The organism is Salmonella sp. SG203, from assembly GCF_013350575.1.
Classification (GTDB): domain Bacteria; phylum Pseudomonadota; class Gammaproteobacteria; order Enterobacterales; family Enterobacteriaceae; genus Salmonella; species Salmonella enterica.
Genome location: NZ_SNMT01000012.1, coordinates 54,875 through 111,602, shown reverse-complemented (window position 1 = coordinate 111,602; position 56,728 = coordinate 54,875). Strand labels below are relative to the sequence as shown.

Sequence of the window (56,728 nt, the reverse complement as noted above, 5' to 3'; positions counted from 1 at the left end):
GTAAACGTAATTTGCTGGCTAAAAACCAAACCGGAATAAAGTAAAGGTAAATAAGAGACCAGCATAACGGCGCTGCTGATCGCCAGTGGAATAGCGCAAAATAAGCGGGTTAACGGCGTTATAATGGCAACCAGCAGACACAGCGCGCTACCGCAGATAAAGGATTTGCGAGAACTGTCGCCGGTTTGCGTTAATAAACCAATGGAAGATACAAAAGGCGAAAAAGGCACGACAGCGAAAGGCACCGTCACTAACGTCATCAGTCCGGAAATCATAAAGCTTCGGCGATAACGAGAACTGCCCGACCCTTGATGCAGATAAAAGATATCGGTACCGCGGATGGCGCCGTAAGTGTTGCTGATGTTGACTAACCCCGTCATCACCGCCGTCACAATAATACCCGGCATCAGCGTGCCGTGGCTGCCCAGAGGAAACCATCGCCAGCTTAATTCACCCGGCGGTAAGTGTGATGAAGGAAAGCATAACCGCCATAGCCCCCACCCGACCACGGTCCCTACCAGTAACGCGTAACGGGAGATACGCTGTTGCAGGAAAATAATCATCGCGAGGATAAAACACATCACCGCGACCGCCAGCCCAAAGGGGGCCAATTTGATTCTGGCGCTGGTATCGGCAATGCCAAAAGGCAGCCCCAGCATGCCTTTAAAAAATATTGAGGTCAGCTGCGCGCCCAAAAGCAGCATGAAAAAAACCATTACCGCCGGCGTAAACAGGCGAGCCAGACGGTGTCCTAAGCCGCTAATGCCGATAAATATCGTCACCATTGCGGAGATCGCGATCCCGACCGACAGGCTGGAGGCGATATCGTTCAGCGGCGTGCCGCGAGACGCCTCGCCAAGCGTAATCGTAAGAATAGCGCCCCACCACAGCCCTGTCGGCCCTTCCATAATGGCCCGGCGATGGCCGCAAAATGCCTGAACCAGGCAGGCCAACGCGGTGGTCAAAAAAGCGTATTGTGTGAGCATTAACAGGTTATCAGCGGGAAGATGAAAAGCGGACAGCAAGGTAGGGGGAACCACAACCGTGTTACAGAAAATAAAGAAAAACCACTGAAAGCCGGACAACACACTTTCGCGGTTAATAACAGGGAACATATCCACACCTTAAAATAGAGAATGCCCGTCGTGACGACGGGCATTAAATCACACCGGATTACTGCTGATGTTTAAGGATAAACTGACCTTTTGGCGGCACAGGGAAGCCATGCTCGATGTCATAAATAACATCGCCGCGCAAAATCGTTTTGGTAATACGCGCGCCAATAGTACGGCCAACATACGGACTGACTTTATGGCGATATTCCAGATCTTCATTTTTCAGAACATAGCTGCTGTCAGGCTGAATAAAGACCAGGTCAGCATCTTTGCCGGGGGCAATACGTCCTTTATGTTTCAGACCAAAAATATCGGCGGCGTTGGTCGCCATTAATTTGCCAAACATCGGCAACGACATACCGCGTTTTTGCACCGCTTCATCAAACATGACGTCCATGCAGTTTTGCAGTCCGGCAATTCCACCCCATGCTTGCATGATATTGCCTGCTTTCATTTCCGGAGGACATGGAGAGTGGTCGGATACCAGGCAGTCGATTTCGCCGTTAAACAGTTTTTCCCACATCCCTTTCTGGTTTTCCTGGTCGCGAATTGGCGGAGAACATTTTGCCAGGGTGCCAATCTCTTCGAACTGATCGGTATCGAGGACAAAATAGTGCGGGCACGATTCACAGGTGACATCCTGGCCTTCCTGACGCGCGCGCGTTACTTCCTCTACCCCCTCCGGGCTGCTGATATGGCAAACGTGCAGACGGCAACCTGCCGCTTTCGCCAGATACAGCACGCGACGAATGGCTTCCACTTCAGTAAATACCGGACGTGAGGCGACATAATCATGCGCCGTTACGCGACCTTCGCGTTTAGCTTCCTCGCCCAGCTCATCGCAAATCAGAGCATTTTCGCAATGTACCAGTACCGTCTGGTCCATTTCCCCCAATTTTTGCGCGCCTTTGTAAAACTGCCAGTCATTAACGTCGCGAAAATCATTATCGATGCCACGATCGCCGCAGGTGGCGACAAAGCACTTGAAGCCGACAACGCCCACTTCGTCCAGCTCATGCAGCCGATCCAGGTTATAAGAGACCAAACCGCCCAACTGCGCGGCGTCGATGGTCAATTTACCTTTTGCCGCGTCAAACTTGAGTTCAATCGTCTCACGATCGACCGTCGCCGGCAGCTGATTGAGCGGCATCTCAATCATCGTGGTAATACCGCCTTTCGCCGCCGCGCGGGTACCGGTTTCATAGCCTTCCCAGTGGGTACGGCCCGGTTCAGAAATGTGGGTATGCGCGTCAACCATGCCCGGCGAAACGATCAATCCCGTCGCATCCAGCACATTTTTCGCTTCCCCCAGGTTTTCGCCAATCGCGGCGATTTTTCCGCCCTGGACGGCGATATCGATAACTCTCGCTTCGTTTTCTAAGATGACAGTACCGTTCTTAATAATTAAATCAAAAGACATAACAAACTCCTTGTATGGATACAGATAGTTTTTAAATAGCGCACACTTTATTAAATACGCTTAATGCTTTTTCAATATTTAACCTGCGAGTTTTTTCTCTCCTGTATTTTCAAAACCCGTGCGTTTCTTCAATAGCGCATAAGCAACGAACGCAACTATTACGCCTACAAACCAGGACACGCGGGATAAAGGCTCCATAAATGGTATAAACTTGCCGCCTAATGACAGAATGACTGCGACCAGGGTGACTGAAAATGCAGTCAGGTTAAATCCATTATCATAATATTTGTAATCACCGCTGGCGGTGTACAGCTCATCAAGATTAATTTTTCCACGCATTACCACAAAATAATGAGCTAACATTACGCCGATTACCGGGCCAAGCATACCGCCGATAATATCGAGGAACAGATAAATACTGTCCTGATTCTCCATTAATTTCCATGGGCAAATCAGTAGACTGATAATACTGGCAATCATTACGCCATTTTTATAGTTAAGCTTTGTCGGGGCAAGTGCCGCAATTTGATACCCCGCAGGTATAATATTACCGGTGGCGTTGGTTGAAATTGTCGTCATCAGAATCACCAGCACCGCAAAAAATGAAGCAAACAGGCTGTCCCAGCGCTGCACAATATCCAGCACGTTCCAGGTATCCATACCATAATGAATACTGGCTCCGGCAATAATGCACACGCTGGCTACGGCGAATAATATATACGCTACGATAAGCCCCAGTGTTTGTCCCAATGCCTGAGCGCGAAATGAATGCGCGTTTTGCGTGAAATCGGACGCACTCACTGCTGGCGCAGCCCAGACGGCGACTACGGCGTTAATCACCACCAGGAACAGAAAGCCGCTGTGCTCTGCTTTTTGCACGCCTGAAGGCAGATAGTCCAGAATCGGGCCAATGCCAACCAGCGATATTGCCCAAATAGCCATGCCGCCAAAGACAATGTAAATACATGGATTGAGAATAGCGGTAAATTTATTTAATACTTTACCACCGCCAAAACCGATGCCAACGTTAATAATCCAAAAAATTAGAAAAGTAATTAGTCCTGGCAGTGAAAGACCCAGCAGCTTGAAATCTCCGCCTAATGTCAGAAATCCTGGCCAGATCTTCCCAATCAAAATAAGAAATGCCAGCGATCCCGCGTAACACTGTAAGCCGAACCACATAATTGCCGCGATTCCCCCTCGCAATAATCCAGGGAATAGCGCGCCGCGGACACCGTAAGAACCTCGCAATATCATAGCAAAAGGAACGCCATATTTGCTGCCTGCCGCGCCATTCATTACCATCGCCGCCGCAATAAATAATGCGCTGATAATAATGGCCAACATGATATTAAATGTTGATAGCCCCAGTATAAAAAAACCGCCGACCATAACGTAATTTGGCACGTTATGTACAGATCCCATCCATAAGGTGAAATAGTTAAATGCCTTCCAGTTTCGTTGGGTTTCTGTTTTAGGTAATAAGTCTTCGCTATAACCGCGCTGCTGGTATAGCTCTCTTTGATGTTCCATAAATCCCTCTTTTCACGCATCGGATAACGTTGTTATGGGTTTAGCTATGAGGAACAAATAAATATAAAATAAAGAATTAGTAAATATAATTATTTTTAAGCTGAAGCAATACGTTGCGTTGCTTTCTTTTTATATAAAGTGACGACAGCAAAGATCAGCGTTCCGGTGACCACTAAACATGCTGAAATCACAAAACTGATCTCCTTCGACCCCGTTACATCCGAAATAAATCCGGTCAACGTTGGGGCGACAACCGCCGAGCTCATGCCAAAGAAATTAAAAAGGCTGAAAGCTCTTCCCAGACTTTTTGCCGAAGCCTGTTCAGATACAAAGGAGATCAGGATCGGGTCTACCGCCATTTTCCCCAGCAAGCCGTATAGCGTCAGGCTGACCATTAGCATCGTGGTATTCGGGGACAAAACCGTAAACGCCAACATTGCTGCCGCCACAATTTCCAGACCGAGAATAACCTTAACTTTACTGTTACGGAATTTATCTGACAGATGGCTAAAAAATAACGCCCCCGGTACGCCAACCACCGCCACCAGCGCTGATGCCAGCCCGATAGCTCCGCCATCAAATCCTCTTTCAGTCTGTAGATAAGAGGGCAGCCAGGTCACTATCAAATAATAACCGTAGCAGGTACAGAAATAGAGGAAGTAAACGCTACACAATAAACCAGAGAATAAAGGCGCACGTTTCTCATCTTCCGTAACGGTTTGGGTTTGCTTTTCCGCTTGCGCAGAGTCGCTTTTGGCTTTACCGCGAATGATCAGCGTAAAGACGCACAGCATGATTACTAATATCGCGGCCACGATATACAGTACATTTTGCCAGGCCATGCTCATGTTTTTTACTAATACGCTGGAACCGATTAAGCCAATCCCCATCCCTATAGCCGACCCGCTGTTGATAATCGCGTTGGCTAATGCCCGACGGGCCTGCGGCACGTTTGCCGAAGAGAGTGAATAAGCCGAGCTAAAGAAAGAAGCGCATCCGCCACCTGCCATTAGCGACCCTATATAGATCATGGCCAGGCCATTGGCTTTCGCGATACAGAGTGTACCAATAATAAAAAGCGTAAATCCGGCCATCAGCATGATTTTTTGACCGAATTTATCGACCAATATTCCGCAAGGGATTTGCATACTGCAGTAAGCAAAAAAGTAAAAACTTGCAATGGCGCCTATTTCTGCATTACTTACATTGTCTAAAGATGCCTGAATTTCTGGATAAATTGGCGTAAGCACGGTGCGATAGATCCAAATCGCTACCCAGCCCAGACTCATTACGACAACAATTTGTTTCCAGTAATCAATCCCGGATTTTTTAGTTTCACTCATGTTCTTCACCTTTACAGAGTGTTCCTTGTGAACAGGTATCGCTGCAGCCGCAGCGATACACATAATTAGGACAATTTATGATTGGCCATTAATTCCAGCGCCTGTACCATTGCCGAATGATCAAGCTGGCTCCCGCCATTTGCCGCACAGGTATTGAATAATTCCTGGCAGGTCGCCGTATTCGGTAAATTCAGCGCCAGCGCTTTTGCGCTTTGCAATGCAAGATTAAGGTCTTTCTGATGAAGCGCGATTTTGAAACCAGGCTCAAACGTCCGGTTGATCATGCGCTCGCCGTGAACTTCCAGAATGCGTGAAGAGGCGAACCCGCCCATTAACGCCTGGCGCACGCGTACCGGATCGGCGCCTGCTTTTGAAGCAAACACTAAGGCTTCAGAAACCGCTTCAATATTCAGCGCAACAATAATTTGGTTAGCCACCTTACAGGTTTGCCCATCCCCATTGCCGCCCACCAGGGTGATATTTTTTCCCAGGATGTCAAAGAGCGGTTTAACGCGGTCAAAGACTTTCTGCTCGCCGCCGACCATAATCGACAGAGTGCCTTCACGCGCCCCGATTTCTCCCCCGGAAACCGGGGCATCCAGGTAATCAGCGCCCATTTCATTAACGCGCTGGGCAAAACGTTTGGTTTCGATAGGAGAAATAGAACTCATATCGACGATGGTTTTTCCCTGAAGCGATGTTTTGGCGCAACCGTGTTCGCCAAATAACACCTCTTCAACCTGCGGCGTATCCGGCACCATTATGAAAATAATGTCTGCAAATTCAGTTACCTGACGTGCAGTCTCAACATTTACCGCCCCCAGCGAGAGCAGTTCGTCCGCGACCGGACCAATAGTCGTAACGTGTAATTGATGACCGGCGCGTGCCAAATTGATAGCCATTGGCGAGCCCATAATTCCCAGGCCAATAAATCCCAGTTTCATATACAACCTCTTTTATTGCTTTCGGTGTTTCCAGATTCAGGCAACACAATCCCCTTCCAACACAGTGGAAAAAAAAGCGCTGCCCGAATTATTCTGCGTTTTAACGGTACTGATTAATCCACGATAATCCCGCTTCCGTGGTAGTCAGTGGTTTATATTCACAGCCAACCCAGCCATCATAACCAGACTGTTTAATGGCATTAAAAATAAAGTCATAATTAATTTCCCCGGTCCCCGGCTCGCCGCGACGCGGGTTATCAGCAATCTGTAAATGGCCTATTTTATCGGCCCATGCCGTCATGGTTTGCGTTAATTCCCCTTCCATGCGTTGCATGTGATAAATATCATACTGAATTTTGATATTATCGCTGCCGATATCCTTAATTAATGCTAACGCCTGTTGAGTGCCGGTGAGATGGAACCCCGGCATATCAAAGTGATTAATAGGTTCGATAAGTAATAAAATGTCTTCTTTCGCCAGCATATTTGCCGCATAGCGCAGGTTTTCGACCAACGTGTCGTGGATCTCCGTTGCGGAGAATCCTGACGGCGTTTTACCCACCAGACAATTTATTTTCTTATTGCCTAACGCACGTGCATAACGGATTGCGGCCGCTACGCCATCGCGAAACTCTTCTTCGCGCCCAGGAATACAGGCAATTCCACGTTCGCCAGCCGCCCAGTCGCCAGCCGGTAAATTATGTAACGTATGTTCAAGATTATTATCCCTGAGTTTACGTTTTAACACTTCGATGTCGTTATCGTAGGGAAACATGAATTCCACGCCGCGAAATCCCGACAACGCCGCTTTATCAAAGCGTTCCAGGAAATCATATTCCGTAAACAGCATAGAAAGATTGGCAGAGAAACGTAACATCGATTACCTCCCTTACTCATATTTCATAAAACAGGTTTCTGTTGGCGCATCTTTCGCACTATCCGCAACCTCTTCAAACTCGGTTACGTTATCCAGTTCGCTGCCCATGGAAATATTGGTTACGCGTTCCAGAATGACTTCCACCACCACCGGAACGCGATATTGCGCCATCAGCGCTTTAGCTTGTTCAAATGCAGGCGCAATATCTTCCGGTTTAAAGACACGAATTGCTTTACAGCCTAACCCTTCCGCCACTTTTACATGGTCAACGCCATAGCCATTCACTTCGCTGGAGTTGATATTTTCAAAGGCGAGCTGCACGCAATAGTCCATGTCAAATGCGCGTTGCGACTGGCGAATCAGACCAAGATAAGCGTTGTTAACCAGCACATGGATATACGGAATGTTAAACTGCGCGCCGACGGCTAACTCTTCAATCAGGAACTGGAAGTCGAAATCGCCGGAAATCGCCACCACACTGCGTTGCGGATCGGCAGCACAAACCCCTAATGCCGCCGGGATTGTCCAGCCAAGAGGCCCCGCCTGGCCGCAGTTGATCCAGTGTCTGTCTTTAAACACATGCAGCATCTGCGCTGCCGCGATTTGCGACAATCCAATGGTGGTGACATAGCACACATCGCGACCAAAGGCTTTGTTCATCTCTTCATAGACGCGCTGCGGCTTCACTGGCACGTTGTCAAAGTGGGTTTTACGCAGCAAAGTCCGTTTACGCTGCTGGCATTCGTCCACCCAGGTCTTCCGGCATGGCAAACGCCCCGCTTTTTGCATCTCCTGCGCGACATCGATCAGCAACGTTAGCGCCGCTTTGGCGTCAGAAACGATGCCCAGATCCGGGCACAACACGCGGCCAATTTGCGTCGGTTCAATATCGATATGGATGATTTTTCGACCCTGAGTATATTTCTCAACGGACCCCGTATGACGGTTGGCGAAACGGTTACCGATGCCAAAAACCATATCGGATGCCAGCAGAGTGGCGTTGCCGTAGCGGTGCGCCGTTTGCAGGCCGACCATCCCCGCCATTAAGGGGTGATCGTCCGGGATACAGCCCCAGCCCATCAGGGTAGGGATCACCGGTACGTTGGTCAGTTCGGCAAACTGCTGCAGCAGTGGCGCGGCGTCGGCGTTAATAACCCCGCCGCCCGCGACAATTACCGGACGCTCGGACTGAATCAGCATCTCCAGCGCCTTTTCAATCTGTACGCGGCTGGCGGCTGGCTTATATACCGGCAGCGGCTCATACATATCCGGATCGAATTCGATTTCCGCAACCTGGACATCAAACGGTAAATCAACCAGCACAGGACCTGGGCGGCCTGAGCGCATCAGATGAAAAGCCTGCTGTAATACGCGCGGCACCAGCGCCGCCTCACGAACCGTTACTGCCATCTTGCTGACTGGTTTTGCAATCGCTTCAATATCGACTGCCTGGAAATCTTCCTTGTGCAGACGCGCTCGTGGCGCCTGACCGGTAATGCATAAAATCGGGATAGAGTCGGCAGAAGCGGAATAGAGCGCGGTGATCATGTCGGTTCCCGCCGGGCCGGAAGTGCCCAGGCAAACCCCAATATTACCTGCCGCCGCACGTGTGTAGCCCTCAGCCATATGCGAAGCGCCTTCCACATGACGCGCCAGTATATGGCGAATGCCTCCATGCTTACGCATTGCAGAATAGAAGGGGTTGATTGCAGCCCCAGGAACGCCGAATGCTGTGGTGATACCTTCTTTTTCCAGCACATACATTGCCGCATCCACGGCTCTCATTTTTGCCATTTTATTGCTACCTCTTTTTATTGGAAAAAGTTTCCAACCTTTAAAAATTTTAAAAAAGTCCCGCTCCAGCGAGCGGGATGCGGCTCAGGCTACAGGGGGTTTTAGCCCAAGCGCCGTACTGATGTCTTTCGCGGTATCCCGTACCAGTTCACCCTGGCTGATAAAGCGATCTTCTGTCAGCCGGGAAGCCGGTCCCGATATTGAGATAGCGGCGACCACGCTGCCCGCATCGTCATAGATAGCGGAGGCGATACAATTCAGCCCGACAACATGTTCTTCCTGGTCAACGGTATAGCCCTGTTCACGCGCCCGCTCCAGATTTTTAAGCAGGATAGGTAAATCCACCAAAGTGGTCGGCGTAAACCGCCGCAAACCGGTATTGACGACGATCCCCACCAGCTCTTCTTCGGTGAGCGGGTAAAGCAGCGCTTTTCCGGCGCCGGAAGCATGTAACGGCAGACGACTCCCTAAGGGCGCGCACATTCTGACCATCGATTTGCACTCCTTTTGACCGATTAACACCGCTTCATTACCGTTGCGAATCGCTACGTTGACCGTCTCGCCAGAAAGCAGCATAAGTCGGCGCATAAAGGGTCCGGCCACCGAGAGGACATCGCGATTATGAATATACGCAGAGCCCACATTAAATACGCCTAAACCAATATGCCACCAGCCAAGCTGGCTATCCTGGTACACAAAATCAGCCGCTTGCAGTACCTTTAACAGGCGAAACGTCGTAGAAAGCGGTAAATCCAGGCTGCCGGAAATATCGCTAACTGATGAACTGCCGCCGCTTCTTTCGAGATATTGCAATATCGCTATGCCCCTCTCCAGCGCCTGAGCGCCTTTCTGCGCAGTCGGCTCTGCCTGTCCTGGCCTGCCGCGTCGTCTTACTTCCGTCATATTTACGTTAACTCCGGCCCAAAATATGAGCATAAACAATGAACAATATGTTCATCTTATGCAAGAAGGCCAATAGCGTCACGCAAAACAGAGTTCATGTGTCGGGATACTTTCAACATCACAGTTATCGCTGCCGCCGCGATCCACCGTCAGAAAATCGGTAACCGTCTGCCACGCAAACAGCGGGTGATGCCATACATTACGGTGATAATTGACGCCCTGCCGTCCGTTGCTAATAAACGCCCGCAGCGTGGAGAGATCGGGTTTATCATCGCCGAGCGCGACAATAACGACAAAAGCCTCGCCGTTCATCGGCACAAACGCCTGCGTACCTAAAGGATGACGTTCCAGTTCATGTACCACAATAGGCATCGCGGCCGGTTGCGCCCTGTTAATACTGATCAGCGTGCGATCCTGCTCCAGAACTTCAACCTTCGCCAGGTCGTGATATCGCTCAACTAACCCGTTGTTTATATGAAAAAAGTCACGTTCCTGCGTCTCAATAACATCGCCATAAGCGCTGAACGTCTTCTGATCTAACGGTAATACCTCAAGTTTCATTATTTTTCCCTTGTAGCTCGATTCCGTTTAACCGCGGTTTGGACTCTGTCCGGTTTCAATACCATGCAATCTAAAACCTTCGGGATTTAACATCAACATAAAAGTTGGAATATTTTTCCAAAAGTAGATTTAGACCACAAATCAAACATGGCTATTATGTAAAACTACTTAAAAATCATAGGAAAACAATTCTGGTTTTATCAGGATCGTAAGGAGGCGTCTGACGATGTTTGACCCGGAAACACTGCGTACCTTTATCAGCGTTGCCGAAACGGGGAGTTTCTCCAAAGCGGCGGAGCGCCTGTGTAAAACCACGGCAACTATTAGCTACCGCATCAAACTGCTGGAGGAAAATACCGGCGTAGGGCTGTTCTTTCGCACAACGCGAAGCGTCTCGTTGACGGCGGCGGGCTCTCACCTTCTCTCTCAGGCAAAAGACTGGCTTGCGTGGCTGGATAGCATGCCTGACGAGCTACGCCAGGTTAACGACGGCGTAGAGCGTCAGGTCAATATTGTGGTGAATAACCTGCTCTATAGCCCGCAAGCGGTCGCCAGTCTCTTATCGTGGCTTAATGCGCGTTACCCTTTCACTCAGTTTCACTTTTCCCGGCAAATTTATATGGGCGTCTGGGATTCGCTCCTGTATGAAGGTTTTTCGCTGGCGATTGGCGTAACTGGCACCGAGCCGTTGGCTAATACCTTTATGCTCGACCCTTTAGGTTCCGTACAATGGCGTTTTGTGATGTCCGCGGATCATCCTTTAGCTCACGTCAGCGGGCCTCTAACAGAAGCGCAGTTGCGCCGTTTCCCGGCAATTAATATCGAAGACAGCGCGCGTACGCTGACCAAGCGGGTAGCCTGGCGCCTTCCGGGGCAGAAGGAAATTATCGTGCCTGATATGGAAACCAAAATCGCCGCTCATCTGGCAGGCGTCGGTATCGGTTTTGTCCCGCAGCCGCTTTGTCAAACGCTGATCGACAAAAACGAACTGGTAAGCTGTACCATCCCTACGATGCGTCCGCCCTCACCGTTAAGCCTCGCCTGGCATAAATTTGGCGGAGGCAAAGCGGTAGAAGACATTGTGAAATTATTTACCCAACGGCAACCCGAAATAGCCGGTTTTTTATCCATTTTCAACACGGTACGCTGTTAAAAATCAAGCCACTTTGCGAATTGGCGCGTAAAATAGCGCAAAGGATGATTTAAGGTTACGTTTTACGTTATGCAAGACAGACAAAAAGCACAGGACTATCGCGCGCTCCTCCTTGCCGATACGCCTTTAATTGATGTACGCGCGCCGATTGAGTTTGAACAGGGCGCCATGCCGGGCGCTATCAACCTGCCATTGATGATGGATGACGAGCGAGCCGCCGTCGGCACCTGCTACAAACGTCAGGGCGCGGATGCGGCGTTAGCGTTGGGGCATCGGCTGGTTTGCGGCGACATTCGCCAGCAGCGGCTTGAGGCCTGGAAAGCCGCGTATCAACGTTTCCCCAACGGGTATCTGTGCTGCGCGCGCGGCGGTCAGCGGTCACATATCGTACAACGTTGGCTGCAAGAAACAGGGATTGACTGCCCGCTTATTGAAGGCGGCTATAAAGCGCTGCGCCAGACAGCAATTCAGGCGACCTGGCAACTGGCACAAAAACCGATACTTTTAATTGGCGGCTGTACGGGCAGCGGCAAAACGCAACTGGTGCGACAACAGCCCAACGGCGTGGATCTGGAAGGTCTCGCGCGTCATCGCGGCTCCTCTTTTGGCCGCACGCTGAACCCCCAGCTCAGCCAGGCCAGTTTTGAAAACAAACTTGCCGTTGAATTGCTGAAAATTAACGCGCGTCAGACGCTAAAAAGGTGGGTACTGGAAGATGAAGGGCGAACGATCGGCGCCAACCATCTGCCTGAGTGTTTACGCGAAAGAATGGCGCAGGCCCCCATTGCGGTAGTGGAAGATCCGTTTGCGCTTCGTCTGGAACGACTGCGTGAAGAGTATTTCATCCGTATGCATCACGACTTCACCCACGCCTACGGCGATGAAGCCGGTTGGCAGGCGTATAGTGAATATCTTCATCATGGACTATTCGCTATTCGCCGCCGTCTGGGGTTGCAACGCTTTGCCGAACTGACGGACACGCTGGATAGAGCGCTGGCAGAGCAATTATCCAGCGGCAGCACCGACGGCCATATGGCATGGCTGGTTCCGCTACTTAACGAATATTACGACCCAATGTATCGCTATCAACTGGAGAAAAAAGCCGCGAATATCGTTTTTCGCGGCCCATGGCAAGACGTTGCCAACTGGCTAAAAGCGCAATAGCTTACTTTTATTGCCGGCTGACGCCGGCTTAGTGTCTGTCGCGCTTGTCGGCACGTTTTGCCAGCCAGTCGCCCAGCATCTGAACGACCTGAACCAGCACAATCAGCGCCACCACGGTAACAACCATCACTTCGGTTTCGTAACGGTAGTAGCCATAGCGAATCGCCAGGTCGCCTACCCCGCCGCCGCCGACAATCCCGGCCATCGCCGAGTAGCCGATTAAGCTTACCAATGTAATCGTCAGGCCGCGCAGCAGCCCTGCGCTGGCTTCCGGCAACAGTACGGTACAGATAATACGCATCGGACTAGCGCCGAATGCCAGCGCCGCCTCAATAATCCCTTTATCGACTTCACGGAGCGCGCTATCTACCAGGCGTGCATAAAACGCGATTGCGGCCACCGACAGCGGGACGGAGGCTGCAATCGGGCCAATGGTATTGCCCAGCAAAAGCTGCGTTAGCGGCAGTAACAGCACCAGTAAAATAACAAATGGCACCGAGCGGATAATATTCACCAGAACCGAGGCGACGAGATAAATAAAACGGTTCTGCCAGAACAGATGACGATCGGTGACAAAAATCAGAAAACCGAGCGGTAGACCGCCAAGAATCGCCAGCACCGTTGAAATACTCAACATCTGGAAAGTTTCATTGAACGCCAGCGTTAAATCCGGCAATAAATCATCCACGGATCACCTCCACCTGTGCAGTACGTTGACGGATATGCTCCACGGCGGCGGCCACCGCCGTTGGATTATGCGGCGCGGTTAATTGCACCACCAGAATGCCCAACGCGCGTTCGCCGATATACTCAATCTTGCCATGCAGGATATTGACCGCGACGCCAAACTTGATCGCCACCTCCGACAGTACCGGCTGCTCCGCCGAATCGCCGATAAACAAAATTTTCAGCAGCTGCCCGGGCAGGTGTTCCCGTAAACGTTCCGGCAGGGTCAAATTAAGGGTATGAGATACCAGTTGCTGTGTGAAAGCGTGTTGCGGGTGGGCAAACACATCAAACACCTCGCCCGATTCCACAACCTTACCGCCCGACATCACCGCCACGCGATCGCAAATAGATTTGATCACGTTCATTTCATGGGTGATCAGCACAATAGTAATCCCGAGCTGTGCGTTGATCTGTCTGAGCAGGGCCAGAATCGTGGCGGAAGTTTCCAGATCCAGAGCGGAAGTTGGTTCGTCACACAACAAAACATCCGGATGGTTAGCGATAGCGCGCGCTATCCCCACCCGCTGTTTTTGCCCGCCGCTGAGCTGTACCGGAAAACGGTTCGCTTTATCGGCAAGGCCCACCAGCGTTAAAATTTCCGCCACCCGTGGCGCGATTTTGCTGCGTTCCCAGCCAGCCGCTTTCAGGCTAAACGCCACGTTTTGCGCCACTGTCCGGGTATGCATTAAGTTAAAATGCTGGAAAATCATACCAATACGCTGCCGCGCCTGGCGTAACGCTTTTCCGTCCAGCGCAGAAATTTCCACGCCGTTGACGTTGACGCGCCCCTGACTGGGACGCGTTAAGGCGTTCAGGGTACGCAGCAGAGTGCTTTTTCCTGCGCCGCTGGTACCGACAATGCCAAAAATCTCGCCCGCGGCGATATGCAGGCTCACATCATCCACCGCGCGCGTGGGGGTACCGCGACCGGCGGTAAAATCGACGCAGACTTTTTCTATTTCAATCATATTCACCTCAGAAATTGGGGATGGCCACCGCTGCGATCAGGGTGTCGCGGTCATCCATTCCGGTTTCTGGAAGGCGCTATAAATATTCTTTGGATCGTCGATGACCGCGCGATAAGCCGGCGATTTCACTGCCTCGACAATATCTTTGGCAAACGGCTTATCGGCATCTTCACTGCGTACCGCAATGATATTTTTCAGATTCTCATCCAGGTGTTCCTGCTTAATCGCGCTGGAGAGATCCAGTCCTGCCGCCACCGCAAAGTTCCCGTTAACCAGCGCGCCGGTCACGCCATCCAGCGTGCGCGGTAACTGTGCGGCTTCCAGCGGTTTGAAAACCAGTCCTTTTGGATTGCTGGCGATATCTCGTTCAGAGGCTTTGGTCGGATCAATATTGTCCTTAATCGTGATAAGCCCCAACGATTGCAGGAAGCGAAGGCCGCGCGCCAGGTTGGTCGGATCGTTGGAGAGGGTAATAATGTCCCCTTTTTTAAGCGCATCCAGACTGTTGATTTTACGTGAATAGAAGCCCATCCCGGCGGTCGGTACCACAATAAGTTTGCTGAGCTTCAGCCCTTTGTCAGCGGTGAATTTGTCAAAATAGAGGGTATGTTGAAAGAGGTTGGCGTCGATGCTGCCGTTAGCTAACGCCATATTGGGCTGGACATAGTCGCTAAACTCGCGCACCACAACCTTATACCCTTTTTCTTTTAATGTCGGCGCAATCGCCTGCTTCACCATGTCGCCATACGGCCCTGGCGCGACGCCAAATACGATCGTTTGCGGGGAACCATCGGCATGGGCAAACTGTAATCCGCAGGCCAGTAATAGCGTGCTGGCCGCAATGCGTAAACTCTGACGCAATCCCATAATTTCTCCATTTTAAATAGTGTGATGCTGTGCCGGATGCCGTTCATGCGGCATCGTCTGTTTTGGCCCAAACGAAAGGCTATTTCTTAACATGACACAGATCACAGCCTGCTGTCCTTGAAATTATTTCATGATGTTTCCTGGTGTGTCGTTAAATGTACGAGGCAGGCGCTCAGGCGTGTGTCAGGCGGGAATGGCGTAAAGGGAAATGCCGGATAAGAGGCCTTAACGCCAACATCCGGCAGAGGAAAACGCTTTAGAAATCGTAACGCAGACGCACCAGGTTCATATCGCCCAGATTGTCAGTGCTGGAGGTGAAAACATGTTCATAATCAACGCGGAAACCATAATCCAGTTGGAAGGTGATCCCCACGCCGTTATCGGTGCGCAGATAGTCGCGGCCATTCACATATTCAATGCGGTCGCCCATAAAGTACGGTTGAATAGCTTTCACGGCATACTGACCAATCGGGAAAGCGTAACCGACAAAATATTCCAGACCCCACGCATCGCCGGCAAAGTAATCATTCACAGACACTTTTTTGGTCGTCATAAAGTTCTGATACCAACCGCCGCCTGCGGCGATAGTCCAGTTTTCCGGCGTCCAGCTTAACGCGGTACCGACAATATTTTGATCGTAAGTTTTATTGCCGTTGCCGCGCATCTCCGCACGGGTATAGTTCCATGCCGTCCCCCAGGTCAGATCGTCAGTGAGATGGTAATCCACGCCTAAAGAACCGCCGCCTTTACGTTTGTAATTCAGGCCGTTATTGGCATTATAATCGTCGCTGAACAGATAAGACGCGTAGAGATCGACATTGCCAATTCTTTTCTTATACTTCAATGACTTACGCGTGCGGTAAGAACCATCGTAGTCGCCGTTAATCCCGTTGCCCGGCGCCTGACCTATCATGTCGTAATCCCAGATATCGGTTTTTACGCCCACCACATCGTAATAAATGCTGTTCTGTTGACCGAAGGTCAGCGTTCCCCACGTCGCGCTCTTGAAGCCGGTATACAGCATACGGCGAGTGGTATCAGTCGCGCCCTTCGCATAATGGTTATCCCAGTCAAATACCGCAGGGGTATTGACGCCCAGCTCGTAATAGCTAATCCAACTGATATCATCAAACAGATAATAATCCGCGGCGAAGCGGAAACGCGTCCCGCCATCAAAACCATTACGTTTATAACCGTTCGCGCCGTCATTGCCGGTCATATTCTGGAACTGCGGACGAATACTCCCGCCAACGGTGAAATTGAGTCGGCTGAGTGGATTACCCGCCTGGGGATCTTGTTTTAAAACGGTGATTTCCGCCTGAGTGGCGAAAGGCATGAAAGCCATTGCCGCGCCGATCGATGCCGCCAACGCTGTTATTTTAATTGTCATTATATTTTCCTTGATAGATAGCCAATCCAAATCATTTAGCAGGCAAATAATAACTTTTATAAAACCTTACGTATTGTGTATTTTTTAATGATTTGTGCTACTAAAAATCAAGGAGTTATCAATTTGTGCGACTAAAAAAGTACGCGCCGTTTTAAAAACCGGCGCGAAATTATTCACATAATGAATCATCCGCTAAACTGGCGGAATAGCGCTTTGCCTTTAAGCAAACGAACGCCAAGCCAGCCGCCGCATACGGAAAGCAGCAGCGCGCCGCAAAACGGCAGTGCGACCCATAAACGCCAGTCCGGCTCCCAGGGGAAATCAAAAACGTTGATTTGTAAGATCGCCAGCGCCGTCTCCGCGCCAATCGCGGCGACCAGCCCGGCAACTAACCCCAGCATGGCGAATTCGCACCAGAGTGTGGTACGCAACAGTTTCTTTCCGGCTCCTAATGTGCGCCACACCACCAGCTCCTGATGGCGCTGACGCATCCCGACCTGTACCTGGGCCAGTAATAGCAACATGCCGCAGAGGGTGACTAGCACAACCATCACCTCCAGCGCCCGGCTGACCTGCTCCAGCACCTGCCCCACCTGTTTCAGGATCGCCCCGATATCCAACAGGCTGACGGTAGGAAACTCGCGGTTAAGCTGCGTTAACATGCCGTTGCCATTCTCCCAGCGAAAACTGGTCAACCAGCTTTGTGGTTGCCCGTCCAGCGCCCCGGAAGGAAAAATGAAGAAAAAGTTGGGCCGCAGGCTTTCCCAGTCCACTTGACGCAGGCTGGTGACTTTAGCGCTAAACGCCTGGGTATCGCCCATAAAGGTTACGCTATCGCCGAGTTTGACGTTCAGCCGCTTCGCCAGCCCCTCTTCCATGGAGACTTCGCCCGGTTTTGGCGGCCAGTGACCGGCGACCAGCGGATTATGCGCCGGGCGCGTATCCTGCCAGGTCAAATTCAGTTCACGGTTGAGCGACTCATCCTGCTGACCTTCCGTCGGATTACCGTTTATCTTCGTTAACCGCGCCCGCACAATCGGATAAAACGTCTGCGGAATCACCTGATGTTCCGCCAAAAAGGCTTTCAGCGGCGCGACCTGATCTGAAGCAATATTGATAAGGAAATAGTTCGGACTTTCCGGCGGGAGCTGCTGTTGCCAGCGATCAAGGAGGTCGCCGCGCAGCACCAGCAAGAGCGCCAGCAGCATAAACGAAAGCGAAAACGCCGAAAGCTGACTCAACGTTGACCACGGCTGACGCAGAAGTCGGCTGACGGCCAGACGCAGCGGTAGCGACGTCAACGTCATGCCGCGCAGCACGTTAAGCAGCATCCAGCCCACCAGACCGCACAGCAGCGCCAGTATCACGGCGCCCGCCAGAACCGCCCACAACAGCATACTTCCGCCCATCAATCCGGCGAGCAGCGCCACCACGACGGCGCAGGCGACAGGCAAATAAATTTTTAACGGCCAGACGCGAGCGACAACGTCGCGGCGCAGCACCCGTAGCGGCTGGGTCGCCAGCAACAATCGATAAGGCCGTAAACCGACCAGCAGAGAGATGACCGTCATCGCGCCCAGCGCCCACAGCCAGGGCCACAGGCTGGCGGGCGGCAAATCGGCGGGCAATACCGGTTTTAGCAGCACCAGCAATATGTTTTCAAACAGTAACCCAATCGCGCCTCCCGTGACGGCGGAAAGCCCCAGCACCATCAACCACTGTCCGATGATAAGTTTACGCAACTGGGCCCGGCCCGCGCCCAACGTTTTTAAAATCGCCACCAGATCGTAGCGGCTACGGCAGTAATGGCTCATCGCCACCGCGACGGCAGCTACCGCCAGCAGTAGCGTTAATAACGCCGAAAGCAGCAAAAACTGCTGCGAACGTTCGAGCGATTTCCCCAATGCCCCGTCATCCTGCTCCAGCCCGTACCAGCGATGTTCCGGTTTAAGCTGCGGTAACAGCCAGCTTTCATAGCCAGCAAGCTGTTGCGGCGTTCCGCCGAATTTATACCGCCACATCACGCGGCTCCCCGGCTGTATCGCACCGGTTTTTGCCACATCGGCCATATTCATCATCAGACGCGGCGCCATCTGAAAAGGGTTAAATCCGGAATCCGGCTCCTGCACCACTTCACCGGCAATACGCAAGGTCACGTCGCCGACATCAATGGTATCGCCCGTTTTCAAATTAAGCAGCGCCATCAGACGCGGCGCCAGCAGTACGCTACCCGGCTGCGGTTTCACTCCGCCAGGACGGGTTTGCAATTCGCCGTACATCGGATAAACGCTATCTACCGCCTTCACGCTGGCCAGTTGCGGCGTATCGCCGGCAAACGTCATGGTCGCAAAGGTTAACTGCTCGCCCACGTTAAGACCGCGTTTACGCGCCTCTTCAAGCCAGGCTTTCGGTACCTCCCGCGAACTTTGCAGCGTCCGATCGCCTGCCATAAACTCGCGGCTTTGCTGACTTAACCCTTTTTCCATCCGGTCGCTGATACTGCCGAGCGCCAGTACGCAGGCCACCGCCAGACTCAACGCCAGCCAGACAATAATCAGCGACGGCGAGCGCCATTCGCGCCAGAACCAGCGGGCTATCATGCCTCCTCCTGTAACTGACCGTTGACCAACCGCAGCCGCCGGTCGCAGCGCGCCGCCAGCGCCGGGTCGTGCGTCACCAGAATCAGCGTGGTGCCGTGCTCGCGGTTAAGCGAAAATAGCAGGTCGGCGATTTTATCTCCGGTCTGACGGTCAAGGTTGCCCGTCGGCTCATCGGCAAACAGCACATCAGGACGTCCGTTAAACGCGCGCGCCAGCGCTACGCGCTGCTGTTCGCCGCCGGAAAGCTGTGCCGGAAGGTGGTCAAGCCGTTTTCCCAGTCCCAGTTGTTCGAGCAGCGCTTTCGCCCCCGCCTTACTCTGACCGCTGTTTTCACCGCGTAGCAGGGCCGGTAGCTCAACGTTTTCCAGCGCGTTAAGCGTAGGAATAAGCATGAAGGATTGAAAAACAAAACCGACATGCTGAGCGCGAAGCTGCGCCCGCGCCTCTTCGTCCATCTGGTGAAGCGGTTTCCCGACCAGACTGACCTCTCCGCTACTGCCGTCATCCAGTCCGGCGAGAATCGCCAGCAGCGTAGATTTTCCCGATCCTGATTCGCCAATCAGCGCAATGGTTTCGCCGCGTTTGACAACCAGTTCAACTCCGGTAAGGATGGAAAGCTCATGCTCACCCTGACCGACGGACTTCCTGAGACGATGAACTTCAACACTGTTTTCCGCTGGCATTTGCCCTTCCTGTTTTTGATCCTGTTAACTTTCCGTGCCGCCGCCGCAGACACCTTATTAATTCTGGGCGATAGCCTCAGCGCCGGTTACCGTATGGCCGCCAGCGCGGCATGGCCGTCGCTCCTTAATGATAAATGGCAAAACAAAACGTCGGTCGTTAATGCCAGTATAAGCGGTGATACCTCGCAGCAGGGACTGGCGCGTTTGCCGGCGCTGTTGCAACAGCATCACCCGCGCTGGGTAGTGGTGGAACTTGGCGGCAACGATGGCCTACGCGGTTTTGCGCCTGCGCAAACCGAACAGACGCTACGTAAAATCATTCAGACGGTGAAAGCCGCCGATGCCCAACCGTTACTGATGCAAATTCATCTGCCCGCTAACTACGGTCGCCGTTATAATGAATCCTTTAGCGCCATTTATCCTAAGCTCGCCAAAGAGTTCGATATTCCTCTGTTACCGTTTTTTATGGAAGAGGTATATCTGAAACCGCAGTGGATGCAGGATGACGGCATTCATCCCAACCGCGACGCCCAGCCGTTTATTGCTGACTGGATGGCGAAGCAGTTGACCCCTTTTCTCTCCTGAATCATTCGAGTTGCATGAAGGCGGCACGTAAGAGAATTTCCAGGAGCACAGATACCTATGTGACTGGAGTAAACGAACGCACAGGCAACTTGAAGTATGACGGATATAGTTAACCACGACTCTTAAATCAACGGAGATCCTGACAGGTAAAGTTATGCAAAAATCGGTCTTAATAACAGGATGTTCCAGCGGAATCGGTCTGGACAGCGCGCTTGAACTTAAACGCCAGGGCTTTCAAATCCTGGCGGGCTGCCGCAAACCTGATGATGTCGCCCGGATGAACAGTATGGGATTTACCGGCGTGTTGATCGATCTCGACTCCCCTGAAAGCGTGGATCGTGCCGCCGATGAAGTGATCGCCCTGACCGATAATCGTCTGTATGGGATCTTTAACAATGCCGGCTACGGCGTGTATGGCCCCCTTTCCACCATCAGCCGTGAGCAGATGGAGCAACAGTTTTCCAGTAATTTCTTCGGCGCGCATCAGCTTACTATGCGCTTACTTCCCGCCATGTTGCCGCATGGCGAAGGACGCATTGTGATGACCTCATCGGTGATGGGGCTGATTTCCACCCCAGGGCGCGGCGCTTACGCCGCCAGCAAATATGCGCTCGAAGCCTGGTCTGACGCGCTACGTATGGAGCTACGGCACACAGGCATTAAAGTGAGCCTGATAGAACCGGGGCCGATTCGTACCCGTTTTACGGATAACGTTAACCAGACGCAGCGTGATAAACCGGTAGAAAATCCCGGCATCGCCGCACGTTTCACCCGCGATCCTGACGCGGTAGTAGCGAAAGTACGTCATGCTTTTGCAAGCGATAAACCCAGGCTGCGCTATCCCGTTACGCTGGTCACCTGGGCGGTGATGGCGCTGAAACGCATATTGCCGGGCCGGATGCTGGATAAAATTTTACAAAGCTGAGTTGAAGCGCGCCCGTCAGCCCCCATGTAAACGTGACACAGACAAAAGAGAGCGACGCCATGTCCGTACAGAACATTGTCAATATTAATGAATCCAACCTGCAGCAGACCTTAGAGCAGTCCATGACCACGCCGGTACTGTTCTATTTCTGGTCTGAACGCAGCCAACACTGTCTGCAATTAACGCCAGTGCTGGAAAGCCTGGCTGCCCAGTACCACGGTCAGTTTATTCTGGCAAAGCTGGACTGCGACGCCGAACAGATGATCGCCGCTCAGTTTGGGCTGCGCGCCATCCCGACAGTCTATCTGTTCCAGAATGGCCAACCGGTCGATGGTTTCCAGGGACCGCAGCCGGAAGAGGCGATCCGCGCTCTGCTGGATAAAGTACTGCCGCGCGAAGAAGAGCTAAAGGCGCAACAAGCGATGCAGTTAATGCAGGAGGGCAACTACATTGACGCGCTGCCGTTGCTCAAAGACGCCTGGCAGCTCTCTTCGCAGAACAGTGAGATTGGCCTGTTACTGGCGGAAGCGCAAATTGCGCTGAACCGCTCTGAAGAGGCCGAAGCGGTGTTAAAAACTATCCCGCTACAGGATCAGGATACCCGTTATCAGGGGCTGGTTGCGCAGATCGAACTGCTTAAACAGGCGGCGGATACGCCGGAAATTCAGCAACTTCAGCAGCAAGTCGCGGACAATCCGCAGGATGCGGCTTTGGCAACGCAACTGGCATTGCAGTTGCACCAGGTCGGACGTAATGAAGAAGCGCTGGAATTGCTGTTCAGCCATCTGAGAAAAGATCTTACCGCCGCCGAGGGACAGACGCGCAAAACCTTCCAGGAGATCCTTGCCGCGCTCGGCACCGGCGACGCGCTGGCGTCGAAATACCGCCGCCAGTTGTACGCGCTACTGTATTAATCCTCTCTTGCCTGATGGCGCGCTTATCTGGCCTACCTGTCGTCCTCAGGCCGGATAAGGCGCTTGCGCCATCATCCGGCAACTATCATGATTTCTTGAGCGGCATCACTACCAACTGATGACGCGAATTATAGAACTTCCGGTAGGTTAAATAGCAGGCAATGATGGTAGACAGGCTGGCTGTCGACAACAGCATAAACGTTACCATAATTTGATATTTAATCGCTTTTACCGGATCGATCCCGGCAAAAATCAGCCCGGACATCATCCCCGGCAGGCTCACCAGCCCAACGGTCTTTGCCGAGTCGATCGTCGGGATAAGCGATGCGCGGATGCTATCGCGGATAAGCCCGGCGGAGGCCATTTTCGGCGTTGCGCCCAAACTTAACTTTTCCTGGATTTGCTGCTGCTCGCTATGAAAACGCAGCCCCAGTTGGTTGTAGCACAGCCCTACCGCTACCATCGCATTACCGGCGACCATGCCAGCGATGGGAATCACCTGCATCGGCGCAAATTCAATCGAACCGGTAAGCACCAGTACCGTCAGCGTTAGCCCGGCGCCGACGGTGATGGCGATAAACGAGGAGAGAAATGCCTTATCGATATATTTACTGCGCTTTTGCGCGTTCCATGCGGCGTTAAAACAGATGAACAGCACCATCAGTAGCGTCAGGGCGGCATGATTAACGCCAAAGATGTATTTCAGTACATAGCCGACAATAATGAGCTGTATCACCGCCCGGCATACGCTCCACAGAATATCTTTTTCCAGCGCCAGCTTTTCCTTGTGACTGATGAGCATCGCGACCACCACCAGCAGCATCGATAACGCCAGCGAGGTATTGGTAATATTATGCTCGTTCATAACGCGCCTCCTGCATCTCTCCGGCAGATGGCGTTAACGTTATCACCTTATCCGCGTGTTGAATTTCATCTTTATCATGCGTTACCCACAAGACAGCGACCTGCTTATCGCGAACATAGCGATGAATAATATCATTCACATTCCGTTTGTTATGTTCATCCAGCGCGCTGGTTATTTCGTCGAGTAACAGTATTTTCGGCAGAAACTGTAGATTACGAATTAGAGCAATACGCTGTTTTTCTCCGCCGGAAAGCGCGGTAATCGGTTTTTGCAGAATCGTCTCCGGCAGTTCAAAACGCGCCAGATCGTCTGCGAAGGCTGTCGGCTGCGGGCGCTGATGGCGAATTTGCCAGGGAAAAATCAGGTTATCGTAAACCGTATCGCCAAACAGCGCTGGCGTCTGAGCGCAATAAGAAACCTGCTGGCGATAGGCTTCCGGACTCAGAGTAGTAATATCCTGCCCCTCAAAAAGAATCACGCCGATATCAGGGCTTATTAACGAGGCCACCATTTTCAACAACGTACTTTTTCCGCAGCCAGAAGGACCGGTAATTAACTTAAATTCGCCGCGTTGCAGCGTAAAACTGATGTTATTCACTATTTTTGTCGTCGCAGTCCGGTAACCGACCTGCTTTAACTCAAGCAACATGCTACGTTCTGTCATTTATTGCGCATCCGTTGTTCATATTTTTATAGCGATAGTGTATCCCTGTAATTAATAAGGGGGGAACATGCTTTACTGAATCAGGTATAATTCGCTTAATTCGTCAGCAAAATCGGTTTATGGACAACGTAACAGGAGGTTTAGCTATGCTCATTCTTATCCCTATTCTCATTTTCGTCGCGCTGGTGATCGTCGGCGCGGGCGTCAAAATCGTTCCGCAGGGATACCAGTGGACGGTGGAGCGCTTTGGACGTTACACCAAAACCCTGCAGCCGGGATTAAGCCTTGTTGTACCGTTTATGGACAGAATTGGCCGCAAGATCAATATGATGGAGCAGGTGCTGGATATTCCGTCGCAGGAGGTGATCTCAAAAGATAACGCCAACGTCACTATCGATGCGGTCTGTTTTATTCAGGTTATCGATGCGCCGCGCGCCGCCTATGAAGTCAGTAACCTGGAACTGGCGATCATTAACCTGACCATGACCAATATCCGTACGGTGCTCGGTTCGATGGAGCTGGATGAAATGCTCTCCCAGCGCGACAGCATCAACACGCGGCTGCTGCATATTGTCGATGAAGCCACCAACCCGTGGGGAATTAAAGTTACCCGTATCGAAATTCGCGATGTCCGCCCGCCCGCGGAATTGATCTCCTCTATGAACGCCCAGATGAAAGCGGAACGTACCAAACGCGCCTATATCCTTGAGGCCGAAGGGGTACGTCAGGCGGAAATCCTGAAAGCCGAGGGGGAAAAACAGTCGCAGATTCTGAAAGCCGAAGGCGAACGTCAGTCCGCTTTCCTGCAGGCGGAAGCGCGCGAACGTTCCGCCGAAGCGGAAGCCCGCGCTACGCAGATGGTATCTGAAGCCATCGCCGCCGGGGATATTCAGGCGATAAACTACTTCGTGGCGCAGAAATACACCGAAGCGTTACAGCAAATCGGCTCGGCGAATAACAGCAAAGTGGTCATGATGCCGCTGGATGCCAGCAGTCTGATGGGCGCTATCGCCGGGATCAGCGAGCTGGTTAAGGACAGCGCCAGCGAACGGAAAAAAGCATGATAGCGATGATTCTGGTACATCCGCATATCTTCTGGCTTAGCCTCGGCGGCCTGTTGTTGGCTGCGGAAATGCTCGGCGGTAACGGCTATTTGCTGTGGAGCGGCGTGGCGGCAGTGATTACCGGCTTAACCATCTGGCTCTTACCGCTCGGCTGGGAATGGCAGGGCGTGCTGTTTGCGGCCTTAACGTTACTGGCGGCCTGGCTTTGGTGGCGCTGGCTGGCGCGTCGCGTGCGGGAACAAAAGCCGACCGACAGCCGCCTTAACCAACGCGGACAACAACTGGTAGGCCGCCGGTTTATGCTTGATGCCGCGTTAGTGAACGGACGGGGTCATATGCGAGTCGGCGACAGCTCGTGGCCGGTATGCGCTGACGAAGACCTGCGCGCAGGTACGCATGTCGAAGTGATCGCCGTGGAAGGCATCACCTTACGCATTCGTGCCGTTTAATCAACGTGGCTTTTGCGCCTTGTGATGACAGCAGCCGGAAAGATTATCAATAATCGGGCAGTCGGCGCTGTCATCGCCGGGACAACTCTCCGCCAGCGCCAGCAGTTGATCGCGCATTGATTGCAGCTCGCTGATATGGCGCTCGATCTCCGCGACCTTTTCCAGCGTCCGCTTTTTCACATCTGCGCTATGGCGTCGCGGATCGTTAAACAGATTGACCAGTTCGCCACACTCTTCCAGATTAAACCCCACCTGCCTCGCCTGTCGCAGCAACGTCAGCTCGTTTAAATGCTTCTGCGTGTAGGTGCGATAACCATTTTCGCTACGTAATGGCGGCGTCACCAGCCCTTTCTCTTCATAAAACCGAATGGCTTTGCTGGTTAAACCGGTTTTTTTCGCCACATCGCTAATATTCATATTTCCCCCTTGACCTTAACCTTGCTGGAAGGTTTAACCTTTATCACAGTGAGTCACTACGATTACTAAGGTCAATGAATTGATGACCAATCATAAAGGAGTTTTTACTATGTCTCAAACTATCGACCTGACCCTGGACGGTTTGTCCTGCGGTCATTGCGTTAAACGCGTGAAAGAAAGTCTTGAACAACGTCCGGATGTTGAGCTGGCGGACGTCACCGTAACCGAAGCGCACGTTACCGGTACCGCCAGTGCGGACGCGTTAATTGAAACCATCAAACAAGCCGGGTATGGCGCGACGTTAAGCCACCCAAAGGCTAAACCGCTGACGGAGTCATCAATCCCGTCGGAAGCACTGGCAGCGGTTCCTCATGAGCTTCCGGTAGCGACGGCCGATGAAGAAAGCCAACAGTTGCTGTTAAGCGGCATGAGCTGCGCCAGTTGTGTCACCCGCGTACAACATGCGCTACAAAGCGTACCGGGCGTCACGCAGGCACGGGTAAACCTGGCGGAACGCACTGCGCTGGTGATGGGCAGCGCGTCCGCCGCTGATTTAGTGCAGGCGGTGGAAAAAGCCGGCTACGGCGCAGAAGCGATTGAAGATGACATCAAACGCCGCGAGCGCCAGCAGGAAACCGCCATCGCCACCATGAAACGTTTTCGCTGGCAGGCCATCGTTGCCCTGGCGGTCGGTATACCGGTCATGGTCTGGGGGATGATCGGCGATAACATGATGGTGACCGGCGACAACCGCAGCCTGTGGCTGGCTATTGGCCTGATCACGCTTGCGGTGATGGTCTTTGCGGGCGGTCACTTTTACCGTAACGCGTGGAAAAGCCTGCTGAACGGCACGGCGACGATGGATACGCTGGTGGCGCTCGGCACCGGGGTCGCCTGGCTCTACTCCATGAGTGTCAACCTGTGGCCGCAGTGGTTCCCGATGGAAGCACGGCACCTCTATTACGAAGCCAGCGCGATGATTATCGGTCTGATTAATCTCGGACACATGCTGGAAGCGCGCGCCCGTCAGCGTTCCTCAAAAGCGCTGGAAAAATTACTCGATCTCACCCCGCCCACCGCACGCGTAGTGACAGAAGACGGCGAAAAAAGCGTCCCGCTGGCGGACGTTCAGCCAGGGATGCTGCTGCGGCTCACTACCGGCGATCGCGTGCCGGTGGATGGCGAAATTACCCAGGGCGAAGCGTGGCTTGATGAAGCCATGCTGACCGGCGAACCCATTCCGCAGCAAAAAGGCGAAGGCGACAGCGTTCATGCCGGCACCGTCGTCCAGGACGGCAGCGTCCTGTTCCGCGCCAGCGCGGTGGGCAGTCATACCACGCTGTCACGCATTATTCGCATGGTACGCCAGGCGCAGAGCAGTAAACCGGAAATTGGCCAACTGGCCGATAAAATCTCCGCGGTATTCGTTCCCGTCGTCGTGGCCATTGCGCTGTTCAGCGCCGCTATCTGGTATTTCTTCGGGCCGGCGCCGCAAATTGTTTATACGCTGGTCATCGCCACCACCGTACTGATTATCGCCTGCCCTTGCGCATTAGGCCTGGCGACGCCAATGTCGATTATTTCCGGCGTAGGCCGCGCTGCCGAATTCGGCGTGCTGGTACGCGACGCCGATGCCCTGCAACGCGCCAGTACGTTGGATACCCTCGTTTTTGATAAAACCGGGACGCTGACGGAAGGCAAGCCGCAAGTGGTGGCGATAAAAACCTTTAACGGCGTTGAGGAAGCTCAGGCATTACGTCTGGCTGCCGCGCTCGAACAAGGCTCCAGCCACCCGCTGGCCCATGCGATTCTGGAAAAAGCCGGCGATGATAAACTGCCGCAGGTGAACGGTTTCAGAACGCTGCGCGGACTGGGCGTCAGCGGTGAAGCGGAAGGTCATCAACTGCTTCTGGGGAACCAGGCGTTGCTGAACGAACAGCACGTCGCCACGGATGACATGACGGCGGAAATCACCGCGCAGGCCTCGCAAGGCTCGACTCCGGTCCTTCTGGCGATTGACGGTAAAGCGGCGGCGTTACTGGCGGTACGCGATCCATTGCGCAGCGATAGTATTGCCGCGCTTGAACGCCTGCACAACGCCGGATACCGTCTGGTAATGCTCACCGGGGATAACCCAACGACGGCTAACGCGATTGCCAAAGAAGCGGGTATTGATGAAGTGATTGCGGGCGTTCTGCCGGATGGCAAAGCCGATGCGATTAAACGTCTGCAAAGCCAGGGTCGTCAGGTTGCGATGGTCGGCGATGGTATCAACGATGCGCCCGCGCTGGCGCAGGCGGACGTCGGTATCGCGATGGGCGGCGGCAGCGATGTGGCAATTGAAACCGCGGCGATTACGCTGATGCGCCATAGTCTGATGGGCGTGGCGGATGCGCTGGCCATTTCGCGCGCGACGTTGCGCAATATGAAACAAAACCTGCTTGGCGCATTTATCTACAACAGCATTGGTATCCCGGTGGCCGCCGGTATTCTGTGGCCGTTTACCGGTACCTTGTTAAACCCGGTAGTAGCAGGCGCGGCAATGGCGCTGTCTTCCATTACCGTCGTCAGCAATGCCAACCGGCTATTGCGTTTTAAACCGAAAGCGTAAAAACGCTATATCAGGCAGCATCAGCTGCCTGATATATTATTAAGCCATCAGTAATTTACCGTATCAATATATAAAAATTTAACCGCACATCCTGTAGAAAAATAAAAAACAACATTTTATAATGTTTTTTTGAATCATAAGGATGTGTTATTTATGTTTAGAAAAGCAGTTACGCTTCTTTTCCTGCTTTCTCCCGCCGTCAGTTATGCAGGGTTATTTGATTCCACTCCAGAGTTAAAATGTGGCAACGATAATGCAGTCACGGCGGCAAAAGAATGGATTTACAATGAAGCATTAGGTCGTTTACAGCAAGACTATATTAAAGAGCCCTCCACGCTTTTCTTCGATATCCCCCAGACTCAATACGAGCAACAACTCCGGGCTATTCCTGTTCAATTCAGTGATGTAATCACGCAGAACCCTCAAGCAGAAAATGCCAACTTACGAACTTGCTCGGCTACCGTCGCCATGGGTATTCCTCAGCCATTATTTAAATTAATGAAAGACTTACCAAACACTCTATTCTATATTTCACAAGGGGATGGACAGGTAATAAACAATACGGTGACCTGGAAACAGGTTAACTACAATATTCAGCTAGCAGACAACAACAAAGATATTGTTGTCACCCCTGTGCCAAAAACCGATAAATTGGCGCGGTCTATTTATGTAATGGCAAGAATGACGGTATCTGGTGATAGCATTATAAAGAAAAAAAATAACTCACTGATTGAAATCGCAGCAAAGAAATTTGAGAGTAGAGATCGCGAGCTTAATCAGGTCTGGAAATCGCTACCCGCCTCTGCCCGAACGGCATTAAAACAAGAACAGCGAGTCTGGGTGACCAAAAAAGAGCAGCAGTGCGGCAAACTTAGCGATGCAAAATCCGAGGCCATACCCGCTGAAAAGCGCATCAGTATTTATAAATGCCAGCTTGAAATGACCATCGCCAGAACGGCCTATCTCGACGGCAGCGAATAACCCGACCGATCGTTGACGTCCCGTCAGGGCGCATTGCGCCCTTTTCTCCAACGCGCTAGCATGAGCTTTTTCAAAGGGAGCGCGTATGAAGCTATTAAATCAACTTAAACGTTTATGGCGCGCGCTGCGTGGTACCCCAAATAGTTGGCCTGCTATCGATCTCTCCCTGCCCGGCGGTCGTCATCTGCATCTGGTTGGCAGTATTCATATGGGGACGCGCGATATGGCTCCTCTTCCAGCAAAGCTGGTGAAAAAGCTACGCCAGGCCGACGCGCTGGTCGTTGAAGCGGATATTTCTGGTAACGAAACGCCATTCAGCAATCTCCCCAAATGCCCGCCGTTGGTCGAACGTCTCAGCGCCGGGCAGTTAAGCGCACTGGAAAAACGGGTCAGCGAGTTGGGTATGCCGCTGATCCATTTTGATAATCAACCTTTATGGCAGATAGCTATGGTGCTACAGGCCACGCAGGCGCAACGGCTGGGATTGCGTCCGGACTATGGCATTGATTATCAGCTATTACAGGCTGCCCGCGAAATGTCGCTGCCGGTGCAAGAGCTGGAAGGGGCGAAACACCAGCTCGAACTACTCTGCGATCTGCCCGATGGCGGGATGGCGCTGCTCGACGACACGCTGACGCACTGGCACACCAACGCACGGCTTTTGCAGGTGATGATCGGCTGGTGGCTTGAGCAGCCGCCGACCAGCGTCGGCGCTTCGCTCCCCAGAACGTTTAGCCAGCCGCTGTATGATGTACTGATGGTAAAACGCAATGAAGCCTGGCGCGACGCGCTGCTGGCACTGCCGCCGGGACGCTACGTGGTAGCCGTAGGGGCGCTACATCTGTACGGCGAAGGCAACCTACCGCAAATATTGAAATAAAAAAATGGCCAATATCGCTATTGGCCCGTCAAAGAGGAATTTCATCGTTATTATTATCCCGACGCTTTCGCTTCGGATCTTCAGATTGTCGCTCAAAGTTGCCGCAACTGCCAAGACCTAATGCACAAGATTATACTATTTTTTAGTCCGCTTTCGGGCGTATGCTGATGGCAAATCACGTCTGTAGTAAGAAGGAACGTTATGACACCCGCAGTTAAGTTACTCGAAAAAAACAAGATTCCGTTTAACATTCACACCTACGATCACGATCCGAATGAAACTAACTTTGGCGATGAAGTGGTGCGTAAGCTCGGGCTAAACGCCGATCAGGTGTATAAAACGCTTTTGGTTGCCGTGAATGGCGATATGAAGCAACTGGCCGTCGCCGTGACGCCTGTAGCCGGACAGCTGGATTTGAAAAAAGTCGCCAAAGCTCTGGGCGCGAAAAAGGTCGATATGGCCGACCCGATGGTGGCGCAACGCACCACGGGATATCTGGTCGGCGGGATCAGTCCGCTGGGACAGAAGAAACGGCTGCCCACGCTGATTGACGCGCCTGCCCGCACGTTTGCCACTATTTATGTTTCCGGTGGTAAACGCGGGCTGGATATTGAACTGGCGGCTGACGATTTGGCCGCCATCCTGGGTGCTAAATTCGCTGATATCGCGCGTCGGGATTAAGCCTGCGTAAAATACATTGCCGGATAGCGGCGCAAACGCCTTATCCGGCCTACAGCAGACATAATCCGTAGGCCTTAAGGCTGCGCGCCATCAGGCAGTGATGGCTATCCGTACCGCTACAGCCAGCTCACCTCGCCCTTTGGCGTAAACGCCGCCGCATCCAGCGGTGAATTTTGCTGAATAAACTCTTTCAGCACTTCCGCGTCAATAAACCCGGTATTCACGTAGCCCGGTTTGTTATCGATTCGCGGATAACCATCGCCGCCCGTGGCGTTGAAACTCAGCGTCGCCATGCGGTAGGTTTTAGCCGGATCAACAGGCTCGCCTTTGATTTTCAGATCGGTGAGCTTGCCCTCTTTGGCGACAAAGCTCACATTGGCGAACTGTGGATAGGCGCCGGAGTCCGGTTTCATCTGCGCTACGGCGGTGAGATAATCAACCACCTCTTTGCCGCTCATATCGGCATACACCACAATGTTGCCGAACGGCTGTACCTTGAGCACGCTTTTATAGGTAATATCTCCCGCCTCAATCGAGTCGCGAATACCGCCGCCGCTCATCACGCCAAAATCGGCGCCGGTGCGCGCGATCTGCGCAGCCAGAATCACCCGTCCCATATTGGTCTGGACAAATCTGACCTTACTGCGATCGCCTTCAAGAAGGCCATTCACGCTACCAATTTTCACCTCCAGTTGCGCTTTACCTTTATTCTGGAACGGCGTTAATAACGAGAGCATTTGCGGATTTTCGGCGATTTCCGGCGTGTAAAGTACACGCTCGCTTTTCCCGTTATCCCAGGTCACTTTTTTCTTGAGATTTACCGGAATAAGCTGGTAGTTAACCATTTTCATCTCGCCGTTACGGAATTCGAAATCCGCGCGGCCCACATATTTACCCCACTCATGCGCCTGCACGATCCAGATGCCATTTTGCTTATCCGGCGCGCAGGGCGTTCCCGGTACGTAATTCACCTGTTTTTTATTTTCCGACGCCATGCATACCGGGTCTTGTGAGTGACCGCCCACAATCATCGCCAGCGAACCGGCAGGCAGGCTACGCGCCATCTCAACGTCGCCCGGCGCGTTCGAACCGTGATCGCCGTTGTCATAATGTCCCATATGCGTGGTCGCGATAATCACGTCCGGTTTTTCATTCATATTAAGTTCCTGAATCACCACCTTTGCTTCTTCAGCAGGTTTACGAAACTCAATATCGGTGAAATATTCCGGGTTGCCTATTTTCGCCGTGTCATCGGTGGTTAAGCCGATTACCGCGATTTTTATATCCTGGCGTGTAAAAATAGCCCACGGCTTAAACAGACGCTCGCCGGTACTTTTTTGATAAATATTGGCGGAAAGAAAGGGAAACTTCGCCCACTTTTCCTGCTGGCGCAATACGGTGAGCGGATTATCAAATTCATGATTACCGACGGCCATAGCGTCGTAGCCAATCAGATTCATCCCGCGGAAATCGGGCTCCGCATCCTGGAGATCGGATTCCGGCACCCCGGTATTAATGTCGCCGCCGGATAACAACAGGACGCTTCCCCCCTCTTGCGCCACCTCTTTACGGATACTGTCCACCAGCGTTTTTTGCGCCGCCAGACCATATTCGCCATATTCGCTGCGCCAGAAGTGACCGTGGTGATCGTTGGTATGCAGGATAGTAATTTTATAGGTTTTATCTTTTTCGTAAGCCTGTGCAGGCTGAGTCGTCAGCGCGAACGCCGCCAGTAACGCTAGCGCCACACCCCGTTTCAAAAATTTCATCTTTCTCTCCCTGACTCAATATCAACCGCAGAAATTACCTTTCCTTGCAATAATAGACAAATATGTTTTCAGAATTGAGACTTCCTTCAAACACATTTCACAGGTATGTTAGGCAAGTAATAATTACACATCCTACTATCTCCAACATCGCATAAAATTTAAGTGACTTTCTATGGCCATGAGTGAACCAACCCAGCCGTTAGCCGGCGCGCCCGCAGCGGCCGCTAAAGCACGTACTTCGTTTGGTATTTTGGGCGCGATCAGTCTTTCCCATCTGCTGAACGATATGATCCAGTCGCTAATCTTAGCCATTTATCCCCTGTTGCAGGCAGAGTTTTCGCTGACTTTCGTCCAGATAGGTTTGATCACCCTGACGTTCCAGCTCGCCTCATCGCTGCTGCAACCGGTCGTCGGCTACTGGACGGATAAATATCCCATGCCGTGGTCGCTGCCTGTCGGCATGTGTTTTACCCTGAGCGGGCTGGTACTGCTGGCAATGGCGGGAAGTTTTGGCGGCGTATTGCTCGCTGCGGCGCTGGTGGGTACCGGCTCGTCCGTTTTTCACCCGGAATCGTCCCGCGTGGCGCGCATGGCCTCCGGCGGACGTCATGGTCTGGCGCAGTCTATCTTCCAGGTCGGCGGTAACTTCGGCAGTTCATTGGGCCCGCTGCTGGCCGCCGTGATTATCGCGCCCTATGGCAAAGGGAATGTCGCCTGGTTTGTGCTGGCCGCGCTGCTGGCGATCGTGGTGCTGGCGCAGATCAGCCGCTGGTATGCAGCCCAGCACCGGATAGCGAAAGGCAAGCCAAAAGCGATAATCGCTAACCCGCTGCCGCGCAATAAAGTCGTGCTGGCGGTCAGCGTGTTATTGCTACTCATTTTCTCGAAATATTTTTATATGGCGAGCATCAGTAGCTACTACACCTTTTATCTGATGCAAAAATTCGGATTATCAATACAAAACGCGCAGCTCCATCTGTTTGCCTTCCTGTTTGCGGTGGCTGCCGGGACGGTTATCGGCGGGCCGGTGGGCGACAAAATCGGCAGGAAATATGTGATTTGGGGCTCTATTCTCGGCGTCGCGCCGTTTACCCTTGTTTTACCCTACGCCACGCTGTACTGGACGGGGATTTTAACGGTGATTATCGGCTTTATTCTCGCGTCGGCGTTTTCCGCCATTCTGGTGTATGCCCAGGAGTTGCTGCCAGGACGCATCGGTATGGTTTCCGGCCTGTTTTTCGGGTTTGCCTTCGGGATGGGAGGCCTGGGCGCAGCGGTGCTGGGGCTGATTGCCGACCATACCAGTATCTATTTAGTTTATAAAATCTGTGCTTTCCTGCCGCTTCTGGGGATACTGACTATATTCTTACCTGATAATCGACATAAAGCGTGATTTTATGGCGGTTAAAGGTACGCTTTAACCGCCTGTACATCCCGATGCCATCATGCTTTGCCTATCCCATACTTATCCCTTTTCCGTTCCGTGCTCTTTTTACCGTCAGATTGTATTTTTTTATAAAACACAACCATTTTTTATAAACATCCTGATTGAAATTGTCATAAACTATTACCCGGAGTTTTGGAGTCCAGCAACCAAAGGAGACGGAATGCATCACGCTACCCCGCTTATCACCACCATTGTCGGCGGCCTTGTGCTCGCTTTTATTCTCGGCATGATTGCCAACAAATTGCGTATTTCTCCACTGGTGGGATATCTGTTAGCGGGCGTTCTGGCGGGACCTTTTACCCCAGGTTTTGTTGCGGATACCAAACTGGCGCCGGAGCTGGCGGAGCTCGGCGTGATTCTATTGATGTTCGGCGTCGGGCTGCATTTTTCGCTGAAGGATTTGATGGCGGTAAAGTCTATCGCCATTCCCGGCGCTGTCGCTCAGATAGCGGTGGCGACGCTGCTGGGTATGGCGCTTTCCGCCGTGCTGGGATGGTCATTAATGACCGGCATCGTTTTTGGGCTCTGTCTGTCTACCGCCAGTACCGTCGTCCTGCTGCGCGCGCTTGAGGAGCGACAACTCCTTGATAGCCAGCGCGGGCAAATCGCCATCGGCTGGCTGATTGTCGAAGATCTGGTGATGGTGCTGACGCTGGTCTTGCTGCCCGCCGTTGCCGGCATGGTGGAAAAAGGCGATGTCGGCATAGCCTCGCTGGCAGTCGATATGGGGATAACCATTGGTAAAGTGGTGGCGTTTATCGCCATCATGATGCTGGTCGGACGCCGCCTGGTGCCGTGGATTATGGCCCGCAGCGCCGCCACCGGCTCGCGCGAATTATTTACCCTTTCCGTACTGGCGCTGGCGTTAGGCATTGCGTTTGGCGCAGTAGAACTGTTTGACGTCTCTTTTGCGCTGGGCGCGTTCTTCGCTGGAATGGTGCTTAATGAGTCGGAACTGAGTCACCGGGCGGCGCACGATACGTTGCCGCTGCGCGACGCCTTTGCCGTCCTGTTTTTTGTTTCCGTCGGCATGTTGTTCGATCCGCTAGTCTTGATTCAACAGCCGCTGGCGGTGTTGGCGACGCTTGCCATTATCGTCTTTGGTAAATCGATCGCTGCGTTTTTCCTGGTGCGTATGTTCGGCCACTCGCCGCGAACCGCGCTGACCATTGCCGCCAGCCTGGCGCAAATCGGCGAGTTCGCCTTTATTCTCGCCGGACTCGGCATGGCGCTCAACCTGCTGCCGCAAGCGGGACAGAACCTGGTGCTGGCAGGCGCTATTTTGTCGATTATGCTTAATCCCGTACTGTTTACCCTGCTGGAGAAGTATCTGGCGAAAACCGAAACGCTGGAAGAGCAAACTCTGGAAGAGGCTATCGAAGAAGAGAAGCAAATTCCGGTGGATATCTGTAATCATGCCCTGCTGGTGGGTTTTGGCCGCGTAGGCAGTCTGCTGGGAGAAAAATTACTGGCGGCGGGGATTCCGCTGGTGGTTATCGAAACGTCCCGTACCCGCGTGGATGAACTGCGCGAACGCGGGATTCGCGCCGTGCTGGGCAACGCCGCTAACGAAGAAATCATGAATCTGGCGCATCTGGACTGCGCTCGCTGGCTGTTATTGACCATCCCCAACGGTTACGAAGCCGGTGAGATTGTCGCCTCAGCGCGGGAAAAAAGTCCTGATATCGAGATAATCGCCCGCGCGCACTATGATGATGAAGTGAAATATATTACCGAGCGGGGAGCCAATCAGGTAGTGATGGGCGAGCGAGAAATTGCCCGGGCGATGCTGGAACTGCTTGAAACGCCGCCCGCGGGTGAAGTCGTCGCCAGTTAAGGGTTTGCCGGACGGCCCGATGCGCGCAGCGCCATCGGGCAAGCCAGATTAGCGATCCCAGTACGACTCTTCCAGGCTGTCCTCACGCTCCGGCAGCCCGCGTGTCAGACGCGGAGAATGCTGGTTCAGTACCTGATAACTGACACGGTTAGCATATTTACACACCTGCGCCAGCGACGAATAGGTCAGCCAGGTGAATTTGTGCTTACTGGAGTTCGGTACGTTGCTACGATGGTAACTGTTCGCCGTAATATCGTGCAGCAGCGCCGCCAGCGCGCCATCGCCCGCGCCGTTGGTGTTCATGATTTTTTCCGGCCCGCCCATATACGGCGCAATATGCGAATAAACGCGTAGCGGATTAATACAATCTTTATGGCGCATTGCCCGGCTAAATTCATACTGGTTAAATTCAGCAATAGCCCCCGGCAGCAGCGGATGCTGGGTTTTACGTTTTGCTTCCTCTTCGGTGAAGCCTGCCATATATAACCCTATCGGTCCGGCGGTGCATAACACCAGGTCGACCCAGTCCAGCGCCTTATCCGCCGCCAGCAGCGGGTCGTTTTCGCCGGTCAGCGCTTCCGCTTCTTCTTCGTTCATTGCCAGAATCGAGACATTCTCTTTGAGAAACGCCTGCCACCACTGCGGATTATCGGCGATCACAAATTTGGTGCCCAGCGTCATGACAACCGGCACGTTATGCTTTTTCGCGTATTCGATCGCTTTCATCGTCGCGTCAGGCATCGGTTCGCCAGGCTTACAGCGCACCAGATATGAGGTCAACACCAGCGCGGAGGCGCCAGCGATCACCGCTTCCGGAATACTTTCCGCCCGTAGCTGATTCATATGGCCGGGGCTGATAGCGAAGGTACGCTCGCCGGATTCGCCAATCAGCGTGAAACAGCGGCCAATCGGGCCATCTACCGCTTGCAGATAATTCAGGTCGGTACGGCTGGAAGTATTACACAGGTAGCGATAAGCGTAGCTGCCAATCTCAATGTTGCTGCACATCACGCCCAGTAACACCGAACGGTCATCCGCCAGTACCGAGTAATTGTGCATCGTATTGCCTATGGTGCCGCCAGCAAACTGATGGGTGATCAGATTTTCCCGCGTCAGTTCCTGATACAGCTTCTCCGCCACCTCGTCTTCTATCACCAGAGAATGCCCGGCGCTTAATCCATAGCGTGTAATAAAATCGTCATCCACTTTCGCCTCAATATCCACCAACGTCTGGTCGATACCGACGACCCAGGAGGCGTTGGTTTCCTGTTCTGGCTGAATTTGTTGCAACAACGGGTCGCGCGCATTGACGGGAAAATAGTGTTTGGATTTACGTTTACCGGGAAATTTCATGATTGTGCTTACGGATGAATAACGGAGCGCTGCATGGTAGCACATTCCCCCTGCTGCGCGCGACGGACGATGGCGTTTCAATATCGGACGACGAGATCGCAGTTTCTCCAGCCGCGTTTTTTACAATGGTTCACTTTCACAAGGAGCGTTTTATGAAGCCGGAAAATAAAATTCCCGTACTCACCCGACTGTCTGACGAAATGAAAGCCGTCGTAAACTTCCAGCAACCAGGCCTTCCCCCCTGGCCTGCCGATGGCGATATTGAGACCCAGCGTCAGTATTATCTTCTTGAGCGCCGTTTCTGGAATGCCGACGCGCCGTCCATGACCACCCGCACCTGCGTCGTCCCTACGCCTTATGGCGATGTAACAACCCGGCTCTACTCGCCGCAGCCGACCAGTCAGGCCACTTTATACTATCTGCACGGCGGCGGATTTATCCTCGGTAACCTGGATACGCATGACCGGATAATGCGTCTGCTGGCGCGTTATACCGGCTGCACCGTGATCGGCATTGATTATTCGCTGTCGCCGCAAGCGCGTTATCCGCAGGCCATTGAAGAAACCGTCGCGGTATGCAGCTACTTCTCTCAACATGCCGATGAATACTCGCTCAACGTGGAGAAAATCGGTTTCGCCGGGGATTCCGCAGGCGCCATGCTGGCGCTTGCCAGCGCGCTCTGGCTACGTGATAAGCACATTCGCTGCGGTAACGTTATCGCGATTCTGTTGTGGTATGGGCTGTACGGGTTGCAGGATTCGGTAAGCCGCCGTCTGTTCGGCGGCGCGTGGGACGGCCTGACGCGTGAAGATCTGGACATGTACGAAAAGGCCTATCTGCGTAACGATGAAGATCGGGAATCGCCCTGGTATTGTCTGTTTAATAACGATCTCACGCGCGATGTGCCGCCCTGCTTTATTGCCAGCGCGGAGTTTGATCCGCTCATTGATGACAGCCGCTTGCTGCACAAGACATTACAGGCGCACCAGCAGCCCTGCGAATACAAAATGTATCCCGGCACACTGCACGCCTTCCTGCACTATTCGCGAATGATGACAATCGCCGACGATGCCTTGCAGGACGGCGCACGCTTCTTTATGGCGAGGATGAAGACACCGCGTTAACGGTACGGCGCCGTGAGTTTCAGCATCATATCAATATGTTCCGGCGTCGCGTTCAGCGCCGGAATGTACGCATATTTTTTACCGCCCGCTTCAAGGAAAATCTCGCGGTTCTGTTCCGCTATCTCTTCCAGCGTCTCCAGACAATCCGCGGCAAATCCCGGACACATAACCTGAATATGGCCAGTCCCCTTTTCACCCAACATTTTTAGCGTTTCATCGGTGTACGGCGTCAGCCACGGTTCACGGCCAAAGCGCGACTGGAACGTCATCATTACCTTTTCCGGCGGCAGTCCCAATGCGGAAACCAGTTCGCGCGTGGTATCGCGGCAGCGCTGCGGATAGTCATCGCCTTCATCCGCATAACGTTGTGGAATGCCGTGATAGGAGAGCAGAAGCACATCCGGCTCGCCGTGCATGGCGAACGACTCACGCGCGCTTTTCGCCAGCGCATCGATATAAGCGCCGTCATCCGCGTAATCGCGAATAAATGAGATACCGGGAATACGACGTTTACGCGCCAGTATCCGCCCCAGTTCGTCCCAAACTGCGCCCACCGTTGAGCAAGAGTATTGCGGGTACAACGGCAGCACGACGATATGGTCAACGTCGCTTGCTAACAGTTCATCGACAGAGCTTTCCAGCGAGGGCGAACCGTAGCTCATCCCCAGCGCGACGGGCGTGTCTGGCAACCGCGCGGCCAGCGCCTGTTGTTGTTCGCGGCTATATACCATGAGCGGCGAACCGCCATCCATCCAGATAGATTGATAGAGTTTCGCGACGCGCGGCGAACGCAGCGGTAAAATAACGCCACGCAGCAGCGGCCACCACAGCAGACGAGGAGTATCCACCACGCGTCTGTCGCTTAAAAATTGTTTCAGGTAGCGCTTTACCGCTTCGGGAGTTGGGGCATCTGGCGTGCCAAGGTTAGCCAGCAGGATACCGGTTTTCGTCTGACGCATTGCCGCCTCTTATCTATTCAAATTGTTGATAATTGTAGCGGAAAAGTGATAAAGAAGAACTAATTGCTGCGAGAGGTAAGACGAGAATTCGCCGAATGGCGCTAACGATACCAGCAGGCCGGATAAGGCGTTCAGGCCGCCATCCAGCACCGATTGCCTGATGGCGCTACGCTTATCAGGCTTGCGGGATAATGGCAGGCCTGATAAGCGGTTCACTACGCGAAAAAAATTAACCGAGGATTTTTTCCAGCGCTGCGCGCACGTCGGCAACGGCCTGCGTACCGTCAACTTTAGCGTATTTGGTGTTGCCCGCTTCCGCTTCTTTCTGGTAGTAGCCAATCAGCGGCGCGGTCATCTGATGATATTCCACCAGACGTTTGCGAACGGTCTCTTCCTGATCGTCTTTACGGGTCGTCAGATCTTCGCCGGTGACGTCATCTTTGCCTTCCACTTTCGGCGGATTAAACTTAACGTGGTAAACGCGGCCAGAGGCGGCGTGTACGCGACGACCCACAATACGGTCAACGATCAGTTCGTCCGGTACGTCGAATTCCAGCACGTAATCCACCACAATACCCGCTTCTTTCATTGCGTCAGCCTGCGGGATCGTGCGCGGGAAACCGTCCAGCAGAAAACCGTTACGGCAGTCTTCCTGGGCGATACGCTCTTTAACCAGCGCAATCACCAGTTCATCGGTCACCAGTTTACCGGCGTCCATGATATCTTTCGCCTGTTTGCCCAACTCGGAGCCTGATTTCACTGCGGCGCGCAGCATATCGCCAGTGGAGATTTGCGGAATACCATATTTCTCCATGATGAACTGAGCCTGAGTTCCTTTACCCGCGCCCGGAGCGCCAAGCAGAATAATACGCATTACGAAAATCCCCTCAAAGGTTGTCGATATTTTTTAAAAAGCGCTAAACGATACCACCATCACGCATTTCGCTCAAGGAAGCCGCCTGATGCTGAAACGGTTAACGAAGAGAAATCCAGAAAAGAGAAGGTATTATAAAAAATGCCGGATGGCGCTGGCGCTTATCCGGCCTACAAACAGTACTCGCCCGTAGGCCGGATAAGACGCTTCGCGTCGCCATCCGGCAGTCACAAAACAGTACCCGTCCGTAGGCCGGATAAGATGCTTCGCGTCGCCATCCGGCAGTCACAAAACAGTACTCGCCCGTAGGCCGGATAAGACGCTTCGCGTCGCCATCCGGCAGTCACAAAACAGTACCCGTCCGTAGGCCGGATAAGACGTTTCACGTCGCCATCCGGCAGTCACAAAACAGTACCCGTCCGTAGGCCGGATAAAACGTTTCACGTCGCCATCCGGCAGTCACAAAACAGTACCCGTCCGTAGGCCGGATAAGATGCTTCGCGTCGCCATCCGGCAGTCACAAAACAGTACCCGTCCGTAGGCCGGATAAGATGCTTCGCGTCGCTATCCGGCAATCAGATGAGCGTTATCAGGACACCAGCAACTGGTTCATACGGCGGATAAACTGGTTCGGATCTTCCAGCGTACCGCGTTCAGCGAACAACGCCTGATCCAGCAGCAGCTCGACCCACTCTTTAAACTGCGCTTCATCCTTGGTATCGGCAGTGCGTTTGACCAGCACATGATCCGGGTTGAGCTCAAAGATGTATTTCACTTCCGGCACGGACTGACCGGCCGCGGCGAACAGTTTCGCCATCTGGGTGCTCATTTCATCCGCATCGGTGGTGACAATCGCCGGCGTGTCGGTTAAACGATGCGTCAGACGCACCTCTTTCACGCGATCGCCCAGCAGGGTTTTGACACGCTCCACGAACGGCTCAAGCGCCTTTTCCGCTTCTTTCGCGTTTTCGTCGACTTCATCCGCCAGTTTTTCGATGGACTCATCGGCTTTAGCGACCGACTGGAATGCTTTACCGTCAAACTCGGTCAGGTAGTTCATCATCCACTCGTCAATGCGATCGGAGAGCAGCAGCACTTCGATGCCTTTCTTACGCAGCAGTTCCAGGTGCGGGCTATTTTTCGCCGCCGCATAGCTGTCTGCGGTGATGTAGTAGATTTTTTCCTGCCCTTCTTTCATCCGGGAGACGTAATCTTCCAGCGACACGGTCTGGGCGGAAGAGTCGGTATGGGTGGAGGCAAAGCGCAACAGTTTAGCGATCGCTTCCTGGTTGACGTGATCTTCCGCCGGGCCTTCTTTCAGCACCAGACCGAACTGTTTCCAGAAGGTTTGGTATTTTTCCGCGTCGTCTTTCGCCAGTTTTTCCAGCATTTGCAGAACGCGTTTGGTCAGGGCGCTGCGCAGATTACGCGTTACCGTGCTGTCCTGCAGGATTTCACGGGAGACGTTCAACGGCAGGTCGTTAGAATCAATCAGGCCGCGCACGAAACGCAGATAGTTCGGCATGAACTGCTCGGCATCGTCCATAATGAACACGCGCTGTACGTACAGCTTCAGACCATGTTTGTGATCGCGGTTCCACAGATCCCACGGCGCCTGCGACGGGATATACAGCAGGCTGGTGTACTCCTGCTTACCTTCCACGCGGTTGTGGCTCCAGGTCAGCGGATCGGTGAAATCATGCGCGATGTGCTTGTAAAACTCGTTGTACTCGTCGTCTTTAATTTCCGACTTGTTACGGGTCCACAGCGCCTGGGCCTTGTTGATTTTCTCCCAGGAAATCACGGTTTCGCCGTCTTTTTCTTCCCGTTTTTCAATCTCTACCGGCAATGCGATGTGATCGGAATATTTACTGATAATCGAGCGTACGCGCCAGTCATCGAGGAATTCATCTTCGCCTTCACGCAGGTGTAAGGTGATTTCCGTACCACGGTCATTTTTGGTGATATCGGCAACGGTGTATTCGCCTTCGCCTGCCGATTCCCAGAACACGCCATTTTCCGGCTTGTCGCCTGCCGCACGTGTACGTACGGTCACTTTATCGGCCACAATAAACGCGGAGTAGAAGCCTACGCCAAACTGACCAATGAGCTGGCTATCTTTCGCCTGATCGGACCCCATTGATTCGAGGAAAGATTTGGTGCCGGACTTGGCAATGGTGCCTAAGTGGTCAATCACCTCATCACGATTCATCCCCACGCCGTTATCGGCAATGGTCAACGTACGCTTATCTTTATCGAAAGAGACGCGCACACGCAGCTCGCCATCTCCTTCATACAGGTCCGGGTTTGACAGAGCGCGGAAACGCAGCTTGTCCGCCGCATCTGAGGCGTTAGAGATGAGTTCACGCAGGAAGATTTCTTTATTGGAATAAAGAGAATGGATCATCAGGTGCAGAAGCTGTTTAACTTCTGACTGAAAACCACGCGTTTCTTGTCCTTTCATGTGGATAGACCTCAACAATGCCATTTTTAATGGTAAAAATACGTTGAGGGTGAGATGGGGACAAGTGGGTGTGATTTCAAGCGGAGGCCGCGAATGCCGCCTCCGTTTGTTCAGAAAATAATCTTATGGCGTCCCGCCAGCGAGTGGGACAGCGTCGTACCGTCGACCATCTCCAGTTCGCCGCCAACCGGCACGCCGTGGGCGATACGACTGGCTTCGACGCCGGCCTCCGCGCACAGCTCGGCAATATAGTTTGCGGTAGCCTCTCCTTCAACCGTCGGGTTGGTCGCGAGGATCAGCTCACTGATTTTTTCTGACGCCAGCCGCTGTTCCAGACGATCGAGACCGATATCATCCGGCCCGATGCCGTCCAGCGGCGACAGGTGGCCCATCAGCACGAAATACCGCCCGGAAAATTGCCCGGTCTGCTCAATGGCGTAGATATCCGCAGGACTCTCCACCACGCAAATCTGGCCGTTTTCCTGACGCCGCGGGTTCGAACAGATATTACAGACATCCTGCTCGGTAAAGGTGCGGCAGTCGGCGCAGTGGCCGATTTCCGACATCGCCCGGGTCAGCGCCTGCGCCAGGCGCATTCCGCCGCTGCGATCGCGCTGCAACAGGGTAAACGCCATCCGCTGCGCCGACTTAGGGCCGACGCCCGGAAGGCAGCGCAACGCTTCCATAAGCTGAGTTAACAGCGGACTGGTTTGCATCAGAATGGCATCTTAAAGCCTGGCGGCAATTGCATACCGGAAGAGACGGAAGCCATCTTCTCTTTTTGCGTCTCTTCAATGCGGCGCGCCGCATCGTTGAAGGCCGCAGCGACCAGATCTTCCAGCATCTCTTTGTCATCTTCCAGCAGGCTTGGGTCAATTTCCACGCGGCGGCAGTTATGCGCGCCGTTGATGGTAACCTTCACCAGACCCGCGCCGGATTCGCCGGTCACTTCCAGCTGCGCAATCTCTTCCTGCATTTTCTGCATTTTTTCCTGCATCTGCTGGGCCTGCTTCATCAGATTGCCCAGACCGCCTTTTCCAAACATAAGCTCTCTCTCTTGATGGTTCACAATCGCAAGCCAGGCTTACGATCAAATGGGGCGGATACTCTCTTCATCCAGCTCGGCGTCGAAGAATCGACGCAGCGTCTGAATGTTATTATCCGCAATAATTGACTCACGCGCTTGCGCGAGTTTCTCTTCATAAATGGCCTGACGCCATTCCAGCGGCGTACGCACCGCGGGATTATCATCTTCAACGATGGTCAGTTCAACCGTCGTTCCCGTCAGATCGCTGAGCGCTTGCGCCAGCTTTTGCTGCGCGCCGCTGGAATTGAGGTGCCGCTGCGTCGAGCGCAGATGCAGACAAACCGCGTTGCCGTTCTGCTCCTTCCAGGCATTGAGCGCCACTTGCTCCACCAGCTTAGGCAAAGAAAGCTGGCTTACCTGCGCCGCCCACGGATCGCGCTCAATCGCTTCCGCCGCCAGTTTAGCCGCCAGCTCCGGCGTTTTTTCATGCTCCAGAGCTTTCTTAAGCGCTTTTGGCGTAGCCACCACTTCTTTGGTTTGTACTACCGGCGTGGTGGCCTTCCAGCGATAAGCCTCTTTCTTTACTGGCGCCGTTTCCAGCGCAGACGGCGCCGGGCGCGCCTGTACGCGCTCCGAAACCGAGGCCAGCCGCTCCAGCGCAGAGTTATTCACCGGCCGCGCGCGGGATGCGGCTGCCGGTTCACTCTTTTTTGTTTTGGTTACTCCCTGCGCGCGCTGTAGCTGATTGCGCGCCGCCAGCACCTGACTGGTAGACGCCGGCAGCGGCGCTGGCGATGTCTGCGGCGCGGGCGCCGACGGCTGCTGCACCTGCGGCGGCGTCATTACCGCCGTTGGGGCCACGGGTGCAAAAGACTGCCGCGGCGTTTCAGGCTCCGGCAAGGGCATACGCGGGTGAAACGCCAGCGCACGCAGTAACGTCATTTCAACGCCCATCCGCCGGTCCGGCGCCCAGGGCAATTCTTTGCGGCCAATCAACAACGTCTGATAGTAGAGCTGAAGATCGCCGGGAGGCACCGTCCGGGCAAGTTCGCGCATCCGTTGCTCGATAGCCGCCATATCGCTGCCTAACGCGGCAGGCGAAAGTTGCACCATCGCAATACGGTGCAGCAGGCTAAGCATTTCGACCAGCAGCGCTTCCCATTCAATACCGCGCGCCGCCGCCTCGTTGATAAGCGACATGACGCGTTCGCCGTTAGCGTCAACCACCGCCTCGACTAATGACAAAGCCTGGTCATCGTCCAGCGTACCGAGCATGGCGCTTACCGCCTGCGTCGAAACCTGCCCGTCGCCGCTGGCGATCGCCTGGTCAGTCAGACTTAATGCATCGCGCAGGCTGCCGTCAGCCGCGCGTGATAACAACTGCAACGCGCGGGGTTCGTGAGCGATATGTTCCTCATTGAGAATATGCTCAAGCTGATGGCGAATCTGTTCAACATCCAGCGCTTTGAGATGAAACTGTAGGCAGCGCGACAAAATGGTCACCGGCAGCTTCTGCGGATCGGTGGTCGCCAGTAAAAATTTCACATGCGCTGGCGGCTCTTCAAGCGTTTTAAGTAGCGCATTAAAGCTGTGGCGCGACAGCATGTGGACTTCATCGATCAGATAGACTTTAAAGCGACCGCGCGCAGGCGCGTACTGGACGTTATCCAGCAGGTCGCGGGTGTCTTCGACTTTGGTACGCGATGCGGCGTCAATCTCAATGAGATCGACAAAACGCCCTTGCTCAATTTCCCGACAGTTATCGCAAACGCCGCACGGCGTCGCGGTAATACCGGTTTCGCAGTTCAGCCCCTTCGCCAGCAGTCGGGCGATAGAAGTTTTACCGACGCCGCGCGTGCCGGAAAAAAGATATGCGTGATGAATGCGCCCTAACGACAAGCCGTTCGCCAGTGCGGTCAGCACATGTTCCTGGCCGACGACGTCAGCAAAGGTTTGTGGGCGCCATTTTCTGGCTAAGACCTGATAACTCATTGGCAGGCTCTGAAACGCTGGAAGGTGGATTCATAGAAGGGTAATGCTAACACAACCTCGCCGATACAGCGAGGTTGTCTCTCTGGCTAAAATAGCAGTGCGGATAGCCTGAATCAATGCCCTGGAAACGGCACCAGGCTATAACAGGTAATCCCCTGCTTTTCCAGACGCTGCTCGCCGCCCAGATCGAACAAATTGATGATGAACGCCGCATCGGTGACTTTCCCGCCCAGACGACGGATCAGCTTCACGGTCGCCTCAATGGTGCCGCCAGTCGCCAGCAGATCGTCCACGACCAGCACGTTGTCGCCAGGTTTAATCGCGTCGACATGGATTTCCAGCTGATCGGTGCCGTACTCTAATTCATAGGTCTCGGCAATAGTTTCACGCGGTAATTTGCGCGGTTTACGTACCGGAACAAAACCAACGCCCAGCCCAAGCGCAACCGGCGCGCCAAACAGGAAGCCACGCGCTTCGGTGCCGACCACTTTGGTGATACCCGCATTTTTATAACGCTCAACCAACAGTTCAATACTGAGCGCGTAGGCTTTCGGGTCTTCCAGTAAGCTGGTGACATCACGGAAAAGAATGCCCGGTTTCGGGTAATCCTGAATGCTTTTGATGCTGTTTTTGAGAAACTCAAGCTGCTGTGCAGTCGCGGTCATGGATATATGCCTGCTAAGTACGGTGTTACTCACGGCGCAATACTTTTCGGTCAGGGGTAACGCTCGGTTACTCTTTGACCGCCTGCGCCTGTGCTCGAAAACGGTCGAATTTACTGGCTGTGAACGACAATTGCAACAGCGATTCGTGTGCTTCAGCGCTTTTGTTGCTTTTCATCAATCACCGGTATCCGCCACATAAAAATCAGCAGACAGGCCAAAATAACCAACAGCAGCACCCGCACCCACATCATATTCACCAGCCACAGCGATATACCAAAGGTCAGCAATATCAACGCGATCGCTCGCGGTTTCGCGCCCGGCGGCATGGCCCGATAGCGCTGCCAGTGGCGCAGATAACCGCCAAACCATGAGCGGTATAACAACCAGGCATGGAAACGAGGCGACGAGCGGGCGAAACACCAGGCCGCCAGTAAAATGAACGGCGTAGTCGGCAACAGGGGCAAAACCACGCCCAATGTCCCTAATACTACCGCCAGCCAGCCAATGATGATTAAAATAGTACGTTGCATAATGCGAATCGTTATCAAACAGAAGGCTACTGTAGCACAGCCTGTCTTATTTTCATCGGGGTGTTGAATTGAAAACCGCTATGCTGTTACAGACGCTGGAAGAGAGGCTGGCGACGCTACGCCAACGCTGCGCGCCGCTGGCGCAACATGCGACGTTAAGCGCGCGCTTTGACCGACACCTTTTCCGTACCCGCAGTACTCTGTTGCAGGGATATCTGGAAGAGGCTGACGCCAATCTCGCCGCGTTGCGTCAGGCGGTAAAACATGAGCAACTGCCGCAAGTCGCCTGGCTGGCGGAACATCTGGCTTCGCAACTGGAGGCGATATCGCGTGAAACCGCCGCCTGGTCGCTGCGCCAGTGGGACACCGCCGCGCCAGGGCTTGGCCGTTGGCAGCGCAGACGAATACAGCATCAGGAGTTTGAACGTCGACTACTGGCGATGACACAGGAGCGCAAAATTCGTCTGGCGCAGGCGACCGGCCTTGTCGAACAACAAACGCTGCAAAAGGAAGTCGAGATCTATGAAGGACGGCTGGCGCGCTGCCGACATGCGCTGGAGAAAATAGAAAACGTACTGGCGCGTTTAACCCGTTAATCCTGGAGAAAGTATGTCGCTTGAAAATGCCCCTGATGAAGTCAAACTGGCCGTGGATTTAATTGTGCTGCTTGAAGAGAATCGCTTACCGGCACGAACGGTGCTACGCGCGCTGGAAATAGTTATGCGTGATTATGAAAACAAGTTAAAAAGTACGGAAGACGACTCGCAAACAGAGTAATTGCCCGCTGGTTTGTCCTCGTTGTCGCTGACAGAGTGGTCGCTACAGTCAGGCAACAAAGGACGGGGCATGGAACGTCTACCCACCACGCCGCACGATGCGGTATTTCGACAGATGCTGATGCAAAAAGAGGTCGCCCGCGACTTTCTGGCTATCCACATGCCAGAAGACTTTCTTGCAATCTGCGATCTGGATTCACTGAAGCTGGAGTCGGGGAGTTTTGTTGAAGACAATTTACGCAGCCGCTATTCAGATATTCTCTACTCTCTGCATACCCAACACGGCCCCGGGTATGTTTACGCGCTCATTGAACATCAGAGCAAATCAGACCGGCTGATGGCTTTTCGCCTGATGCGTTACGCCATTGCCGCCATGCAGCGTCATCTGGATGCCGGTCATGATACCTTGCCGCTGGTGGTACCAATCCTTTTTTATCACGGTCCGGAAAGCCCGTGGCCCTATAGCCTTAACTGGCATAATATGTTTGTGAAACCGGATATGGCGAAGGCCTTATACAGCCGCGATTTTGCGCTGGTCGACCTGACGACAATGCCGGATAATCAGCTTTTGCAGCATCGGCGGATAGCGATGTTAGAGCTCCTGCAAAAACATATTCGTCAACGCGATTTAAGCGAACTGCTCGACCCCCTTATCACGCTTTTAACGCAGGATCATTTGACGGACGCGCAGCTCAGTGTGCTGATCAACTATATGTTGAAAGCAGGAAACGCCGCAGAACCCGGGGCGCTAATTCGTCAACTGGCGCAGGGCGCGCCGCAGTATAAGGAACAACTGATGACAATAGCGGAATGGCTGGAAGAAAAAGGCCGAACGGAAGGGTTGCAAAAGGGCCTGCAAAAAGGCCTTGAGCAAGGGTTAGCACAAGGCCGTGAGGCCGAAGCGCGCGCTATTGCCCGCAAAATGCTTGCCAACGGGCTGGAACCCGGGCTCATCGCCAGCGTCACCGGCATTACGCCGGAAGAGCTTTCTACGCTTTCGCATTAGCGGCGCCGCGCGCACTCATAAAGCGCGCGGCCCACCGCCTTTTAGCTTGCCGTAGGTGCCAGATCGCCGCCGTTGAGATCGCGCTTCACTTCAGTGACTTCGTCGCCCTTCGCGTTATGCAGATGCACCTCAAGCTGGTTAAAGGCGATATTGATATCATTTTCACGGCACAGTCGATCGATCGCGCGGTTCAGTTCATCCACCGTATGGCTACGATCGCGCAATTCACGCACGTACAGACGCAGTTCATGATCCAGAGTGCTGGCGCCAAAGGTGGTGAAGAATACGGCAGGTTCCGGATCGTGCATCACCTTCGGATTGTAACGCGATAATCAATTTTGGACTAAGTGACATGTAATTTTGGATCGCGTTTGGCCGTTAAAGAAATCCAGAATTGAGCGCTAAAAAGGCTGTAATTTATCCGTTGTAATTTCCACGACCAAATAACCTGACAGCCCAATACATGATCGTCTTTTTCCATTTCGGCACACCAAGCACCGTCATCCCGTCAAGGAAAATGCGATCTGCTTCATATTTTGTACGTAAAGCATTGTCGTAGAGATAGTCATGGATTATTGCCGCTTTAGCGTATTTGCCGTCTGGCGGCAGCAGGATCCAGAAAATACGAGGGACGGTCGCAAGGTCGGTGATGAATCCTGCGGGCACTTCTATCACGTCGCTGTTGTCGTCGCTGAGGTAAAAGGCGAACGGCTCGTGTACGCGCCAGTTATAATGCCCCAGCATTTCAAGAATGGCGGGAGTTGTGAAGCGGCTCATGTCAGAAATTCCTGATTATCAGTTCCCGCGCTGGTACTCTCTTGCCCCCGCTGACGCCGTATTGATGATCCAGTGACTGAATTTCCAGCCCGGCAAAGACCTCGCGCATTTCAGGGGTATCATTTACCGATATCACCATTTTACCCTTAATGCTTTTTGCCCGTTCGGCCAGACGGCTGTATTCCTCAAACGGAAAATCCGCGCCATATCCTTTTGTTTTCCAGTACGGCGGGTCGCAGTAGAACAGTGTGTACGGGCGGTCATAGCGTTCTATACATTGCTCCCAGCCCAGATGTTCAATACTGGTGCGAGTCAGTCTTTTACTTGCCAGTGATAAATCTTCCCTGATACGTGACGGGTTAAGACTCGGTTTGTGAGCCGTGCTTACGCCAAAGGTATAATCCGCAACCCTGCCGCCGAATCCCTGTTTTTGCAGATAATAGAACCGGGCGGCACGCTGAATATCAGTCAGTATTTCCGCTGGCGTGGATTTGTAACGGTCGTACTCCTCCCGGCTTACCAGCCCCCACTCGAACTGGCGCATGAACTCTTCAGGGTGATGTTTTACAACCCGGTACAGGTTCATAAGGTCGCCGTTGATATCGTTTATTACCTCAACCTTGCTGGGTTTCTTGAGGAAAAACAGCGCCGCCGCGCCGCAGAACGGCTCCACGTAGCAGGCATGCTTGGGGAATAGCGGCAATATATGTTTTGCAAGAAGACGCTTGCCACCAATCCACGGCACTATAGGCAATGCCTGCTCTTCAGCTTTCGAAATGGCGGGCGTTGTGAAACGGCTCATGGCTTAACCCTGATAGTAAGGTAGCGTATAGCGCCGTAAGTGTTTCCGCTGGCGTGGCTGTCTGTCAGCTTCATGCTGCCCGTTCTGCCGGAAAAACTAAGGGTGAAATAGTAAGGCGGCCAGCCGTCCCACGGTTCACTGAGCAATAAATTAGTCACATCTTCACCGTGCCAGTTGGTTGTCAGCCTGAATCGCTCTTTAAGGACTTCCCGCCTGTCGCCTGTGCCAATCGTGAACTCAAACTTATAGCGGTTTGCCAGTATCAGTTTCAGCTCTTCATCGGTCAGCGGCGTTTTCAGATACGTGTTGACCACATTAAGGATACGGCGCTCCGGAAGCTGGGTATTGGTCGTATTGCCCAGAACGGACGGGGAACCCAGCCCGGTACTGTTCTGCGGTTTCAGTTTCAGAAGGAGCGAATCAGGAATAACCACGTCAGATCCCAGCGTGATCATTCCCTTAACATGCAGGCCCTTTACCGGGGGTATCGGGTTAAAGCCGCTGTAAATAGCCATAGCAAGCCCTAAATCACATCGCTGCCGGTTACGACGACAATGCTGTCCGACAGCTCCTTCGAGCCTTTCACCCAAAGGATGGTCGGCGCAGTGACTGTAATGAAAGATTGCGGGCCGGACGTCAGATGATGCGCTGCCGCGTCACTGGCCGGGAGTGTGGCGGACTCACAAAACAGCATTCCGCCACTGGTGACCTGAATCAGTACGGGTTGCTTTTCGTTGCCGCTGGTGAGTTGTTTCCAGGGTGCATCTGGATCGAGGGTGTGTTTTACGGTTGACATGCTTACCCCTGCATCGATTAAATAACAGCAAGGGTAAACAAAAAGAAGGTCGCGGAGTGTGTGAAGGTGTTCAGCAATTAGTCTGTTGTTGCGCCTATATCCTGCATTTTTCTTATAACGCGTAACAGCTCATCTTCCGTCAGCGCCAGTTGCGCGGCAATATAAAACAGAATATGCAGGGACATATCCCGCTGGCTTGTTTTGCCGGTATATTTTCGCCACTGGCTGTTACCTGATACCCCCGCCAGTTCTGCCATTTGCGCGCCACTGTAGCCCAGCGTCTCTTTTAACGTCTGTAGTTCTTCGGCTGCCGGGGGTGAGTAGTTATTAATCAGTCGCATATTATGCCCTAAAAATAAGGCCCCGTATTATCGGGGCCTGTGGTTTAAATCATTTTCAGTAACACCGTTGTAATGGTTGCCACCGCACCTATAAGGCCGGTCGCAACAACTATCGGATACCACATTGTCTCGCGGTTAATCTTTGTTGTCTCAGCCATCAGTTTTGCGATTTCCGCGTGGATTTTTTCAAGTTCTGCGGCAGTCATTTCACGTGTACTCATTTTTCATCCCTTATGGGGTTGCGGGCTTGCGGCCTTTCCGCTGCCCTGTATGATTAATATAGAACCAATGGTGCTACCTGTCAACATTTAATGGGGTGTATTTATAAATTGTCGATCTGGATACATCATAAATTATAGCGAGCTGTTTGCGGGTATGGCCGTTCCTGATTAACCGACTTATCTGGGCTATTTGATCCGGGGACAATGCCGGACGTCGGCCACCAATACGACCCTGAGCGCGTGCAGCCGCAAGACCGGCGTTTGTACGTTCTACGATGAGTTCGCGTTCCATCTCAGCCAGGGCGCTCATTACGTGAAAGAAGAAGCGTCCCATTGGGGTGCTGGTATCGATGCTGTCGGTGAGGCTTTGAAAGTGGATTTTGCGCTCGTGCAGTTCTGAGATGAGGCCAACGAGATTTTTAACGCTGCGGCCCAATCTGTCGAGTTTCCAGACGACGAGAGTATCGCCTGTTTTAAGGACTTTTAAAGCGCGTTTTAATCCTGGTCTGTTGGCCTTTGTGCCGCTCATTTTGTCGTCAAATATCTGTTCACATTCTGCACTAATGAGAGCATTTCGCTGTAAATCGGTATTCTGGTCATTTGTTGACACGCGGATATAGCCAATTTTTGCCATTTACGGACCTCATTTCATCGGTAGTTTGATTGGGTAAACGGCATTTTTATCGCTATGGGGTGTCAGGGGAAACGTCGGTTTAACGGACACGGTAAATCGGGCTGCTCATGTTCATGCTGGTGATGGCGATTTGCAGGGTTCGCAATGGGGTAATACCTGGCTGAGTACCTGGCTTCGTAATCAATTCAACGGCTGTGCGACAACCGGCTGGGTACAGCAGAATTTCATTACACGCATGAAACGTGGCGAACCGGTTAATCCTGGCAAACAGAATGAATATGGCCCGGCAGAAGCGCCTGCTGGCTGTGTGGTGACCAGTGTACGCCATGACCCGACAACAGCGTACGGGATATATTTCACTTACCGCCCGCTGAGTGTTTTTATCAATGGTACATGGCGGGTTATTGAAGGTTAACACCTTGTAAGTGTTATATTTTTTCATGAGCAGTGACAGCATGAAAACTTTATAATACAGGCGAACACAAAAAACAATTTAACCAGGGGTAATAATCCATGATGAATATTAAAAACTTTACACCAGGCGCACCTAAAACACCTGAGCAACTGGAACTCGCTAATAAGCATCGGGTACTGTTTTTATTTTCTGAGGACGGCCAGGAATGGTACGAATCTCAAAAGCAATTTGCGCCTGACACTATCAAATTCACCTATGACAGTGACGGCGTTATTCGCAGTATTTCGCGTGACGTATCGGCGCTGTGGCCGGTTAATATGAGTATTGCCGAGGTGGCCGACACAACCGCCAACCGTCGCGCAGATATCAGCGGTCGCTGGGGTTTTGATGGTGAGAACATTATCGACCTGATGACGCCGGAAAAAGCCCGTCGCGCGAAGCGTGACGAGATTAACCACTGGCGTAACAGGCAGGAAAGCGGGAATGTTACGTTTGACTGGAGCGGGCATAAATGGGATGCCGGGAAAGATACCATCGCCCGCCTGATGCCTGTACTGACAGTTGCCAGTGCTGGCAAACTACCGGCAGGTTTTTTCTGGACGGACGCGAACGATAATAATGTGCCTGTAAGTGCAGATGACCTCATTCAGTTAAATCAGGAAATTGCGTTTGCTATGGTAATGCAGGGGCTGAAAATCCACGAACGCCAGCAGAAAATGAAGCAGGATATTGAGGTATTGACCAGGGTTAATGATATTCTGAATTACTCCGTTGGCTGGGGTGAATAAGCCGGAAAGACAAAAAATAAAGGGGTAATGAAAATTACCCCTTTATTTTATAACCAGTCTACGTTACGCCATCCATTGATATACATCTGTAGTGAACGGCGTTTGACGAAATCAATAAGCTCGTCAGAATTGGTATTTAATACACTGGTAATAACGTAAGGAGGTTCGTCGTCATAACCATATCCTCTCCATACCTGAGCGCGCTCAACAGCCCCCAGCCTGAAACCTGAAAGGAAGTTTTGCTGTACCCAACTGGTTGTAGCACGGGCGTTAAATTGACTGCTAAGCCAGGTACTCAGCCAGGTATTACCCCATTGCGAACCCTGCAAATCGCCATCACCAGCATGAACATGAGCAGCCCGATTTACCGTGTCCGTTAAACCGAGGTTTCTCACACCTGCAGCAGGGTCGGTCAGATCCGAAAGGTTGTTCCCCCTGATGAGTGCGTCCGGCATATTCGGCATTGCCTGCTGGGGCGGTCTGTAACTCTCATTGTACTGGCGCACCCAGGTAAATGCGGCATCTACTGGAACGTTGTTACGCGTGCCTGTCCAGGCATTACCCGGATTACTGTACTCAACAACCTTAATGCAGGAGCCATTGGCGGTGTCGCGTTTGGCCAGAACCTCGATGTAGCAATAATCCTCTGACGGCAGAACGGTGACGCCGGTATTGTTTTTAGCAAAACGCCGTGCGCCTGCCGGGAGATTACTCAGATCGTCGGCTGAACTAATCCACATGACGGGTTGTTCTGAAAGGCCGGTCTGGGTGTCTTCAACGGCTTTTTTGGTGGCGAGGATGCGGGCATCGTCGCCTGCGGCCACGGTACCTGCCGTTGTGCCGGTATTGAGGGTGGCGCTGTTGCCAAGCTCCAGACTCTGGCGGAAAAGGGCCTTGTTGGGGATATCCGCGCCGTTACGGTCTTTCGCCAGTCTTGCGTTGGCGTTGTCCATCGCGATTTTAACGGCCTTTAACGTGGCCGCGATGGTCTCGCTGTCGCTGGTGACCGAGCTTGATAGCTGGGTGATACCTGCCGTTGTCACGGTCGCTGCCGGAACCTGGCTTTTTATCGCCACCTGAATGGCTTCCCATAGCTGGCCGTCGTTTGTGCTGTCCGGTGTAAAGCCCGTCGCTTTCAGGATGGCGATACATTCCGCCTGAATATTACGGATATTGCCCTGGACGTTATTCAGCCACTCAGCGCTACAGATAGTACCGAGATCGCCGGTTGACGGGTCGCCATCGTGGAAGACCTGATCCGGGGTGTCAATGGGCGGCATTAAAGACTTCATTTTGCCTCCTGGTAGGTGAAATAACAGAATGTATGCGCGGGTTTAAGGTCGTTAAATACCGACTCAATGACCGCATCGGCGAACCATGACAGACGTTCACCGGCTGCCGACTGACCCGCCCTGAAACGGTAGTTTTGCAGCAGCGTCGTAAAGACGTTGACCCGCCACATAAAAATGATGTCCGGCGTGTAAATCCGGTCACCGGCGCGCCCCGTTCCTGCCCGGAACGGCTCTGGCTCTTCTATCGTGATGTGATAGCCCATATTGGCCGCAAGGCGCGTAAAATACGGAATACTCAGCCCGCCGGTCTCGGCGAGTTTTGCCAGTACGCGCGAAAGGCGCTGCTGGTAGGTGTCTGTTGCGTCTGCCGTCAGACCCAGTACCCGCTCCCAGTCCGGCAGCAGGTTTTCGGCGTAAAACGGCGTGACGCCGCCGGTAATCCCCTTAATGCCGCTGTAAAGCGCGTCAAACATCCGGCCTTCGGCGTTAAGCTCCGCGCGGATTTTGGGGGCCTGCGGCTGGTAGCTGACCGGGGGCAGCAGTGCGCCCAGAAGGTGAACGTGCTGCATTATTTCGCCCTCACGTTGATGACACCTGACAGCAGCCATTCAAGGTGCTTACCGTCCACCTGCGCGATAACGTTGGCCGACGGTGTGACAATGGTGCGATCAGTTACACCGGGCAGCAGGGAAATCAGCGTCTCAATACTGCTGCGGATAAGCGGCTGCCCTGGCGCAATACGGGTCATTGCGCCCCGGATGGTACGCTCCACATCAGGCCGTAGTTGTTCCAGCGTGACGCCTTCCGCCTTCACGATGACGTCAAAATCGACGTACCGAAGCTGCGGAGAGAGTACCAGCGCATTTCTGGCCGTCACCGGGCGCACGTCGTCAATATGGGCCTGCACGTTACGGATGATTTCATCTGACGCCAGCCCACCGGCTGAGGTGATGGCGATATCCACCGTACCCACTCCCCGGCGAACCGGATACACCCAGGCACTGGTGACGCCCGGCGTTTCCATCGCCCAGCGCCGATAATCGTACTGGTTACCGCCTGCAGGCGGGTGACGGATGATATCAAGCAGACGATCGAGCAGTTCGCCGTCGCTTTCCTCGTCGGTGCCACCTGACAGGGATTTCACGACCACGCGGCCGTTAACCCCCATCGGGGCGCTGACCAGCTCCGCCACGACCGGCGCGGCCAGATTGCCGGATGCGCCGCTCTGGATAGCGGTTACCGGGGCCTGCGCCGTGCCGGTTGTGAATTTCACATCGGCTGTCGTCATAATGGCGAGGTTTTCACCGCGTATCTGCGAGCCTGCCGGCAGCACTGAACCGGGCGAGCCGCTGATATCAGCCAGACCCTTTGCGGTGGTCGGGGGTTTCTTTTTAAGACCACGCGTGCGGGCGTGTAGTGCAAGATAGTCACTGTCAGCCGTGTCGGGGAATATCTGACGCACGACCCACGCCTGATGCTGATACAGACCCTCGGCCACGCTCGCCACCGACGAGGCGCGGACGTAAAAATCACTGTCCTTCCCGGTATCGGCGTCAGGCAACTGGTTTTTCAGGTCGCGCAGCAGGTCGGCGCGGATTTTTTCAGCATCGGGGGTTAAATACGCCATTAACTGACCCTTACAGGATGTTTAAAGGTCACGGTCTGCCCGTCAGCCTGAATGATATCCACCCACAGCAGACACCAGCCGGGACGGTCATTGTGTACCGATACGCGAATATCCGTTGCCCGACCGTCAGCC

At 53.1% G+C, this 56,728-nt stretch carries 58 protein-coding genes, 1 pseudogene and 1 other annotated feature (2 of these 60 cut by a window edge); of the genes and pseudogenes, 19 read left to right on the top strand and 40 right to left on the bottom strand.

Going from position 1 to position 56,728, the window contains the following annotated elements; genetic code table 11:
* The 9 genes from HV477_RS17515 to allA all read right to left on the bottom strand — a co-directional run.
* A protein-coding gene (locus tag HV477_RS17515; RefSeq protein WP_000484505.1) for a uracil/xanthine transporter crosses the window boundary here: on the bottom strand, nt 1-1,115 show its 5' portion. It extends 184 nt beyond the left edge of the window; 1,115 of the gene's 1,299 nt are visible here — the first part of the coding sequence; its start codon is at nt 1,113-1,115; its stop codon lies off the left edge, out of view.
* A 58-nt stretch (nt 1,116-1,173) separates the two neighbouring features.
* On the bottom strand, nt 1,174-2,535 hold the full coding sequence (gene allB, locus HV477_RS17510; RefSeq protein WP_000006865.1) for an allantoinase AllB: 1,362 nt from the start codon (nt 2,533-2,535) through the stop codon (nt 1,174-1,176).
* Between the two features lie 78 nt (nt 2,536-2,613).
* Nucleotides 2,614-4,068: a putative allantoin permease gene (locus HV477_RS17505; RefSeq protein WP_000401063.1), complete on the bottom strand. Its 1,455-nt coding sequence runs from the start codon at nt 4,066-4,068 to the stop codon at nt 2,614-2,616.
* A gap of 95 nt (nt 4,069-4,163) precedes the next feature.
* Entirely contained in the window at nt 4,164-5,411 is a 1,248-nt protein-coding gene (locus HV477_RS17500) for an MFS transporter (protein ID WP_079801860.1), read from the bottom strand.
* 65 nt (nt 5,412-5,476) lie between these two features.
* Entirely contained in the window at nt 5,477-6,355 is an 879-nt protein-coding gene (gene glxR, locus HV477_RS17495) for a 2-hydroxy-3-oxopropionate reductase (RefSeq protein WP_000765815.1), read from the bottom strand.
* Nucleotides 6,356-6,455: 100 nt separating this feature from the next.
* The gene (gene hyi, locus HV477_RS17490; RefSeq protein ID WP_023203769.1) at nt 6,456-7,232 is read right to left on the bottom strand and encodes a hydroxypyruvate isomerase; all 777 of its coding nucleotides are present in this window, start codon (nt 7,230-7,232) and stop codon (nt 6,456-6,458) included.
* A 12-nt stretch (nt 7,233-7,244) separates the two neighbouring features.
* The gene (gene gcl / locus HV477_RS17485; protein WP_079899303.1) at nt 7,245-9,026 is read right to left on the bottom strand and encodes a glyoxylate carboligase; all 1,782 of its coding nucleotides are present in this window, start codon (nt 9,024-9,026) and stop codon (nt 7,245-7,247) included.
* 84 nt (nt 9,027-9,110) lie between these two features.
* Nucleotides 9,111-9,929 (bottom strand): HTH-type transcriptional repressor AllR, encoded by an 819-nt coding sequence (gene allR / locus HV477_RS17480; RefSeq protein ID WP_048590900.1) that lies wholly within the window; start codon nt 9,927-9,929, stop codon nt 9,111-9,113.
* 78 nt (nt 9,930-10,007) lie between these two features.
* Nucleotides 10,008-10,490: an ureidoglycolate lyase gene (gene allA / locus HV477_RS17475; RefSeq protein ID WP_000764659.1), complete on the bottom strand. Its 483-nt coding sequence runs from the start codon at nt 10,488-10,490 to the stop codon at nt 10,008-10,010.
* Nucleotides 10,491-10,716: 226 nt separating this feature from the next.
* Here allA and allS point away from each other — a divergent pair, with 226 nt between their 5' ends.
* Together allS and mnmH are read left to right on the top strand one after the other, a co-directional pair.
* Entirely contained in the window at nt 10,717-11,643 is a 927-nt protein-coding gene (gene allS / locus HV477_RS17470) for an HTH-type transcriptional activator AllS (RefSeq protein ID WP_000460169.1), read from the top strand.
* Between the two features lie 69 nt (nt 11,644-11,712).
* The gene (mnmH, locus tag HV477_RS17465; protein ID WP_001154077.1) at nt 11,713-12,807 is read left to right on the top strand and encodes a tRNA 2-selenouridine(34) synthase MnmH; all 1,095 of its coding nucleotides are present in this window, start codon (nt 11,713-11,715) and stop codon (nt 12,805-12,807) included.
* Nucleotides 12,808-12,835: 28 nt separating this feature from the next.
* Here the strand turns inward: mnmH and HV477_RS17460 are convergent, their stop codons facing one another.
* The 6 genes from HV477_RS17460 to ybbA all read right to left on the bottom strand — a co-directional run bounded on the left by HV477_RS17460 (nt 12,836) and on the right by ybbA (nt 20,044).
* On the bottom strand, nt 12,836-13,495 hold the full coding sequence (locus HV477_RS17460; protein ID WP_000342247.1) for a methionine ABC transporter permease: 660 nt from the start codon (nt 13,493-13,495) through the stop codon (nt 12,836-12,838).
* On the bottom strand, nt 13,488-14,504 hold the full coding sequence (sfbB, locus tag HV477_RS17455; protein ID WP_000569660.1) for a virulence-associated ABC transporter ATP-binding protein SfbB: 1,017 nt from the start codon (nt 14,502-14,504) through the stop codon (nt 13,488-13,490). The genes HV477_RS17460 and sfbB overlap by 8 nt, the downstream gene beginning before the upstream one ends.
* Nucleotides 14,505-14,540: 36 nt before the next feature.
* Nucleotides 14,541-15,371: a MetQ/NlpA family ABC transporter substrate-binding protein gene (locus tag HV477_RS17450; protein ID WP_000524311.1), complete on the bottom strand. Its 831-nt coding sequence runs from the start codon at nt 15,369-15,371 to the stop codon at nt 14,541-14,543.
* A gap of 256 nt (nt 15,372-15,627) precedes the next feature.
* A complete protein-coding gene (locus tag HV477_RS17445) occupies nt 15,628-16,761 on the bottom strand; it encodes a porin (protein WP_175065241.1) in 1,134 nt (377 codons plus the stop codon).
* 185 nt (nt 16,762-16,946) lie between these two features.
* Nucleotides 16,947-19,361: a putative ABC transporter permease subunit YbbP gene (gene ybbP, locus HV477_RS17440; RefSeq protein WP_079899301.1), complete on the bottom strand. Its 2,415-nt coding sequence runs from the start codon at nt 19,359-19,361 to the stop codon at nt 16,947-16,949.
* Nucleotides 19,358-20,044: a putative ABC transporter ATP-binding protein YbbA gene (gene ybbA, locus HV477_RS17435; protein ID WP_001110598.1), complete on the bottom strand. Its 687-nt coding sequence runs from the start codon at nt 20,042-20,044 to the stop codon at nt 19,358-19,360. The genes ybbP and ybbA overlap by 4 nt, the downstream gene beginning before the upstream one ends.
* Between ybbA and tesA the strand changes: the two genes are divergently transcribed.
* From tesA to cnoX, 3 genes are all read left to right on the top strand, one after another.
* A complete protein-coding gene (gene tesA, locus HV477_RS17430; protein ID WP_001010574.1) occupies nt 20,015-20,629 on the top strand; it encodes a multifunctional acyl-CoA thioesterase I/protease I/lysophospholipase L1 in 615 nt (204 codons plus the stop codon). The two genes, ybbA and tesA, sit on opposite strands and share 30 nt — an antisense overlap.
* A gap of 154 nt (nt 20,630-20,783) precedes the next feature.
* Complete coding sequence (locus HV477_RS17425; RefSeq protein WP_001172802.1) at nt 20,784-21,554, top strand: SDR family oxidoreductase; 771 nt, start codon at nt 20,784-20,786, stop codon at nt 21,552-21,554.
* Nucleotides 21,555-21,613: 59 nt separating this feature from the next.
* A complete protein-coding gene (gene cnoX, locus HV477_RS17420; protein WP_000116058.1) occupies nt 21,614-22,468 on the top strand; it encodes a chaperedoxin in 855 nt (284 codons plus the stop codon).
* Between the two features lie 85 nt (nt 22,469-22,553).
* Here cnoX and fetB read toward each other — a convergent pair whose 3' ends face one another.
* Both fetB and fetA read right to left on the bottom strand, forming a co-directional pair.
* Complete coding sequence (gene fetB, locus HV477_RS17415; RefSeq protein ID WP_001002130.1) at nt 22,554-23,333, bottom strand: iron efflux ABC transporter permease subunit FetB; 780 nt, start codon at nt 23,331-23,333, stop codon at nt 22,554-22,556.
* Complete coding sequence (gene fetA / locus HV477_RS17410; protein ID WP_000140195.1) at nt 23,320-23,997, bottom strand: iron efflux ABC transporter ATP-binding subunit FetA; 678 nt, start codon at nt 23,995-23,997, stop codon at nt 23,320-23,322. Before fetA ends, fetB begins: the two co-directional genes overlap by 14 nt.
* Before the next feature lie 146 nt (nt 23,998-24,143).
* Between fetA and HV477_RS17405 the strand changes: the two genes are divergently transcribed.
* Nucleotides 24,144-25,061, top strand: coding sequence for an SPFH domain-containing protein (locus tag HV477_RS17405; RefSeq protein WP_000906146.1), 918 nt, complete (start codon nt 24,144-24,146; stop codon nt 25,059-25,061).
* Nucleotides 25,058-25,510 carry an NfeD family protein gene (locus tag HV477_RS17400; RefSeq protein ID WP_079899300.1) on the top strand — a complete coding sequence of 151 codons (453 nt, stop codon included), beginning with the start codon at nt 25,058-25,060 and terminating at the stop codon, nt 25,508-25,510. Before HV477_RS17405 ends, HV477_RS17400 begins: the two co-directional genes overlap by 4 nt.
* On the opposite strand, the gene cueR is transcribed toward HV477_RS17400, so the two are convergent.
* Nucleotides 25,511-25,927: a Cu(I)-responsive transcriptional regulator gene (cueR, locus tag HV477_RS17395; RefSeq protein ID WP_001026760.1), complete on the bottom strand. Its 417-nt coding sequence runs from the start codon at nt 25,925-25,927 to the stop codon at nt 25,511-25,513.
* A gap of 109 nt (nt 25,928-26,036) precedes the next feature.
* On the opposite strand from cueR, the gene copA reads away from it, so the two are divergent.
* The 4 genes from copA to ybaK all read left to right on the top strand — a co-directional run bounded on the left by copA (nt 26,037) and on the right by ybaK (nt 31,080).
* Nucleotides 26,037-28,538, top strand: coding sequence for a copper-exporting P-type ATPase CopA (copA, locus tag HV477_RS17390; protein ID WP_000083909.1), 2,502 nt, complete (start codon nt 26,037-26,039; stop codon nt 28,536-28,538).
* 153 nt (nt 28,539-28,691) lie between these two features.
* A complete protein-coding gene (locus tag HV477_RS17385) occupies nt 28,692-29,519 on the top strand; it encodes a lysozyme inhibitor LprI family protein (RefSeq protein WP_000488544.1) in 828 nt (275 codons plus the stop codon).
* 85 nt (nt 29,520-29,604) lie between these two features.
* Entirely contained in the window at nt 29,605-30,399 is a 795-nt protein-coding gene (locus tag HV477_RS17380) for a TraB/GumN family protein (protein ID WP_000771536.1), read from the top strand.
* Between the two features lie 201 nt (nt 30,400-30,600).
* Entirely contained in the window at nt 30,601-31,080 is a 480-nt protein-coding gene (gene ybaK / locus HV477_RS17375; RefSeq protein WP_000186618.1) for a Cys-tRNA(Pro)/Cys-tRNA(Cys) deacylase YbaK, read from the top strand.
* Nucleotides 31,081-31,196: 116 nt separating this feature from the next.
* Here ybaK and ushA read toward each other — a convergent pair whose 3' ends face one another.
* A complete protein-coding gene (gene ushA / locus HV477_RS17370) occupies nt 31,197-32,849 on the bottom strand; it encodes a bifunctional UDP-sugar hydrolase/5'-nucleotidase UshA (RefSeq protein WP_000670398.1) in 1,653 nt (550 codons plus the stop codon).
* Between the two features lie 172 nt (nt 32,850-33,021).
* Here ushA and HV477_RS17365 point away from each other — a divergent pair, with 172 nt between their 5' ends.
* Nucleotides 33,022-34,242 carry an MFS transporter gene (locus HV477_RS17365; RefSeq protein WP_001251593.1) on the top strand — a complete coding sequence of 407 codons (1,221 nt, stop codon included), beginning with the start codon at nt 33,022-33,024 and terminating at the stop codon, nt 34,240-34,242.
* A gap of 214 nt (nt 34,243-34,456) precedes the next feature.
* Nucleotides 34,457-36,133, top strand: coding sequence for a YbaL family putative K(+) efflux transporter (ybaL, locus tag HV477_RS17360; RefSeq protein WP_000546202.1), 1,677 nt, complete (start codon nt 34,457-34,459; stop codon nt 36,131-36,133).
* 48 nt (nt 36,134-36,181) lie between these two features.
* On the opposite strand, the gene gsk is transcribed toward ybaL, so the two are convergent.
* Nucleotides 36,182-37,486, bottom strand: coding sequence for an inosine/guanosine kinase (gene gsk / locus HV477_RS17355; protein WP_000671592.1), 1,305 nt, complete (start codon nt 37,484-37,486; stop codon nt 36,182-36,184).
* A gap of 152 nt (nt 37,487-37,638) precedes the next feature.
* Between gsk and aes the strand changes: the two genes are divergently transcribed.
* Complete coding sequence (gene aes, locus HV477_RS17350; RefSeq protein WP_061379755.1) at nt 37,639-38,610, top strand: acetyl esterase; 972 nt, start codon at nt 37,639-37,641, stop codon at nt 38,608-38,610.
* Here aes and hemH read toward each other — a convergent pair.
* The 8 genes from hemH to HV477_RS17310 form a co-directional block, all read right to left on the bottom strand.
* Nucleotides 38,607-39,569, bottom strand: a complete 963-nt coding sequence (hemH, locus tag HV477_RS17345; RefSeq protein WP_175065240.1) for a ferrochelatase — start codon at nt 39,567-39,569, stop codon at nt 38,607-38,609. The two genes, aes and hemH, sit on opposite strands and share 4 nt — an antisense overlap.
* Before the next feature lie 229 nt (nt 39,570-39,798).
* Nucleotides 39,799-40,443, bottom strand: a complete 645-nt coding sequence (gene adk / locus HV477_RS17340; protein ID WP_001220237.1) for an adenylate kinase — start codon at nt 40,441-40,443, stop codon at nt 39,799-39,801.
* Nucleotides 40,444-41,032: 589 nt separating this feature from the next.
* Nucleotides 41,033-42,907 (bottom strand): molecular chaperone HtpG, encoded by a 1,875-nt coding sequence (htpG, locus tag HV477_RS17335; RefSeq protein WP_114063894.1) that lies wholly within the window; start codon nt 42,905-42,907, stop codon nt 41,033-41,035.
* 110 nt (nt 42,908-43,017) lie between these two features.
* On the bottom strand, nt 43,018-43,623 hold the full coding sequence (recR, locus tag HV477_RS17330; protein ID WP_001195023.1) for a recombination mediator RecR: 606 nt from the start codon (nt 43,621-43,623) through the stop codon (nt 43,018-43,020).
* On the bottom strand, nt 43,623-43,952 hold the full coding sequence (locus HV477_RS17325) for a YbaB/EbfC family nucleoid-associated protein (protein WP_000467098.1): 330 nt from the start codon (nt 43,950-43,952) through the stop codon (nt 43,623-43,625). Before HV477_RS17325 ends, recR begins: the two co-directional genes overlap by 1 nt.
* Before the next feature lie 45 nt (nt 43,953-43,997).
* A complete protein-coding gene (dnaX, locus tag HV477_RS17320; RefSeq protein ID WP_000121967.1) occupies nt 43,998-45,926 on the bottom strand; it encodes a DNA polymerase III subunit gamma/tau in 1,929 nt (642 codons plus the stop codon).
* Nucleotides 44,601-44,665, bottom strand: a sequence feature (DnaX frameshifting element). Its footprint overlaps the gene before it by 65 nt.
* Before the next feature lie 113 nt (nt 45,927-46,039).
* Nucleotides 46,040-46,591 (bottom strand): adenine phosphoribosyltransferase, encoded by a 552-nt coding sequence (gene apt, locus HV477_RS17315; protein WP_000127350.1) that lies wholly within the window; start codon nt 46,589-46,591, stop codon nt 46,040-46,042.
* Between the two features lie 152 nt (nt 46,592-46,743).
* Entirely contained in the window at nt 46,744-47,121 is a 378-nt protein-coding gene (locus tag HV477_RS17310; RefSeq protein WP_001189860.1) for a DUF454 family protein, read from the bottom strand.
* Nucleotides 47,122-47,189: 68 nt separating this feature from the next.
* Here HV477_RS17310 and priC point away from each other — a divergent pair, with 68 nt between their 5' ends.
* The 3 genes from priC (at nt 47,190) to HV477_RS17295 (ending at nt 48,903) form a co-directional block, all read left to right on the top strand.
* A complete protein-coding gene (gene priC / locus HV477_RS17305; RefSeq protein WP_001519637.1) occupies nt 47,190-47,717 on the top strand; it encodes a primosomal replication protein N'' in 528 nt (175 codons plus the stop codon).
* A 13-nt stretch (nt 47,718-47,730) separates the two neighbouring features.
* Nucleotides 47,731-47,898 (top strand): pleiotropic regulatory protein RsmS, encoded by a 168-nt coding sequence (gene rsmS / locus HV477_RS17300; protein WP_000051161.1) that lies wholly within the window; start codon nt 47,731-47,733, stop codon nt 47,896-47,898.
* Nucleotides 47,899-47,967: 69 nt separating this feature from the next.
* Nucleotides 47,968-48,903, top strand: a complete 936-nt coding sequence (locus HV477_RS17295; protein WP_000440523.1) for an Rpn family recombination-promoting nuclease/putative transposase — start codon at nt 47,968-47,970, stop codon at nt 48,901-48,903.
* A gap of 41 nt (nt 48,904-48,944) precedes the next feature.
* On the opposite strand, the pseudogene HV477_RS17290 reads toward HV477_RS17295, so the two are convergent.
* The 8 genes and pseudogenes from HV477_RS17290 to HV477_RS17255 all read right to left on the bottom strand — a co-directional run.
* A pseudogene (locus tag HV477_RS17290) lies at nt 48,945-49,223 on the bottom strand (hypothetical protein); the annotation flags it as partial.
* Between the two features lie 97 nt (nt 49,224-49,320).
* On the bottom strand, nt 49,321-49,680 hold the full coding sequence (locus tag HV477_RS17285; protein ID WP_175065239.1) for a DUF1353 domain-containing protein: 360 nt from the start codon (nt 49,678-49,680) through the stop codon (nt 49,321-49,323).
* 1 nt (nt 49,681) lies between these two features.
* A complete protein-coding gene (locus HV477_RS17280) occupies nt 49,682-50,482 on the bottom strand; it encodes a DNA adenine methylase (protein WP_175065238.1) in 801 nt (266 codons plus the stop codon).
* The gene (locus HV477_RS17275) at nt 50,479-50,997 is read right to left on the bottom strand and encodes a hypothetical protein (RefSeq protein ID WP_175065237.1); all 519 of its coding nucleotides are present in this window, start codon (nt 50,995-50,997) and stop codon (nt 50,479-50,481) included. Before HV477_RS17275 ends, HV477_RS17280 begins: the two co-directional genes overlap by 4 nt.
* 8 nt (nt 50,998-51,005) lie before the next feature.
* Complete coding sequence (locus tag HV477_RS17270; protein WP_175065236.1) at nt 51,006-51,278, bottom strand: hypothetical protein; 273 nt, start codon at nt 51,276-51,278, stop codon at nt 51,006-51,008.
* Nucleotides 51,279-51,355: 77 nt separating this feature from the next.
* Nucleotides 51,356-51,619: a helix-turn-helix transcriptional regulator gene (locus tag HV477_RS17265; RefSeq protein ID WP_175065235.1), complete on the bottom strand. Its 264-nt coding sequence runs from the start codon at nt 51,617-51,619 to the stop codon at nt 51,356-51,358.
* Between the two features lie 44 nt (nt 51,620-51,663).
* Nucleotides 51,664-51,840, bottom strand: coding sequence for a hypothetical protein (locus tag HV477_RS17260; protein WP_175065183.1), 177 nt, complete (start codon nt 51,838-51,840; stop codon nt 51,664-51,666).
* 73 nt (nt 51,841-51,913) lie between these two features.
* Nucleotides 51,914-52,474, bottom strand: coding sequence for a recombinase family protein (locus HV477_RS17255; RefSeq protein ID WP_175065234.1), 561 nt, complete (start codon nt 52,472-52,474; stop codon nt 51,914-51,916).
* 130 nt (nt 52,475-52,604) lie between these two features.
* Between HV477_RS17255 and HV477_RS28480 the strand changes: the two genes are divergently transcribed.
* Both HV477_RS28480 and HV477_RS17245 read left to right on the top strand, forming a co-directional pair.
* A complete protein-coding gene (locus HV477_RS28480; RefSeq protein WP_375372876.1) occupies nt 52,605-52,889 on the top strand; it encodes a hypothetical protein in 285 nt (94 codons plus the stop codon).
* A gap of 101 nt (nt 52,890-52,990) precedes the next feature.
* Nucleotides 52,991-53,677 carry a DUF4376 domain-containing protein gene (locus HV477_RS17245; protein WP_175065242.1) on the top strand — a complete coding sequence of 229 codons (687 nt, stop codon included), beginning with the start codon at nt 52,991-52,993 and terminating at the stop codon, nt 53,675-53,677.
* Nucleotides 53,678-53,724: 47 nt separating this feature from the next.
* Here the strand turns inward: HV477_RS17245 and HV477_RS17240 are convergent, their stop codons facing one another.
* The 4 genes in view from HV477_RS17240 to HV477_RS17225 are tightly spaced (each overlapping or abutting the next) and all read right to left on the bottom strand, a layout consistent with a single transcriptional unit that may run on beyond the window.
* A complete protein-coding gene (locus tag HV477_RS17240) occupies nt 53,725-54,969 on the bottom strand; it encodes a tail fiber protein (RefSeq protein ID WP_175065233.1) in 1,245 nt (414 codons plus the stop codon).
* A complete protein-coding gene (locus HV477_RS17235) occupies nt 54,966-55,538 on the bottom strand; it encodes a YmfQ family protein (RefSeq protein ID WP_175065232.1) in 573 nt (190 codons plus the stop codon). The genes HV477_RS17240 and HV477_RS17235 overlap by 4 nt, the downstream gene beginning before the upstream one ends.
* Entirely contained in the window at nt 55,538-56,596 is a 1,059-nt protein-coding gene (locus HV477_RS17230) for a baseplate J/gp47 family protein (protein ID WP_175065231.1), read from the bottom strand. The genes HV477_RS17235 and HV477_RS17230 overlap by 1 nt, the downstream gene beginning before the upstream one ends.
* Nucleotides 56,596-56,728, bottom strand: the 3' portion of a protein-coding gene (locus tag HV477_RS17225; protein WP_175065230.1) for a phage GP46 family protein. Its footprint extends 218 nt past the window's final position; only the last 133 of its 351 coding nucleotides appear in the window; its start codon lies off the right edge, out of view; its stop codon occupies nt 56,596-56,598. The genes HV477_RS17230 and HV477_RS17225 overlap by 1 nt, the downstream gene beginning before the upstream one ends.

What these genes read in the sequence shown, in the direction of transcription:
- allB (WP_000006865.1), bottom strand. Translation starts at nt 2,535, where the DNA reads ATGTCTTTTGATTTAATTATTAAGAACGGTACTGTCATCTTAGAAAAC.
- HV477_RS17505 (WP_000401063.1), bottom strand. Translation starts at nt 4,068, where the DNA reads ATGGAACATCAAAGAGAGCTATACCAGCAGCGCGGTTATAGCGAAGAC.
- HV477_RS17500 (WP_079801860.1), bottom strand. Translation starts at nt 5,411, where the DNA reads ATGAGTGAAACTAAAAAATCCGGGATTGATTACTGGAAACAAATTGTT.
- glxR (WP_000765815.1), bottom strand. Translation starts at nt 6,355, where the DNA reads ATGAAACTGGGATTTATTGGCCTGGGAATTATGGGCTCGCCAATGGCT.
- hyi (WP_023203769.1), bottom strand. Translation starts at nt 7,232, where the DNA reads ATGTTACGTTTCTCTGCCAATCTTTCTATGCTGTTTACGGAATATGAT.
- gcl (WP_079899303.1), bottom strand. Translation starts at nt 9,026, where the DNA reads ATGGCAAAAATGAGAGCCGTGGATGCGGCAATGTATGTGCTGGAAAAA.
- allR (WP_048590900.1), bottom strand. Translation starts at nt 9,929, where the DNA reads ATGACGGAAGTAAGACGACGCGGCAGGCCAGGACAGGCAGAGCCGACT.
- allA (WP_000764659.1), bottom strand. Translation starts at nt 10,490, where the DNA reads ATGAAACTTGAGGTATTACCGTTAGATCAGAAGACGTTCAGCGCTTAT.
- allS (WP_000460169.1), top strand. Translation starts at nt 10,717, where the DNA reads ATGTTTGACCCGGAAACACTGCGTACCTTTATCAGCGTTGCCGAAACG.
- mnmH (WP_001154077.1), top strand. Translation starts at nt 11,713, where the DNA reads ATGCAAGACAGACAAAAAGCACAGGACTATCGCGCGCTCCTCCTTGCC.
- sfbB (WP_000569660.1), bottom strand. Translation starts at nt 14,504, where the DNA reads ATGATTGAAATAGAAAAAGTCTGCGTCGATTTTACCGCCGGTCGCGGT.
- HV477_RS17450 (WP_000524311.1), bottom strand. Translation starts at nt 15,371, where the DNA reads ATGGGATTGCGTCAGAGTTTACGCATTGCGGCCAGCACGCTATTACTG.
- HV477_RS17445 (WP_175065241.1), bottom strand. Translation starts at nt 16,761, where the DNA reads ATGACAATTAAAATAACAGCGTTGGCGGCATCGATCGGCGCGGCAATG.
- ybbP (WP_079899301.1), bottom strand. Translation starts at nt 19,361, where the DNA reads ATGATAGCCCGCTGGTTCTGGCGCGAATGGCGCTCGCCGTCGCTGATT.
- tesA (WP_001010574.1), top strand. Translation starts at nt 20,015, where the DNA reads ATGAACTTCAACACTGTTTTCCGCTGGCATTTGCCCTTCCTGTTTTTG.
- ybbA (WP_001110598.1), bottom strand. Translation starts at nt 20,044, where the DNA reads ATGCCAGCGGAAAACAGTGTTGAAGTTCATCGTCTCAGGAAGTCCGTC.
- HV477_RS17425 (WP_001172802.1), top strand. Translation starts at nt 20,784, where the DNA reads ATGCAAAAATCGGTCTTAATAACAGGATGTTCCAGCGGAATCGGTCTG.
- cnoX (WP_000116058.1), top strand. Translation starts at nt 21,614, where the DNA reads ATGTCCGTACAGAACATTGTCAATATTAATGAATCCAACCTGCAGCAG.
- fetB (WP_001002130.1), bottom strand. Translation starts at nt 23,333, where the DNA reads ATGAACGAGCATAATATTACCAATACCTCGCTGGCGTTATCGATGCTG.
- fetA (WP_000140195.1), bottom strand. Translation starts at nt 23,997, where the DNA reads ATGACAGAACGTAGCATGTTGCTTGAGTTAAAGCAGGTCGGTTACCGG.
- HV477_RS17405 (WP_000906146.1), top strand. Translation starts at nt 24,144, where the DNA reads ATGCTCATTCTTATCCCTATTCTCATTTTCGTCGCGCTGGTGATCGTC.
- HV477_RS17400 (WP_079899300.1), top strand. Translation starts at nt 25,058, where the DNA reads ATGATAGCGATGATTCTGGTACATCCGCATATCTTCTGGCTTAGCCTC.
- cueR (WP_001026760.1), bottom strand. Translation starts at nt 25,927, where the DNA reads ATGAATATTAGCGATGTGGCGAAAAAAACCGGTTTAACCAGCAAAGCC.
- copA (WP_000083909.1), top strand. Translation starts at nt 26,037, where the DNA reads ATGTCTCAAACTATCGACCTGACCCTGGACGGTTTGTCCTGCGGTCAT.
- HV477_RS17385 (WP_000488544.1), top strand. Translation starts at nt 28,692, where the DNA reads ATGTTTAGAAAAGCAGTTACGCTTCTTTTCCTGCTTTCTCCCGCCGTC.
- HV477_RS17380 (WP_000771536.1), top strand. Translation starts at nt 29,605, where the DNA reads ATGAAGCTATTAAATCAACTTAAACGTTTATGGCGCGCGCTGCGTGGT.
- ybaK (WP_000186618.1), top strand. Translation starts at nt 30,601, where the DNA reads ATGACACCCGCAGTTAAGTTACTCGAAAAAAACAAGATTCCGTTTAAC.
- ushA (WP_000670398.1), bottom strand. Translation starts at nt 32,849, where the DNA reads ATGAAATTTTTGAAACGGGGTGTGGCGCTAGCGTTACTGGCGGCGTTC.
- HV477_RS17365 (WP_001251593.1), top strand. Translation starts at nt 33,022, where the DNA reads ATGGCCATGAGTGAACCAACCCAGCCGTTAGCCGGCGCGCCCGCAGCG.
- ybaL (WP_000546202.1), top strand. Translation starts at nt 34,457, where the DNA reads ATGCATCACGCTACCCCGCTTATCACCACCATTGTCGGCGGCCTTGTG.
- gsk (WP_000671592.1), bottom strand. Translation starts at nt 37,486, where the DNA reads ATGAAATTTCCCGGTAAACGTAAATCCAAACACTATTTTCCCGTCAAT.
- aes (WP_061379755.1), top strand. Translation starts at nt 37,639, where the DNA reads ATGAAGCCGGAAAATAAAATTCCCGTACTCACCCGACTGTCTGACGAA.
- hemH (WP_175065240.1), bottom strand. Translation starts at nt 39,569, where the DNA reads ATGCGTCAGACGAAAACCGGTATCCTGCTGGCTAACCTTGGCACGCCA.
- adk (WP_001220237.1), bottom strand. Translation starts at nt 40,443, where the DNA reads ATGCGTATTATTCTGCTTGGCGCTCCGGGCGCGGGTAAAGGAACTCAG.
- htpG (WP_114063894.1), bottom strand. Translation starts at nt 42,907, where the DNA reads ATGAAAGGACAAGAAACGCGTGGTTTTCAGTCAGAAGTTAAACAGCTT.
- recR (WP_001195023.1), bottom strand. Translation starts at nt 43,623, where the DNA reads ATGCAAACCAGTCCGCTGTTAACTCAGCTTATGGAAGCGTTGCGCTGC.
- HV477_RS17325 (WP_000467098.1), bottom strand. Translation starts at nt 43,952, where the DNA reads ATGTTTGGAAAAGGCGGTCTGGGCAATCTGATGAAGCAGGCCCAGCAG.
- dnaX (WP_000121967.1), bottom strand. Translation starts at nt 45,926, where the DNA reads ATGAGTTATCAGGTCTTAGCCAGAAAATGGCGCCCACAAACCTTTGCT.
- apt (WP_000127350.1), bottom strand. Translation starts at nt 46,591, where the DNA reads ATGACCGCGACTGCACAGCAGCTTGAGTTTCTCAAAAACAGCATCAAA.
- HV477_RS17310 (WP_001189860.1), bottom strand. Translation starts at nt 47,121, where the DNA reads ATGCAACGTACTATTTTAATCATCATTGGCTGGCTGGCGGTAGTATTA.
- rsmS (WP_000051161.1), top strand. Translation starts at nt 47,731, where the DNA reads ATGTCGCTTGAAAATGCCCCTGATGAAGTCAAACTGGCCGTGGATTTA.
- HV477_RS17295 (WP_000440523.1), top strand. Translation starts at nt 47,968, where the DNA reads ATGGAACGTCTACCCACCACGCCGCACGATGCGGTATTTCGACAGATG.
- HV477_RS17285 (WP_175065239.1), bottom strand. Translation starts at nt 49,680, where the DNA reads ATGAGCCGCTTCACAACTCCCGCCATTCTTGAAATGCTGGGGCATTAT.
- HV477_RS17280 (WP_175065238.1), bottom strand. Translation starts at nt 50,482, where the DNA reads ATGAGCCGTTTCACAACGCCCGCCATTTCGAAAGCTGAAGAGCAGGCA.
- HV477_RS17275 (WP_175065237.1), bottom strand. Translation starts at nt 50,997, where the DNA reads ATGGCTATTTACAGCGGCTTTAACCCGATACCCCCGGTAAAGGGCCTG.
- HV477_RS17270 (WP_175065236.1), bottom strand. Translation starts at nt 51,278, where the DNA reads ATGTCAACCGTAAAACACACCCTCGATCCAGATGCACCCTGGAAACAA.
- HV477_RS17265 (WP_175065235.1), bottom strand. Translation starts at nt 51,619, where the DNA reads ATGCGACTGATTAATAACTACTCACCCCCGGCAGCCGAAGAACTACAG.
- HV477_RS17260 (WP_175065183.1), bottom strand. Translation starts at nt 51,840, where the DNA reads ATGAGTACACGTGAAATGACTGCCGCAGAACTTGAAAAAATCCACGCG.
- HV477_RS17255 (WP_175065234.1), bottom strand. Translation starts at nt 52,474, where the DNA reads ATGGCAAAAATTGGCTATATCCGCGTGTCAACAAATGACCAGAATACC.
- HV477_RS17245 (WP_175065242.1), top strand. Translation starts at nt 52,991, where the DNA reads ATGAATATTAAAAACTTTACACCAGGCGCACCTAAAACACCTGAGCAA.
- HV477_RS17240 (WP_175065233.1), bottom strand. Translation starts at nt 54,969, where the DNA reads ATGAAGTCTTTAATGCCGCCCATTGACACCCCGGATCAGGTCTTCCAC.
- HV477_RS17235 (WP_175065232.1), bottom strand. Translation starts at nt 55,538, where the DNA reads ATGCAGCACGTTCACCTTCTGGGCGCACTGCTGCCCCCGGTCAGCTAC.
- HV477_RS17230 (WP_175065231.1), bottom strand. Translation starts at nt 56,596, where the DNA reads ATGGCGTATTTAACCCCCGATGCTGAAAAAATCCGCGCCGACCTGCTG.